At 71.9% G+C, this 54885-nt stretch carries 52 protein-coding genes, 3 pseudogenes and 1 riboswitch (2 of these 56 only partly in view); of the genes and pseudogenes, 36 read left to right on the top strand and 19 right to left on the bottom strand.

The genetic code is table 11. The annotated features are described in order from the left end of the window. Positions 1-642 carry the 3' portion of a succinate--CoA ligase subunit alpha gene (sucD, locus tag AC5WS8_RS16565; RefSeq protein WP_496104143.1) on the top strand. The gene continues 243 nt to the left of window position 1, outside the view, so the window shows 642 of its 885 coding nt (coding positions 244-885); its start codon lies off the left edge, out of view; the stop codon is at positions 640-642. Between the two features lie 88 nt (positions 643-730). On the opposite strand, the gene AC5WS8_RS16570 is transcribed toward sucD, so the two are convergent. Continuing rightward, entirely contained in the window at positions 731-1537 is an 807-nt protein-coding gene (locus tag AC5WS8_RS16570; protein WP_496104144.1) for a sigma factor-like helix-turn-helix DNA-binding protein, read from the bottom strand. Positions 1538-1641: 104 nt separating this feature from the next. On the opposite strand from AC5WS8_RS16570, the gene AC5WS8_RS16575 reads away from it, so the two are divergent. Next, positions 1642-3174 (top strand): cell division protein PerM, encoded by a 1533-nt coding sequence (locus AC5WS8_RS16575; RefSeq protein ID WP_496104145.1) that lies wholly within the window; start codon positions 1642-1644, stop codon positions 3172-3174. Between the two features lie 43 nt (positions 3175-3217). Here the strand turns inward: AC5WS8_RS16575 and AC5WS8_RS16580 are convergent, their stop codons facing one another. Continuing rightward, positions 3218-3997, bottom strand: coding sequence for a hypothetical protein (locus AC5WS8_RS16580; protein ID WP_496104146.1), 780 nt, complete (start codon positions 3995-3997; stop codon positions 3218-3220). Between the two features lie 364 nt (positions 3998-4361). On the opposite strand from AC5WS8_RS16580, the gene purN reads away from it, so the two are divergent. Together purN and purH are read left to right on the top strand one after the other, a co-directional pair. Further along, the gene (purN, locus tag AC5WS8_RS16585) at positions 4362-5012 is read left to right on the top strand and encodes a phosphoribosylglycinamide formyltransferase (protein WP_496104147.1); all 651 of its coding nucleotides are present in this window, start codon (positions 4362-4364) and stop codon (positions 5010-5012) included. Further along, on the top strand, positions 5009-6571 hold the full coding sequence (purH, locus tag AC5WS8_RS16590; RefSeq protein WP_496104148.1) for a bifunctional phosphoribosylaminoimidazolecarboxamide formyltransferase/IMP cyclohydrolase: 1563 nt from the start codon (positions 5009-5011) through the stop codon (positions 6569-6571). The genes purN and purH overlap by 4 nt, the downstream gene beginning before the upstream one ends. 360 nt (positions 6572-6931) lie before the next feature. On the opposite strand, the gene AC5WS8_RS16595 is transcribed toward purH, so the two are convergent. Continuing rightward, positions 6932-7618, bottom strand: a complete 687-nt coding sequence (locus AC5WS8_RS16595) for an RDD family protein (protein WP_496104149.1) — start codon at positions 7616-7618, stop codon at positions 6932-6934. Positions 7619-7889: 271 nt separating this feature from the next. Between AC5WS8_RS16595 and AC5WS8_RS16600 the strand changes: the two genes are divergently transcribed. The 5 genes from AC5WS8_RS16600 (at position 7890) to AC5WS8_RS16620 (ending at position 13241) form a co-directional block, all read left to right on the top strand. Continuing rightward, positions 7890-8744, top strand: a complete 855-nt coding sequence (locus AC5WS8_RS16600; protein ID WP_496104150.1) for a bifunctional methylenetetrahydrofolate dehydrogenase/methenyltetrahydrofolate cyclohydrolase — start codon at positions 7890-7892, stop codon at positions 8742-8744. Next, the gene (locus AC5WS8_RS16605) at positions 8734-9246 is read left to right on the top strand and encodes a DUF3017 domain-containing protein (protein ID WP_496104151.1); all 513 of its coding nucleotides are present in this window, start codon (positions 8734-8736) and stop codon (positions 9244-9246) included. Before AC5WS8_RS16600 ends, AC5WS8_RS16605 begins: the two co-directional genes overlap by 11 nt. 342 nt (positions 9247-9588) lie before the next feature. Continuing rightward, positions 9589-10194 carry a helix-turn-helix domain-containing protein gene (locus AC5WS8_RS16610; protein WP_496104152.1) on the top strand — a complete coding sequence of 202 codons (606 nt, stop codon included), beginning with the start codon at positions 9589-9591 and terminating at the stop codon, positions 10192-10194. A 404-nt stretch (positions 10195-10598) separates the two neighbouring features. Next, positions 10599-11822 (top strand): helix-turn-helix domain-containing protein, encoded by a 1224-nt coding sequence (locus AC5WS8_RS16615; RefSeq protein WP_496104153.1) that lies wholly within the window; start codon positions 10599-10601, stop codon positions 11820-11822. 429 nt (positions 11823-12251) lie between these two features. Continuing rightward, positions 12252-13241 carry a malate dehydrogenase gene (locus AC5WS8_RS16620; RefSeq protein ID WP_496104154.1) on the top strand — a complete coding sequence of 330 codons (990 nt, stop codon included), beginning with the start codon at positions 12252-12254 and terminating at the stop codon, positions 13239-13241. Between the two features lie 87 nt (positions 13242-13328). Here the strand turns inward: AC5WS8_RS16620 and AC5WS8_RS16625 are convergent, their stop codons facing one another. After that, positions 13329-14105, bottom strand: a complete 777-nt coding sequence (locus AC5WS8_RS16625; protein WP_496104155.1) for a hypothetical protein — start codon at positions 14103-14105, stop codon at positions 13329-13331. 182 nt (positions 14106-14287) lie between these two features. Between AC5WS8_RS16625 and AC5WS8_RS16630 the strand changes: the two genes are divergently transcribed. The 5 genes from AC5WS8_RS16630 to AC5WS8_RS16650 all read left to right on the top strand — a co-directional run bounded on the left by AC5WS8_RS16630 (position 14288) and on the right by AC5WS8_RS16650 (position 21613). Continuing rightward, positions 14288-15808 carry an aldehyde dehydrogenase family protein gene (locus tag AC5WS8_RS16630; protein ID WP_496104156.1) on the top strand — a complete coding sequence of 507 codons (1521 nt, stop codon included), beginning with the start codon at positions 14288-14290 and terminating at the stop codon, positions 15806-15808. Between the two features lie 91 nt (positions 15809-15899). After that, positions 15900-17429, top strand: a complete 1530-nt coding sequence (locus AC5WS8_RS16635) for a GMC family oxidoreductase (protein ID WP_496104157.1) — start codon at positions 15900-15902, stop codon at positions 17427-17429. Beyond that, positions 17429-18706 (top strand): quaternary amine ABC transporter ATP-binding protein, encoded by a 1278-nt coding sequence (locus AC5WS8_RS16640; RefSeq protein ID WP_496104158.1) that lies wholly within the window; start codon positions 17429-17431, stop codon positions 18704-18706. The genes AC5WS8_RS16635 and AC5WS8_RS16640 overlap by 1 nt, the downstream gene beginning before the upstream one ends. Next, positions 18706-20649 carry an ABC transporter permease gene (locus tag AC5WS8_RS16645; protein WP_496104159.1) on the top strand — a complete coding sequence of 648 codons (1944 nt, stop codon included), beginning with the start codon at positions 18706-18708 and terminating at the stop codon, positions 20647-20649. The genes AC5WS8_RS16640 and AC5WS8_RS16645 overlap by 1 nt, the downstream gene beginning before the upstream one ends. A gap of 1 nt (position 20650) precedes the next feature. Then, a complete protein-coding gene (locus tag AC5WS8_RS16650) occupies positions 20651-21613 on the top strand; it encodes an ABC transporter substrate-binding protein (RefSeq protein ID WP_496104160.1) in 963 nt (320 codons plus the stop codon). Positions 21614-21828: 215 nt separating this feature from the next. On the opposite strand, the pseudogene AC5WS8_RS16655 reads toward AC5WS8_RS16650, so the two are convergent. Next, a pseudogene (locus tag AC5WS8_RS16655) lies at positions 21829-22056 on the bottom strand (carboxymuconolactone decarboxylase family protein); the annotation flags it as partial. Then, positions 22053-22562 (bottom strand): carboxymuconolactone decarboxylase family protein, encoded by a 510-nt coding sequence (locus tag AC5WS8_RS16660; protein ID WP_496104161.1) that lies wholly within the window; start codon positions 22560-22562, stop codon positions 22053-22055. The pseudogene AC5WS8_RS16655 and the gene AC5WS8_RS16660, both read right to left, overlap by 4 nt. A 47-nt stretch (positions 22563-22609) precedes the next feature. Between AC5WS8_RS16660 and pdxR the strand changes: the two genes are divergently transcribed. Beyond that, positions 22610-24001 carry a MocR-like pyridoxine biosynthesis transcription factor PdxR gene (gene pdxR, locus AC5WS8_RS16665; RefSeq protein WP_496104162.1) on the top strand — a complete coding sequence of 464 codons (1392 nt, stop codon included), beginning with the start codon at positions 22610-22612 and terminating at the stop codon, positions 23999-24001. A gap of 29 nt (positions 24002-24030) precedes the next feature. On the opposite strand, the gene AC5WS8_RS16670 is transcribed toward pdxR, so the two are convergent. Beyond that, entirely contained in the window at positions 24031-24852 is an 822-nt protein-coding gene (locus AC5WS8_RS16670; RefSeq protein ID WP_496104233.1) for a DMT family protein, read from the bottom strand. A gap of 224 nt (positions 24853-25076) precedes the next feature. On the opposite strand from AC5WS8_RS16670, the pseudogene AC5WS8_RS16675 reads away from it, so the two are divergent. Together AC5WS8_RS16675 and AC5WS8_RS16680 are read left to right on the top strand one after the other, a co-directional pair. Further along, positions 25077-25379 (top strand): annotated as a pseudogene (locus AC5WS8_RS16675) (glutathionylspermidine synthase family protein); the annotation flags it as partial. Positions 25380-25447: 68 nt separating this feature from the next. Beyond that, a riboswitch (ZMP/ZTP riboswitch) is annotated at positions 25448-25537 on the top strand. 40 nt (positions 25538-25577) lie between these two features. Further along, a complete protein-coding gene (locus AC5WS8_RS16680; protein WP_496104163.1) occupies positions 25578-27029 on the top strand; it encodes a glycine hydroxymethyltransferase in 1452 nt (483 codons plus the stop codon). A 10-nt stretch (positions 27030-27039) separates the two neighbouring features. On the opposite strand, the gene AC5WS8_RS16685 is transcribed toward AC5WS8_RS16680, so the two are convergent. Beyond that, positions 27040-27735 (bottom strand): hypothetical protein, encoded by a 696-nt coding sequence (locus AC5WS8_RS16685; protein WP_496104164.1) that lies wholly within the window; start codon positions 27733-27735, stop codon positions 27040-27042. A 90-nt stretch (positions 27736-27825) separates the two neighbouring features. Here AC5WS8_RS16685 and trpS point away from each other — a divergent pair, with 90 nt between their 5' ends. Both trpS and AC5WS8_RS16695 read left to right on the top strand, forming a co-directional pair. Beyond that, a complete protein-coding gene (gene trpS, locus AC5WS8_RS16690) occupies positions 27826-28839 on the top strand; it encodes a tryptophan--tRNA ligase (protein ID WP_496104165.1) in 1014 nt (337 codons plus the stop codon). Positions 28840-29002: 163 nt separating this feature from the next. Then, positions 29003-29584 carry a 2'-5' RNA ligase family protein gene (locus AC5WS8_RS16695; RefSeq protein ID WP_496104166.1) on the top strand — a complete coding sequence of 194 codons (582 nt, stop codon included), beginning with the start codon at positions 29003-29005 and terminating at the stop codon, positions 29582-29584. Between the two features lie 52 nt (positions 29585-29636). On the opposite strand, the gene dprE2 is transcribed toward AC5WS8_RS16695, so the two are convergent. Next, positions 29637-30401, bottom strand: a complete 765-nt coding sequence (gene dprE2 / locus AC5WS8_RS16700; RefSeq protein WP_496104167.1) for a decaprenylphospho-beta-D-erythro-pentofuranosid-2-ulose 2-reductase — start codon at positions 30399-30401, stop codon at positions 29637-29639. Positions 30402-30583: 182 nt separating this feature from the next. On the opposite strand from dprE2, the gene AC5WS8_RS16705 reads away from it, so the two are divergent. After that, positions 30584-31588: a YihY/virulence factor BrkB family protein gene (locus AC5WS8_RS16705; RefSeq protein ID WP_496104168.1), complete on the top strand. Its 1005-nt coding sequence runs from the start codon at positions 30584-30586 to the stop codon at positions 31586-31588. On the opposite strand, the gene AC5WS8_RS16710 is transcribed toward AC5WS8_RS16705, so the two are convergent. Then, a complete protein-coding gene (locus AC5WS8_RS16710; protein ID WP_496104169.1) occupies positions 31491-32720 on the bottom strand; it encodes a D-alanyl-D-alanine carboxypeptidase family protein in 1230 nt (409 codons plus the stop codon). The two genes, AC5WS8_RS16705 and AC5WS8_RS16710, sit on opposite strands and share 98 nt — an antisense overlap. A 103-nt stretch (positions 32721-32823) precedes the next feature. Between AC5WS8_RS16710 and AC5WS8_RS16715 the strand changes: the two genes are divergently transcribed. The 6 genes and pseudogenes from AC5WS8_RS16715 to AC5WS8_RS16740 all read left to right on the top strand — a co-directional run bounded on the left by AC5WS8_RS16715 (position 32824) and on the right by AC5WS8_RS16740 (position 36738). Further along, positions 32824-33066, top strand: coding sequence for an SCO4848 family membrane protein (locus AC5WS8_RS16715; protein WP_388571337.1), 243 nt, complete (start codon positions 32824-32826; stop codon positions 33064-33066). A 279-nt stretch (positions 33067-33345) separates the two neighbouring features. Beyond that, positions 33346-33531 (top strand): annotated as a pseudogene (locus AC5WS8_RS16720) (metallophosphoesterase); the annotation flags it as partial. Positions 33532-33695: 164 nt separating this feature from the next. Continuing rightward, a complete protein-coding gene (locus AC5WS8_RS16725) occupies positions 33696-35252 on the top strand; it encodes an ABC transporter substrate-binding protein (protein WP_496104170.1) in 1557 nt (518 codons plus the stop codon). Positions 35253-35395: 143 nt separating this feature from the next. Continuing rightward, positions 35396-35791, top strand: a complete 396-nt coding sequence (locus AC5WS8_RS16730) for a TM2 domain-containing protein (protein ID WP_496104171.1) — start codon at positions 35396-35398, stop codon at positions 35789-35791. A 7-nt stretch (positions 35792-35798) separates the two neighbouring features. Continuing rightward, positions 35799-36194: a DUF2752 domain-containing protein gene (locus AC5WS8_RS16735; RefSeq protein WP_496104234.1), complete on the top strand. Its 396-nt coding sequence runs from the start codon at positions 35799-35801 to the stop codon at positions 36192-36194. 280 nt (positions 36195-36474) lie between these two features. Further along, entirely contained in the window at positions 36475-36738 is a 264-nt protein-coding gene (locus AC5WS8_RS16740; protein WP_496104172.1) for a TM2 domain-containing protein, read from the top strand. A gap of 298 nt (positions 36739-37036) precedes the next feature. Here AC5WS8_RS16740 and AC5WS8_RS16745 read toward each other — a convergent pair whose 3' ends face one another. The 5 genes from AC5WS8_RS16745 to AC5WS8_RS16765 all read right to left on the bottom strand — a co-directional run bounded on the left by AC5WS8_RS16745 (position 37037) and on the right by AC5WS8_RS16765 (position 41234). Beyond that, positions 37037-37807 (bottom strand): succinate dehydrogenase iron-sulfur subunit, encoded by a 771-nt coding sequence (locus tag AC5WS8_RS16745; RefSeq protein ID WP_496104173.1) that lies wholly within the window; start codon positions 37805-37807, stop codon positions 37037-37039. Then, positions 37807-39561, bottom strand: a complete 1755-nt coding sequence (gene sdhA / locus AC5WS8_RS16750; RefSeq protein WP_496104174.1) for a succinate dehydrogenase flavoprotein subunit — start codon at positions 39559-39561, stop codon at positions 37807-37809. The genes AC5WS8_RS16745 and sdhA overlap by 1 nt, the downstream gene beginning before the upstream one ends. 19 nt (positions 39562-39580) lie before the next feature. Then, positions 39581-40063 (bottom strand): succinate dehydrogenase hydrophobic membrane anchor subunit, encoded by a 483-nt coding sequence (locus AC5WS8_RS16755; protein ID WP_496104175.1) that lies wholly within the window; start codon positions 40061-40063, stop codon positions 39581-39583. A 5-nt stretch (positions 40064-40068) separates the two neighbouring features. After that, positions 40069-40449 (bottom strand): succinate dehydrogenase, cytochrome b556 subunit, encoded by a 381-nt coding sequence (gene sdhC, locus AC5WS8_RS16760; protein ID WP_388571324.1) that lies wholly within the window; start codon positions 40447-40449, stop codon positions 40069-40071. A gap of 203 nt (positions 40450-40652) precedes the next feature. Next, positions 40653-41234, bottom strand: a complete 582-nt coding sequence (locus AC5WS8_RS16765; RefSeq protein ID WP_496104176.1) for a 2-oxo-4-hydroxy-4-carboxy-5-ureidoimidazoline decarboxylase — start codon at positions 41232-41234, stop codon at positions 40653-40655. 358 nt (positions 41235-41592) lie between these two features. Between AC5WS8_RS16765 and AC5WS8_RS16770 the strand changes: the two genes are divergently transcribed. The 7 genes from AC5WS8_RS16770 (at position 41593) to AC5WS8_RS16800 (ending at position 48428) form a co-directional block, all read left to right on the top strand. After that, on the top strand, positions 41593-43134 hold the full coding sequence (locus AC5WS8_RS16770) for a beta-N-acetylhexosaminidase (protein WP_496104235.1): 1542 nt from the start codon (positions 41593-41595) through the stop codon (positions 43132-43134). A 156-nt stretch (positions 43135-43290) separates the two neighbouring features. Then, a complete protein-coding gene (locus AC5WS8_RS16775) occupies positions 43291-43860 on the top strand; it encodes a hypothetical protein (protein WP_496104177.1) in 570 nt (189 codons plus the stop codon). A 233-nt stretch (positions 43861-44093) separates the two neighbouring features. Then, positions 44094-44408, top strand: coding sequence for a hypothetical protein (locus AC5WS8_RS16780; RefSeq protein ID WP_496104236.1), 315 nt, complete (start codon positions 44094-44096; stop codon positions 44406-44408). A 292-nt stretch (positions 44409-44700) separates the two neighbouring features. Then, positions 44701-45333 (top strand): RNA polymerase sigma factor, encoded by a 633-nt coding sequence (locus AC5WS8_RS16785; protein ID WP_496104178.1) that lies wholly within the window; start codon positions 44701-44703, stop codon positions 45331-45333. 49 nt (positions 45334-45382) lie between these two features. Next, entirely contained in the window at positions 45383-46216 is an 834-nt protein-coding gene (locus AC5WS8_RS16790; RefSeq protein ID WP_496104179.1) for a hypothetical protein, read from the top strand. A 452-nt stretch (positions 46217-46668) separates the two neighbouring features. Continuing rightward, a complete protein-coding gene (locus AC5WS8_RS16795) occupies positions 46669-47343 on the top strand; it encodes an RNA polymerase sigma factor (RefSeq protein ID WP_496104180.1) in 675 nt (224 codons plus the stop codon). Then, positions 47343-48428, top strand: a complete 1086-nt coding sequence (locus AC5WS8_RS16800; RefSeq protein WP_496104181.1) for a hypothetical protein — start codon at positions 47343-47345, stop codon at positions 48426-48428. Before AC5WS8_RS16795 ends, AC5WS8_RS16800 begins: the two co-directional genes overlap by 1 nt. Positions 48429-48652: 224 nt before the next feature. Here AC5WS8_RS16800 and AC5WS8_RS16805 read toward each other — a convergent pair whose 3' ends face one another. Further along, the gene (locus tag AC5WS8_RS16805) at positions 48653-49501 is read right to left on the bottom strand and encodes a L,D-transpeptidase family protein (RefSeq protein ID WP_496104182.1); all 849 of its coding nucleotides are present in this window, start codon (positions 49499-49501) and stop codon (positions 48653-48655) included. 244 nt (positions 49502-49745) lie between these two features. On the opposite strand from AC5WS8_RS16805, the gene AC5WS8_RS16810 reads away from it, so the two are divergent. Continuing rightward, positions 49746-51326, top strand: coding sequence for an acyl-CoA mutase large subunit family protein (locus AC5WS8_RS16810; RefSeq protein WP_496104183.1), 1581 nt, complete (start codon positions 49746-49748; stop codon positions 51324-51326). 51 nt (positions 51327-51377) lie between these two features. Continuing rightward, positions 51378-52031, top strand: a complete 654-nt coding sequence (gene leuE / locus AC5WS8_RS16815) for a leucine efflux protein LeuE (RefSeq protein WP_496104184.1) — start codon at positions 51378-51380, stop codon at positions 52029-52031. Positions 52032-52411: 380 nt separating this feature from the next. Here leuE and AC5WS8_RS16820 read toward each other — a convergent pair whose 3' ends face one another. The 3 genes from AC5WS8_RS16820 to AC5WS8_RS16830 all read right to left on the bottom strand — a co-directional run bounded on the left by AC5WS8_RS16820 (position 52412) and on the right by AC5WS8_RS16830 (position 54045). Beyond that, complete coding sequence (locus tag AC5WS8_RS16820; RefSeq protein WP_496104185.1) at positions 52412-52783, bottom strand: hypothetical protein; 372 nt, start codon at positions 52781-52783, stop codon at positions 52412-52414. 208 nt (positions 52784-52991) lie between these two features. Beyond that, complete coding sequence (locus AC5WS8_RS16825) at positions 52992-53222, bottom strand: DUF397 domain-containing protein (protein WP_496104186.1); 231 nt, start codon at positions 53220-53222, stop codon at positions 52992-52994. A 364-nt stretch (positions 53223-53586) separates the two neighbouring features. Further along, positions 53587-54045: a hypothetical protein gene (locus AC5WS8_RS16830; protein ID WP_496104187.1), complete on the bottom strand. Its 459-nt coding sequence runs from the start codon at positions 54043-54045 to the stop codon at positions 53587-53589. Positions 54046-54124: 79 nt separating this feature from the next. Between AC5WS8_RS16830 and AC5WS8_RS16835 the strand changes: the two genes are divergently transcribed. After that, positions 54125-54885 carry the 5' portion of a helix-turn-helix transcriptional regulator gene (locus AC5WS8_RS16835; RefSeq protein ID WP_496104188.1) on the top strand. The gene runs 490 nt beyond the window's last position, so only the first 761 of its 1251 coding nucleotides appear in the window; the start codon lies at positions 54125-54127; its stop codon lies beyond the right edge, outside the window.

The raw sequence follows: 54885 nt of genomic DNA on the forward strand, positions 1-54885 counted from the left end.
ACCAAGGACGCGGTCGTCGAGGCCATCGACGCCGAGATCCCGCTCGCGGTCGTCATCACCGAGGGCGTCGCGGTGCACGACACGGCGTCCTTCTGGGCGTACGCCGGCAAGAAGGGCAACAAGACCCGCATCATCGGCCCCAACTGCCCCGGTCTGATCACCCCCGGTCAGTCGAACGCCGGCATCATCCCGGCCGACATCACCAAGCCGGGCCGCATCGGTCTGGTGTCGAAGTCGGGCACGCTGACGTACCAGATGATGTACGAGCTGCGCGACATCGGCTTCTCCACCTGTGTCGGCATCGGCGGTGACCCGATCATCGGCACCACCCACATCGACGCGCTGAAGGCGTTCCAGGACGACCCCGACACCGACCTGATCGTGATGATCGGTGAGATCGGCGGCGACGCCGAGGAGCGGGCCGCGGCCTTCATCAAGGAGAACGTCACCAAGCCGGTCGTCGGCTACGTGGCGGGCTTCACCGCGCCCGAGGGCAAGACCATGGGTCACGCGGGCGCCATCGTCTCCGGTTCGTCGGGCACCGCCCAGGCGAAGAAGGAGGCGCTGGAGGCCGCGGGCGTCAAGGTGGGCAAGACGCCGACGGAGACCGCGAAGCTCGCGCGGGAGATCCTGGCCGGCTGAACTCCGCCCGGCTGAACGCGCGGTGGGCCCGCACCCCTCGGGGTGCGGGCCCACCGGCCTTTCCGGAGCGGCGCCAGTGGGCGACCGGTCAGCGTGGTTGCGGCGTCAGCCGGCCCGGCCCCCGGTGCGGGGCCGACATCAGCCGGGCGCGCAGGGCCGTCTGCGGCCGGGACAGGGGGCCCTGCGCCGGGCGCGGGGGAATGTCCTGAACGGGGGCGCCCCGGCCCACCGGGGTTTCGTAGTGGTCGGCGGCTGTGTGCAGGGTCAGGGTCGTCGCGCCGATGACCGCCGTCGTCAGGGCGATCGCCGCGCGGGTGCAGTGGCGGGTGCGGCGTTCTCCGTCGGAGCGGACCGATGGGGCCCGGGGGGCCCGGATGGCCTCCGAGGAGGCGAGTTCGGCGAGCCGGCGGGGCAGGACGCCCGGTTCGGCCTGGTCCGGTACGAGTCTGGTGAGCGTGGCGTGGGCGCGCAGCAGACGGCCCGCGGTGGCCGGGGTGCTCGCCTCGCTCTCGGCCGCGATGTCCGGCAGGTCGAGGCCGAGGCCGTCGTAGAGCAGCAGGGCGCGTCGTTGGGTCGGCGGCAGGTTCAGGAGCGCGTGCAGCAGGGCGCGGTTCGCGGCCCCCGGGGGCGGCGGCTCGGGGCGTCGGTGGTGGAGGCGGAAGCGGTGCCAGGGGGAGAGCGCCCGGTCGTGCACCGCTGCCCGTACCCAGCTCATGGGATCCCGGTCCACGGCCACCTCGGGCCAGTGCTGCCACACCAGCTGGAAGGCGCGTTCGACTGCCGCACGGGCCAGGTCGCGCCGGCCCGTGAGCAGGTACGCCTGCCGTACGAGGGCGGGGGCGCAGTACTCGTACAGCGCGTCGAAGGCCTGCTGAGGCGTCAGGCTCGGCCTCACGAGGCGGCCCCTCGTGCCGAAAAGTACATAAACGTATTTTTAGCGACACATCGGCGCTTCACGGGTTACGCCGGGAAAGCGCGTGTCGTTGGGAGCATGGCGGCGTGACTTCATGGACCGACCGCCGCACCCCGCTGCCGTCCCTGCTCGCCCGGTCGCGCCACCGGTGGCCCGGGCTGGGTGTGAGCCTGCTCGGCGGGGCCGTTGCCGCCGCGCTGGGGCTCGGTGTGTTCGCCCTGATCGCGATCGTGCTGTGGATCGGTGCCCCGTATCCGGACGACGGACCCGACGGCGCTCTCAGGGTGGCGGCCGCGTTGTGGCTGCTGGCACACGGTGTGGTGCTCTTCCGCACCCAGACGCTGTCCGGGGTGCCCGCCCCCGTCGGCGTCACACCGCTGCTGGCCGCCGCGGTGCCGGTGTGGCTGCTGTACCGGGCGGCGCGGGACGTGACGGACGGCGCGGCCGTGGGCGGCATGGACGGCCCGGAGGGCGCGGAAGGACCGCAGGTCGCTGCTTCCGGGCCGGCCTGGTGCGGCGTGGCGGCGGGCTACCTCGGGGTGGGTCTGGCGGCGGCGCTGTACGCCTCGGCAGGGGAACTGCGGCCGTCGTGGGCGTGGACCCTGGTGTGCCTGCCGCTGGTGACCGTGGTGTCGGCGGGGGCGGGGGTGTGGACGACGTGTCGGCGGCCGCTCGGGTCGCTGCGCGTGCTCCGCCGTGCGGAACACGCGTTGCTCTCCAGCGCCGGACGGGCCGGTCTGGCCGGGGCTGCCGTACTGGTCGGCGGGGGCGGGCTGCTCGTGGGGCTGTCACTGGTGTGGCACGGGGAGGCGGTGCGGGCGTCGTTCCCCCAGATGGCGCAGGGGTGGGCAGGGCGCGGAGCGGTGCTGCTGCTGGCGGTCGCGCTGGTGCCGAACGCGGCGGTCTGGGCGGCGGCGTACGCGCTCGGGCCCGGCTTCCTGCTGGGCGTGGGGCATGGCATGGGGCCGTGGTCGCCGGCGACGGCACCGTCGCTGCTGCCGCCGCTTCCGCTGCTGGAGGCCGTACCCGGAGGCGGGGGCGGGCTGCTGGGCCGCTCGGTGGCGGTGGTGCCGGTCGCCGCGGGGGTGGTGGTGGGGTGCCTCGTGGCGCGTGGCGCTCGCGCCGAGCGGAAGCGGGAGCGAGGCGTGGCGTGGTCGCTCGGGCGGACGGTGACGGGTGTCGTGGGGGCGGCGCTGGTGTGCGGGGTGCTGCTCGTAGCGCTCGCGGAGGTGTCCGGCGGGCCGCTCGGGGTGGCGGCGTTGGCGCGGTTCGGGCCGGTGGGGTGGCAGGTGGGGGCTGCCGCCGCGGGGTGGGTCGCGGGGGTGGGGGTGCCGGTCGGAACGGTGGTGCGGTGGTGGTCTCGGCGGGGAGCGGAGCAGCGGCCGGGCGAGGCCCCGGGGCTGTTGGTCCGGCGGGCGGAGGAACAGCGCGTCGAGGTGCCCGTCGCCGCCCCGGTGACGCCCGTACCGGTACCGGCGGCGTCCGAACCGGTAGCGGCTCGGGCGGACGGGGCCTGGGAGGATCCGGACCTGCTCCCCTACGAGGTGCTGGCGGCCGAGGCGGATCCGTTCCTGCCGGACGACCCGGAGCCGGCACCCGCCCCGCCGGAGGAGGCGTGACCGCGGAGTCCGCACCGGACCCGGGCGCATGCGGCCGGGAGCGTCAGCCGTTCGTCCCCAGGACGCCCCGCAGGTCCTTCGGCAGAAGATCGTTGCAGGACTGCTTCGCCGCTGACGTCAAGGCGTCGTTGACGCACGTGTAGTAGTCCCGGTAGACCAGCTGCGCCGCGAACGTGGAGGCCACCAGCGTCAGTGCCAGACACGCCGTGACCAGGCCGCTGACCGCGGCCGTGGTCTGGGGGCGGGCCGCTGGCGCGGGAGTGTTCCGGTCCGGGGTGCGGGGCTTGGTACGCAGGGCGCTCACGCCCCAGTACAGCGACAGCGCGCCCAGCAGGAGCGCCACGTACGGCCAGCTGAACAGCGCGAAGAAGAACGCCCACATACCGCCCAGCAGCGCATACCGCGCACGGCGCTGGGCCGGGTCCGTGGGGTCCCAGCGCAGTCCCGCCCCCGGGCCGCCGGGACCCTCCGGGCCGCCCTGTCCGCCGGGACCGCTCGAGCTGCCCGGGCGCTCGCCGAAGCGGCCGCCCGTCGCAGGGCCCGGCTGCCGGTCGCTCCACTGGCCGCCCCAGGGCGCAGGGCCGCCCTCACCGGAGTCGTCCCGCCCCCCGCCGGGCCGGCGCGGCTGCCAGGGACGGTCCGGTACGCCCTCCGGCGGTGGCGCGAACGGATTGTCGTCCGCCGGTGCCTCCTTCGGCCTTCCGCCGTCCTCGACGGATCCATCGCCCCCGGACGGTGCCCCGTCGCTCTCCCGCGGCGGCACAGGCGAAGGATGCCGCTCGCGCAGCAGCAGCGGAGGGAGTCGGAGACTGCGGTCCGGCATCAGGTGTGCGTCTTCCCCTTGGTGGTACGGGCGGGCGGTTCGTCATCGGAGCTCGTCGCGCGGCGGGTGCGCCCCGGGCAGGCGGTGCCGTGGGCATCCCCCTCACCTGGTCAACGTCCCGCGCAGGTGCGGCGTTCCCCGCCTGGGACCGCTTCCCGGACCGCTTCTGCAGGTGGCTCCTCCCCAGACGCTACCGTCCGGCCACGCCCCCGTCGCCCGGGGGTCTCCTGGTGTGCCGGTATCGTTGCTGACGGTCGGCCGCTTCGTAGACTTCCCCGTATTCGGGGTCGCGAAGCATTCGTACGACCGTACAAACGCTCTCCCGAGCGACCACACGCACACTTCCCCGAGAAAGGGCCCCGCCGTGCCCGAGTCCGCGGCCGAGACCGTCAGCGAGTCGGCGGCCAAGCGCCTGGTCGTCCTGGTCTCCGGTTCCGGCACCAACCTGCAGGCACTTCTCGACGCCATCGCCGAGGCCGGCCCCGCCGCCTACGGGGCCGAGGTCGTGGCCGTCGGCGCCGACCGCACCGGCATCGAGGGCCTGGCCCGCGCCGAGCGCGCCGGGCTGCCCACCTTCGTCTGCCGGGTCAAGGACTACGAGAGCCGGGACGCGTGGGACGCCGCCCTCACCGAGGCCGTCGCGTCCCACGAACCCGACCTCGTCGTCTCGGCCGGGTTCATGAAGATCGTGGGCAAGGAGTTCCTCGCCCGGTTCGGCGGGCGGTTCATCAACACCCACCCCGCTCTCCTGCCCAGTTTTCCCGGGGCCCACGGGGTGCGCGACGCGCTCGCGTACGGCGCCAAGGTCACCGGTTGCACCGTCCACTTCGTCGACGACGGCGTCGACACCGGGCCGATCATCGCGCAGGGCGTGGTGGAGGTCCGGGACGAGGACGACGAGAGCGCTCTGCACGAGCGCATCAAGGAAGTCGAGCGAAGACTGCTCGTCGAGGTCGTCGGGCGGATCGCCCGCAAAGGCCATCGCATCGAGGGACGAAAGGTAGTTATCCAGTGACCGCCGAGAGCACCCAGCGGCCCGTCCGGCGCGCGCTCGTCAGCGTCTACGACAAGACCGGGCTCGAAGAGCTCGCCCGCGGGCTGCACGAAGCCGGCGTCGAGCTCGTCTCCACCGGCTCCACCGCGGCGAGGATCTCCGCGGCCGGTGTGCCCGTCACCAAGGTCGAGGAGCTGACCGGCTTCCCCGAGTGCCTGGACGGCCGGGTCAAGACCCTGCACCCCAAGGTCCACGCGGGCATCCTCGCCGACCTGCGCCTCGAGACCCACCGGCGGCAGCTCGCCGAGCTGGGCGTCGAGCCGTTCGACCTCGTCGTCGTCAACCTCTACCCGTTCCGCGAGACCGTCGCGTCCGGGGCCTCCCCCGACGAGTGCGTCGAGCAGATCGACATCGGCGGCCCCTCGATGGTCCGCGCCGCGGCCAAGAACCACCCGTCCGTCGCGGTCGTCACCAGCCCGGAGCGCTACGGCGACGTCCTCGCCGCGGTCCGCGACGGCGGCTTCGACCTCACCGCCCGCAAGCGGCTCGCCGCCGAGGCCTTCCAGCACACCGCCGCGTACGACGTCGCCGTGGCGTCCTGGTTCGCCTCCTCGTACGCGCCCGCCGACGACTCGGTCTTCCCCGACTTCGCCGGCGCGACCTACGAACGCCGCACCACCCTGCGCTACGGCGAGAACCCGCACCAGCCCGCCGCCCTCTACACCGACGGCACCGGTGGCCTGGCCGAGGCCGAGCAGCTGCACGGCAAGGAGATGTCGTACAACAACTACACGGACACGGACGCCGCGCGCCGTGCCGCGTACGACCACGACGAGCCGTGCGTCGCCGTCATCAAGCACGCCAACCCCTGCGGCATCGCGATCGGCGCGGACGTCGCCGAGGCCCACCGCAAGGCGCACGCCTGCGACCCGGTCTCCGCGTACGGCGGTGTCATCGCCGTCAACCGGCCGGTGAGCCGGGAGATGGCCGAGCAGGTCGCGGACATCTTCACCGAGGTCGTCGTCGCGCCGGACTACGAGGAGGGCGCGCTCGAGGCGCTCGCCAAGAAGAAGAACATCCGCGTGCTGAAGGCCCCGAACGCCCCGGAGAACCCCGCCGAGATCAAGCAGATCGACGGCGGTGCGCTGCTCCAGGTCACCGACCGCCTCCAGGCCGACGGCGACGACCCGGCGAACTGGACCCTGGCGGCGGGTGAGGCGCTGAGCCCGGAGGAGCTGAAGGAGCTGGCCTTCGCCTGGAAGGCCTGCCGTGCCGTGAAGTCCAACGCGATCCTGCTCGCCAAGGACGGCGCCTCGGTCGGCGTGGGCATGGGTCAGGTCAACCGGGTGGACTCCTGCAGGCTCGCGGTCGAGCGGGCGGGCGAGGAGCGGGCGCGCGGCTCGTACGCCGCCTCGGACGCCTTCTTCCCGTTCCCCGACGGCCCGGAGATCCTGATCGCCGCGGGCGTCAAGGCGATCGTGCAGCCCGGCGGTTCGATCCGCGACGAGCTGGTCGTGGAGGCCGCGCAGAAGGCGGGCGTGACGATGTACTTCACGGGCACGCGCCACTTCTTCCACTGAGCCGCGGTGAGTTGTGGTGATGCCGGGGCCCGTCGGTCGACGACCGACGGGCCCCGGCATCACCCATGTTCCGCTGGGAGTTCGCACCACACGGTCTTGCCGCCTCCGGCCGCCTGCTCCGTACTCCAGCGCCCCGCGACCGCATGGCTGGAAGGGACGCGAGACCAGTACCTGCCCGGCTTGCCGGGCCCCGACGAGGCTGACGCCGGTCTTCTGCTCGCCCGGGTCGATGCCGGTGGGCTGGGTGATGGCCATGACCTGGCGTCTTTCCCCGGCGAGCTGCGGCGGAAGGCCCGACATGCCAGGGCCCGTGCCTCACCCGCCCGGGGTGGGACACGGCCCTCGGTGGGGTGCGTGTGGTCAGTTCTGGATGACCATCGTGCCCGCGGCCTTGTCGTGCCAGCCCTGCTGGCGGCCGGACTTGTCCCAGAACGGGGACAGGTAGACCAGGAGCTGGCCTATACCGCAGGCGATGGAGCCGACCATCGGGATGATCCAGCGGATGAACGACTTGCCCAGGCCCGGCTTCCCGCCCGTCTCGGCGTTCACCACGTGCAGGCCGACGGCCATCTTGCCGAGGGTGCGTCCCACCAGGCCGACCATCAGCCACTCGTAGAGCAGTCCGATGACCGCGAGCATCACGATCACGGCGCCGAACTTGGCCACGATGTCCGAGCTCGCGTTGTTGATGCAGGTGCTGTAGTCGGCGGCGTTCGGGTCGCAGTTCTTGGCCGCGCCGACGGCACCGGCGGCACCCGCGACGGCGAGGATCATGTAGATGACGCCGAAGACGACGCCGTCGATGAGACGGGCGCCGAGCCGGCGGCCCATCGACGCGACCCGGGGCGCGGGGGCGCCGCCCTCCGGGTAGCCCTGCTGCTCCGGGTAGCCGTAGCCGCCCTGCGGCGGCACGCCCGGTGTCTGCGGGTAGCCGTAGCCGGGCTGCTGGCCCTGCTGGGGGTACTGCTGGCCCTGCTGGGGGTAGCCGTACCCCTGCTGGGGGTTCTGCGGCTGTCCGTAGGGGTTGTTGGGCGAGCCGAAACTCATGGCCGGTTTCCTCCGTTGACGCAAGGCGGGGACGGTGCGGATTGCGCGGAGGAACGTCACGAACCGAGCGGTTTGCCCCCCGAACACGAACCGCAGAACTGCGCAGCTCATCGTTCTAGGAGTGGCGATATTTTGTCCAGTCGCCGGAAACATGTGTTGTGCAGTCGCAATGTGCGCGATCACCCCGGTCCGGGCGCGCCCGCCGACGACCGGCCGAACCGGTTCCCACCCGGATTGGAACCGGGGCCGGGTCATCCGCGAGGATGGGACCATGACCGCCCAGATTCTCGATGGCAAGGCCACCGCAGCCGCGATCAAGTCCGATCTGACCGCCCGCGTGGCGGCGCTGAAGGAGAAGGGCGTCACGCCCGGCCTCGGCACGATCCTGGTCGGGGACGACCCCGGCAGCCGCAAGTACGTCGCGGGCAAGCACCGCGACTGCGCCGAGGTCGGCATCGCGTCGATCCAGCGCGAGCTGCCCGCCACGGCCACCCAGGAGGAGATCGAGGCGGCCGTCCGCGAGCTGAACGAGGACCCGGCCTGCACCGGTTACATCGTGCAGCTGCCGCTGCCCAAGGGCATCGACGAGAACCGGATCCTGGAGCTGATGGACCCGGCCAAGGACGCCGACGGCCTGCACCCGATGAACCTCGGCCGTCTCGTCCTGAACGAGCCGGCCCCGCTGCCCTGCACCCCCAACGGCATCCTCACCCTGCTGCGCCGCCACGGCGTCGAGATCAAGGGCGCGGAGGTCGTGGTCGTCGGCCGGGGCGTGACCATCGGCCGCCCGATGCCGCTGCTGCTGACCCGGCGCAGCGAGAACGCCACCGTCACCCAGTGCCACACCGGCACCCGTGACCTGTCCGCCCACCTGAAGCGCGCCGACATCGTCATCGCCGCGGCCGGCTCGGCGCACCTGGTCCGCGCCGAGGACGTGAAGCCGGGCGCCGCCGTCCTGGACGTCGGTGTCTCGCGCAATGCCGAGGGGAAGATCGTCGGTGACGTCCACCCGGACGTGGCCGAGGTGGCCGGCTGGATCTCCCCGAACCCGGGCGGTGTCGGCCCCATGACCCGTGCCCAGCTGCTCGTCAACGTGGTCGAGGCGGCGGAGCGCAGTGTCGGCTGAGGCCAGGCCCGCGGGCGATCCCGAGAAGGGGGCCGCGGGGGAGCGGGAAGCGGACGCCGAGCCGGTGGTGACGGACTCGGTCAGCGCCCGCGACGCGGACGGTGTGCCGCGGCGCGCGACCCGGCGGTTTCCGCGGGTCACGCGCGACACGGCGCGGCCCGAGGGCGGTGGCAGGGCCGCGCCCCGCGACGCTCCCGCGCCCGCCCGGCAGTGGCCGATCCTCGTCGTGCTGGCCACCGTCGGCCTCGGACTGCTGCTGACCGCGCTGGACGCGTTCCGCTTCGGCACGGTCCTGATCGGCGCCGCGCTGCTGGGCGGTGCCGTGATGCGCTGGGCGCTGCCCGACGTGGGCATGCTGGCGGTGCGGTCCCGCTTCACGGACATGATCACGTACGGCGTCCTGGGCGCGGCCATCGTGCTGCTCGCGCTGATGGCGCAGCCCCACCCCTGGCTGGAGATACCGTTCCTGGACGACACGCTGCACTTCACGGTCCGTGCCTGAGTGGTCGGAACGTCAGCGATCGGTAGTCGGTGACCGGTGCCTGAACGGTCCGTGCCTGGGCCGTCCGTGTCCGAACGGTCCGTACGCGGACGGTCCGTCGTCCGGCCTCGAGCGGCCCGAGTGGCCCCGAGCGGCGCCCGGTTCCCACCCCCGTCCGGAACCGGGCGCCGGAAACACCCTCATGTACATGCGGAAGCTGTTCAACGCCTGGGAGTTCGCTGTGGCACGGAAGTGACTATTCCGCTGCGGTGTCCGCGCTCCGCAACGGAACCGGTCCCGCCCCCGACATCGTCAATCGAACGGAAACACGCTTTTCGACCGGGTGACGCGGAGGGGTGAGTGATGGGCGCCTGGCAGCCGCTGCCGGCCGATCTGCCGCCGGAGGTACGGCACTTCGTGGAGCAACTGCGGCTCCTGAAGGACCGCACCGGGCTGAGCCTCGTCGCCCTGGGCGCCCGCACCGCGTACAGCAAGTCCTCCTGGCACCGCTACCTCAGCGCCACCCAGCCGCCGCCCCGCCAGGCGGTCACGGCGCTGTGCCGGGTCGCGGGGCTCGAGGCGGGGGAGACCGAACGCTTCGGTGTGCGCTGGGAGCTGGCGGTGCGCGTCTGGCCCCGGCAGCCCGCCACCGCTCCCGCGTCGGCGGGCGGCGCCGCACCTGTGCCCGCCCCGGCGGGGGGCGCGCCGCCTGCGTCCCCTTCGGCCGGTGGCCCGGCCGCTGCTCCCGTCCCCGCGGGGGGTCCGATCTGCGCTCCCGTCCCCGCCGGAGGTCCGGCGCCCGCTCCCGCCCCGGGGCAGTACGAAGAGGAGCCGACGATTCCGTGGTGGGAGCGGCTCGAGGAGGACCCCGAGCCCCGGCCCGCCGGCCGACGGCTCCTTCTCGCCGCGTCCGTCGGCCTCCTGGTGCTGCTCGTCGTGGCCGTCGTCGGCGCCGTGACCCTCGGGTGAAGGGAGTCCACCGAGGCATCTGGGCCTGTCGTTCCAGTCCTTCTCCGATGTGTCCGCCGAGGTCTCCGCTGTGTCCCCGTTGTGTCGATCTGTGGACAAGTTCGCGCACGGACCGCGAACCGTCGCCACATGGCGGCTAACGTGTCCAATCGGGACGGTCCGGGGCGTCCCGCGCGGCGAACCGCGCGCTGTGTTCGGCCGTACGAACAGGGGGTGGGCGCTGGTCCGGAGACCTGCGGGGCGTGCGACGGCGCTCGCTCCCGTCCGACTGCCTCCGTACGCCCCCCACTTCGTGAGGGGAGGCCCGACCACGCGCGTCGGGTCCGGGTAGCCACAACGGGGACCGGCGGCGGGCCCGCACGCGGGGGAACAACAGGATGTACCGGGGCAAAGAGGGGGAAGCAATGCCTCGTTGGAAGGCCTTGCCCGAGGAACTCGATCCACAGGTCAAGGAGTTCGCGTCACAGCTGCGGCGGCTGGTGGACCGCACCGGTCTCAGCGTCTCCGCCGTGGCCGACCGCACCGGCTACAGCAGGACGTCCTGGGAGCGGTATCTGAACGGCCGGCTGCTCGCACCGAAGGGCGCGATCGTCGCACTGGCCGAGGTGACCGGCACGCCTCCCGTCCATCTGACCACCATGTGGGAGCTGGCCGAACGGGCCTGGAGCCGGGCGGAGATGCGCCACGACAGAACCATGGAGGCCATCCGTATCTCCCAGGCGCGCGCCGCGCTCGGCGAGTTCGGGGCGGCCACCGAGAACCAGAGCCGTAACGGCAGAGCGGCCCGCGGCGCCACGGTGACGCCGGGTGTCGCGGGCCCTGCCGGGGTCTCCCCGGCGGTGCCGCCACAGCCGACTCCCGAGCAGACCGCGGACGCGGCGCGCGACTCCGGTGCGGCGCGCGGCGGTTCGGTGGGCCCCGGTTCGCCGGGCGCCCGCCCGGCGGGCGGCAACTCCTGGGGACTCGCCGGGTTCAAGGGACCGCCGGGAGCCGACGGGCGCCCGGCGACGGCGCCCGCCGCCCACTCGCCGGCTCCCACAGCGCCCCCCGCGCAAGGCCCCGCACCGAACGCGTCCGGATCGCACGGCCCGGCCCTCTCCGGCACCCGCCCGGACGGCGGCGGTACCGGCAAGACGCACCGCAAGCGGCAGTGGACCATGTTCGTGGTGGGCCTCCTCGGGACGCTCCTGCTGATCGCGGCCGCCTTCCACCTCACCGGCGGCAACGACAAGAGGGCCGCCGCTCCCACGCCGTCCGCGGCCACGCCGAGCCCGGACGCCGACCTGCCGCCCGGCGTCAGGTGCGCCGGCGCCGGCTGTACCGGCAAGGACCCGGAGAGCATGGGCTGCGGCGGCACGCGGGCCGCCACCAGCACCGGCGTCACCGTCGGCACCACCCTCGTCGAGGTCCGCTACAGCAGGACCTGCGGCGCCGCCTGGGCCCGGATCACCCGGGCGGCACAGGGCGACGCGGTCGAGGTGTCCGCGGCCGGGGCGAAGAAGCAGACCGGCTCGGTCACCACCGCCGGCGACACCGACGCGTACACGCCGATGGTGGCCGTGACGGGCGGGGCCGCGGCGAAGGCGTGTGTGACGCTGGCGTCGGGGCAGCAGGGGTGCACGAAGTAGCGCGGCCGCGACTGCGGGGGGCGCGCACAGGAGTGCCGTGCGTCCCTCGCCGAAAGGAATCACGCCAGGAGGCGCATGAGCCTGCCGTCGCGGGGCAAGCGGACCGTACACCCCCACGGGAGTCCGGCAGCGCCGGAAGGCCGACACCCCTTCCGGCCGGACGTTCCCCCCACGGCGGCCGCTGCTCAGCCCCCTCATCGAGCAGGCGGCCGCCGCCTCATGAGGGTTGTGGGCCGGGCCACACGGACCCGGCCGTCCGGGATCCCGGATGCGCGATAGCCTGACGGCTGGATCTCTCTTGACGCCAAGAGATCGATCATTCGTACCCGTGATCGATCATCGCGGCGGGCGCCGGCCCCGCGCCGGTGACGGGGATCCCCCACCCCGGGGCGACGACGCCCCACCGCCAGCTGTCATACGGAGAACGCCATGACCCGCACTCCCGTGAACGTCACCGTCACCGGCGCGGCCGGCCAGATCGGCTACGCACTGCTCTTCCGCATCGCCTCCGGCCAGCTGCTCGGCGCGGACGTGCCGGTCAAGCTGCGCCTCCTGGAGATCACCCCGGCCCTGAAGGCCGCCGAGGGCACGGCCATGGAGCTGGACGACTGCGCGTTCCCGCTCCTGCAGGGCATCGACATCACGGACGACCCGAACGTGGCCTTCGACGGCACCAACGTGGCCCTCCTCGTCGGCGCCCGCCCCCGCACGAAGGGCATGGAGCGCGGTGACCTCCTCGAGGCCAACGGCGGGATCTTCAAGCCGCAGGGCAAGGCCATCAACGACCACGCCGCGGACGACGTCAAGATCCTGGTCGTCGGCAACCCGGCCAACACCAACGCGCTGATCGCCCAGGCCGCCGCGCCGGACGTACCGGCGGAGCGCTTCACCGCGATGACCCGTCTGGACCACAACCGCGCGCTGACCCAGCTCGCGAAGAAGACCGGTTCCACGGTCGCCGACATCAAGCGCCTGACCATCTGGGGCAACCACTCCGCCACCCAGTACCCGGACATCTTCCACGCCACCGTCGCCGGCAAGAACGCCGCCGAGGTCGTCAACGACGAGAAGTGGCTCGCCGAGGACTTCATCCCGACCGTAGCCAAGCGTGGCGCCGCGATCATCGAGGCCCGTGGCGCCTCGTCGGCCGCCTCCGCCGCCAACGCCGCCATCGACCACGTCCACTCCTGGGTCAACGGCACCGCCGAGGGCGACTGGGTCTCCATGGGCATCCCGTCGGACGGCTCCTACGGCGTCCCGGAGGGCCTGATCTCCTCCTTCCCGGTCACCTGCAAGGACGGCAAGTACGAGATCGTCCAGGGCCTGGAGATCAACGAGTTCTCCCGCGCCCGCATCGACGCCTCCGTCAAGGAGCTGGAGGAGGAGCGCGAGGCGGTCCGCGGCCTCGGCCTCATCTGAGACGTCGGCGCCCTGCGCCACGGGCCCCGTTCCGGTTCCCTCCGGAGCGGGGCCCGTTCTTCGTGCCCGGGCGCCCCGTCCGCACCGTCAGCTCTGCGACGGCTGCGGCACCCGTGCGATGTCCACCGTCCGGTCGGCGGGCGGGATCGTCTTCGGCACCGGCACGTTGTAGCCCGTGAAGGTCAGGCTCAGATCCGTGCCGGGTCCCTTCTGGGCCGCCCGGTAGAGGCGGTGCGCCTGGCCCGTGGTGACGTACAGCGTCGAGGTGAAGCCGTTCACCCGGAAGGACAGGGGCACCACCCGGGTGCCGTTCAGGCTCGTCGCCAGCCCCTCCTTCAGGGACGAGGGTACGGAGACCTTCGCGACCTGCTGGAGCTCACGCAGGTCACAGCTGCTCGTGAGGCCCGCCAGCAGGTTGCTGGACGTCGAGCCGTGGATGTACCGGTCGCTGAACGTCGAGGCCAGGCCGACGCCCCGCCGTCCGGGGTACTCCGCCTTCCAGAACGCCGCGTCCGGCTTCAGCCACACGTCGATGCCCCGTTTGACGACCTGCACGGTGCCGCCGTGTCCGCCCAGCGTCATCGTGCCGGCGCAGTTGCCGGCCCGGTCCAGGGCGAGGTCCATCGACGTCGGCAGACGGTTGCTCGACGTCGCCGTCGCGCTGCGGTCCTCGTAGAGGAGCCGGACGGACGCGGCGTTCCGCAGGCTCCGCTCCGCCTGCGCGGCCAGCTGCTGCGGGCTCTGGTTGCCTCCGGTCCGGGCGGGGGCGGCGGCGCTCGCCGGAGGAGAGAACAACATCGGGGGCAACAGCAGCGCCATCGACACGGCGCTCGTAGCGATCGCGAAGCCAGGGGTTCGGGACATTACGTCACCTCCAGTGGCTCAGCGTACTTTTCACCCTTTTCAGCCGCATTTTTAGTGACGCTCCGCACTTTCCGGCGTGGCGCCCGCATGCATCGACGAGCGGGGGGCAGGTGCGCATCCGGCCCCGAGTGACACCGGTGTGTCACGGGGGTACCGCACAGGAACGGAAGGCAGTACCGATCATGGCCGGACAGCAGGCACGGCAGGCAGAGCAGACGATCCACGTGGCAGGGGAGTGGCGCACGGCCCTCTCCGGCGCCGTGCGCGAGGTCCTCGATCCGGCGGATGCCACGCCGTTCGCCCTGGTGGCGGAGGGTGACGAACGGGACGCCGACGCGGCGGTGGAGGCCGCGCGCCGCGCCTTCGACGAGGGGCCGTGGCCGCACACGCCCGTCGCGGAGCGCGCCGCACTGCTGCACCGCGTCGCCGATCTTCTCGTACGCGATCGTGAAGAGCTGGGCCTGCTGGAGAGCAGGGACGCCGGCAAGACCGTCGAGGAGGGCCGCGTCGACATCGACTGCGTCGCGGACGCCTTCCGCCACTTCGCGAACATGGTCGCCGCCGAGGGGGCCGGTCGGGTGGTCGACGCCGGATCACCCGACATCCACAGCGTGGTCGTACACGAACCCGTCGGCGTCTGCACGTTGATCACGCCCTGGAACTACCCGCTCCTCCAGGCCAGCTGGAAGATCGCCCCGGCTCTCGCGGCCGGCAACACCTTCGTGGTCAAGCCGAGCGAGATCACCCCGATGACGACGATCGCGCTGATCGAGCTGCTGGCCGAGGCCGGCCTCCCCGACGGGGTCGCGAACATCGTGACCGGGCCCGGGCACTCCGTCGGCGCCCGGCTCGCCGAGCACCCCGGAGTCGACCTCGTCTCCTTCACCGGCGGCCTGGTCAGCGGCACGAAGGTCGCCCAGGCCGCCGCCGCGGGCGTCAAGAAGATCGCCCTGGAACTCGGCGGCAAGAACCCCAACGTGGTCTTCGCCGACGCCTGCGCCACCGAGGAGGGCTTCGACACCGCCGTCGACCAGGCTCTCAACGCCGCCTTCATCCACAGCGGCCAGGTCTGCTCGGCGGGCGCCCGCCTCATCGTCGAGGAATCGGTCCGCGACCGCTTCGTCGCGGAACTCGCCCGCCGCGCCGAGCGGATCAGGCTCGGCCGCGGCACCGAGAAGGGCGTCGAGTGCGGCCCCCTCGTCTCCGAGCAGCAGCGCGCGAAGACCGAGGCGTACGTCGCCTCCGCGCTCGCCGAGGGCGCGGTGCTGCGCTGCGGCGGCAGGCGGCCCGAGCCCGGCGAGATCCGGCCCGCCACCGGCTACTTCTACGAGCCGACCGTCCTCGACCGCTGCCACCGGGAGATGAAGGTCGTCCGCGAGGAGGTCTTCGGGCCCGTCCTGACCGTCGAGACCTTCCGCACCGAGGACGAGGCGGTCGCCCTCGCCAACGACACCGAGTACGGCCTCGCCGGCGCCGTGTGGACCGCCGACGCCGGCCGGGCCCGCCGCGTCGCCGGCCGGCTGCGCCACGGCACCGTCTGGATCAACGACTTCCACCCCTACCTCCCGCAGGCGGAGTGGGGCGGCTTCGGCAAGAGCGGCATCGGGCGCGAACTCGGCCCCGCCGGGCTCGCCGAGTACCGCGAGACCAAGCACGTGTACCAGAACCTCGCCCCCAGGCCGGTGCGGTGGTTCACGGGCTGAGCCCCGCCCGTCCAGCCCGGCGGCCGGTCCCGCCCCACCCGCTCCCCACTCCCACTCCCCCCGCCTTCCGTATCCCTGGAGCACGACGCCCATGCCCGAGACCACCCACGAGTACGACTACGTCGTCATCGGCGGCGGAACCGCAGGTTCCGTCATCGCCTCCCGCCTCACCGAGAACCCGGACGTCACCGTCGCCGTCATCGAGGGCGGCCCGAGCGACGTCGGCCGCGACGACGTCCTCACCCTGCGCCGCTGGATGGGCCTGCTCGGCGGCGAACTCGACTACGACTACCCGACCACCGAACAGCCGCGCGGCAACTCCCACATCCGGCACAGCCGCGCCCGTGTCCTCGGCGGCTGCTCCTCGCACAACACCCTCATCGCCTTCAAGCCGCTGCCGTCCGACTGGGACGAGTGGGAGGCGGCCGGCGCCGAGGGCTGGGGCGCCGTCCCGATGGAGGCGTACTACGCCCGCCTGAAGAACAACATCGTCCCGGTCGACGAGAAGGACCGGAACGCCGTCGCCCGTGACTTCGTGGCGGCGGCGCGGGAGGCGCTCGGTGTGCCGCGCGTCGAGGGCTTCAACAAGAAGCCGTTCACCGAGGGCGTCGGCTTCTTCGACCTCGCCTATCACCCGGAGGACAACAAGCGCTCCAGCGCGTCGGTGGCGTACCTGCACCCGGTGATGGACGAGCGCCAGAACCTCACGATCCTTCTCGAGACCTGGGCGTACCGGCTGGACATGGACGGCACCCGCGCCCGGGGCGTGCACGTGCGCACCGAGCAGGGCGAGGAGATCCTCGTACGGGCCCGGCGCGAGGTCGTGCTGTGCGCCGGTGCCGTCGACTCCCCGCGGCTGCTGCTGCACTCCGGGATAGGCCCGAAGGCGGACCTGGAGCAGCTCGGCATCCCGGTGGTGCACGACCTGCCGGGTGTCGGCGGGAACCTGCTCGACCACCCCGAGTCGGTCATCGTGTGGGAGACGCACGGCCCGATCCCGGACAACTCCGCGATGGACTCCGACGCGGGCCTGTTCGTGCGCCGCGACCCCGGACACGCGGGCCCCGACCTGATGTTCCACTTCTACCAGATCCCCTTCACCGACAACCCGGAGCGGCTCGGCTACGAGCGGCCGGAGTTCGGCGTGTCGATGACCCCGAACATCCCCAAGCCGAAGAGCCGCGGCCGGCTGTACCTCACCAGCCCGGACCCGTCCGTCAAGCCGGCGCTGGACTTCCGCTACTTCACCGACGAGGACGACTACGACGGCCGCACCCTCGTCGACGGCATCCGCATCGCCCGGGAGATCGCGAAGACCGAGCCGCTGGCGGGCTGGCTGAAGCGGGAGGTGTGCCCCGGCCCGGACGTCACCGGTGACGAGGAGCTGAGCGAGTACGCCCGCAAGGTCGCCCACACCGTGTACCACCCGGCAGGTACCTGCCGCATGGGCGCCGAGACCGACGACCTCGCCGTGGTCGACCCCGAGCTGCGCATCCGCGGCCTGGACGGCATCCGTATAGCCGACGCGTCCGTCTTCCCGACCATGACCGCCGTCAACCCGATGATCGGGGTGCTGATGGTCGGGGAGAAGGCCGCCGACCTGATCGGGGGCGGTGCGTGATGAGCACTCCGGTTTCGAGCACACCGGTCTTCTCCGTGGACGGCCTGTGGAAGGTCTTCGGACCCAAGGCGGACCGCGTCCCCACCGACCCGGAGCTCGGCGCGCTGAGCCCCGCCGAGCTGCGCGAACGCACCGGCTGCACGGCCGCCGTGCGCGATGTGAGCTTCGACGTCCGCAAGGGCGAGGTCTTCGTCGTGATGGGCCTGTCCGGCTCCGGCAAGTCGACGCTGGTGCGCTGCCTGACCCGTCTCATCGAACCGACCGCGGGGACGATCGTCATCGACGGCGAGGACGTCCGCGCCATGGACAGGTCCCGGCTGCGTGAACTGCGCCGCCACCGGGCGGCGATGGTGTTCCAGCACTTCGGCCTGCTGCCGCACCGCACGGTCCTCGACAACGTGGCCTACGGCCTGGAAATCCAGGGCATGAGCAGGTCCGCACGCCGTGAGAAGGCCGCCGAGGTCGTCGCGAAGGTCGGCCTGGAGGGCATGGAGCACCGCCGCCCCGGCCAGCTCTCGGGCGGCCAGCGGCAGCGCGTCGGGCTCGCCCGGGCGCTCGCCGTCGACCCCGAGGTGCTCCTGTTCGACGAGCCGTTCAGCGCGCTCGACCCGCTGATCCGGCGCGACATGCAGGAGGAGGTGGTCCGGCTGCACCGCGAGGAGGGCCGCACGATGGTCTTCATCACGCACGACCTCAACGAGGCCCTCAAGCTGGGCGACCGCATCGCCCTGATGCGCGACGGCCGCGTGGTGCAGCTGGGTACGCCCGAGGAGATCGTGGGTTCCCCGGCCGACGACTACGTCCGCGAGTTCGTCCGCGACGTCCCCCGCGAACAGGTCATGACCGTTCGCAGCGCGATGCGCGACGCCTCCCTGGAGGAGGCGGGCAGCGGCCCGGCCGTGTCGCCGGACGCCACGGTGTCCGAGGCGATCGAGGCCGTGGCCCGGGCGGGCGCCCCGGCCCGGGTGGTCGAACACGGCCGCTGCGTGGGCCTGGTGGACTCCGACGCGCTGCTCGGCGTGGTCGCCGGGGTCGAGGCGGGTCAGGAGACGCCGGCCGGGAGCGCGACGAGCGGGGAGACGTCGGCCGTGACGGCTCGGGCCAGGAAGTCCGCGGCCGGGATGGCCGCCGTGACCGCGGGCAAGCGTGCCGCCCTGGCGGCGCAGGAGGGCGAGGCGGGTACCTCCGCGCGCACCAAGTCGGATGTGACGGAGGCCCCGGGCAAGCAGGAACCGGCGCACCGTCCCCCGCTCGGCACCGGCAAGGGGGACGCCTGATGGCCACGATCACCGTCGGCGCCCCTCGCGCGCTGCTGCCCGGCTTCCTCAAGACCCGTGCCGCCCGCAAACTCCTGGTGCTCGCGGTCGTCGCCGCGGTCCTCGCGCCGTTGGCGTACTCCCGCTGGCCCGAGGCCAGTTGGCCGAGTGCCCTCACCGTCGACCTCTCCAAGCCCCTCACCGCGGCCAGCGACTGGATCATCGACAACCGGGACAGCCACCCGCTGTTCCTCTACTTCTTCGGCTACATCAGCAACGCCGTCGTGATCTCCGTGCGCGCCGTCTACCTCGTCCTCCTCGCCGCGGGCTGGCCGGGCGTGACGGTCGCGGCGGCCCTGGTCGCCTGGCGTGCGGCGGGCGTGCGCCTCGCCCTCGGCGCAGCCGCGGCGTTCCTCGCCTGCGGTGTGCTCGGCATGTGGGTGGCGACCATGCAGACCCTCGCCCTCATGGTGGTCGCGGTCCTCGCCTCGGTCGTCGTCGGCGCGCTGCTCGGCCTGGGCGCCGGTCTGTCCGACCGCGTGGACCGCGCACTGCGCCCGGTCCTGGACACCATGCAGGTGCTGCCGGCGTTCGCGTACCTCCTCCCCGTCGTCCTGGTCTTCGGCATCGGTGTCCCCGCCGCCGTCCTCGCCACGGTCGTCTACGCCGCCCCGCCGATGGCCCGTCTGACCGCCCTCGGCCTGCGCGGTGCCGACAAGGAGGTGCTGGAAGCGGTCGACTCCCTCGGCGCCACCGCACCACAGCGCCTGCTGACCGCCCGGATCCCACTCGCCCGCAAGGAGCTTCTGCTCGGCCTCAACCAGACGATCATGATGGCGCTGTCCATGGCGGTCATCGCCTCCGTGATCGGCGCCGGCGGCCTCGGCGACCGCGTCTACCAGGCGCTGGCGTCGGTCGACGTGGGCGCCGCGCTGGCGGCGGGCATCCCGATCGTGCTGCTGGCCGTCGTCCTGGACCGCGTGACCTCGGCTGCGGGCAACCGGATCGGACAGGAGCAGCGCAGCGCCCGTCCCTGGGCCTACGCGGCCCTGGCGACCGCCGCCGTGGCCCTGGCCGCGCACCTGACGAGCCGCCTCGACTGGCCCACGGGCTGGACGGCGAACATCGCCGAGCCCGTCAACCGCGCCGTCGACTGGATGACCGCACACCTGTACTCCGGGGTCCCGGTCGTCGGCGGCACCGCCGAGTGGGCGGGCCGCTTCACCACCTGGGTCCTGGACCCGGTCCGCTCCGGTCTGCAGTGGCTGCCCTGGTGGTCGGTGCTGCTGATCGTCGCGGCCCTGGCCTGGCTGATCGGCACCTGGCGCACGGCGCTGACCGCCGTCCTCGCGATGGCCGCGATCGGCGTGCTCGGCGTGTGGAAGCCGTCCCTGAACACGCTGTCCCAGGTGCTGGCAGCCGTCGCCGTCACTCTCGTCGTGGGCTTCGCCACCGGCATCGCGGCGGCCCGCAGCGACCGCTTCGAGAAGCTGCTGCGCCCGGTCCTGGACGTCTTCCAGACGATGCCGCAGTTCGTGTACCTGATCCCGGTCGTCGCGCTGTTCGGCGTCGGGCGGGCCCCCGCCGTCGCCGCAGCCATCGTCTACGCCCTTCCGGCGGTCGTCCGGATCACCGCGCAGGGCCTGCGCCAGGTGGACCCGGCGGCGCTGGAGTCGGCCCGCTCGCTCGGCGCGACCAGTGGGCAGCAGTTGCGCCAGGTGCAGCTTCCGCTCGCCCGCCCGGCCCTGCTGCTCGCCGTCAACCAGGGCGTCGTCCTGGTCCTCGCCGTCGTCATCATCGGCGGCCTGGTCGGCGGCGGCGCGCTCGGTTACAACGTCGTCTTCGGCCTCGCCCAGGGCGACCTGGCGACCGGTCTGGTGGCCGGGATCGCGATCGTCTGCCTCGGACTGATGCTCGACCGGGTGACCCAGCCGACCGAGCGACGCGCGACGAAGGGAGCGTGAGATGACACCGACCCGCAGGACGGCGCTGATCGCCGCCGGAGCGGCCGTGTGCTCGCTGGCCACCGGCTGCGGCGCCGCCGACATGACCAAGCAGGCCTCCCCCTTCGCGCACGCGGGGGGCTCGAGGTCCGTGACCTTGTCCGTGCAGTCCTGGGTGGGCGCCCAGGCCAACGTGGCCGTGGCGCAGTACATCCTGGAGCACAAGCTCGGCTACCACGTCGACACCGTCCAGGTCGACGAGGTGCCCGCCTGGGACGCGCTCAGCCAGGGCCGGGTCGACGCCATCCTGGAGGACTGGGGCCACCCGGACCAGGAGAAGCGGTACGTCGAGGAGAAGAAGACGATCACGCGGGCCGGCGGTCTCGGGGTGACCGGCCACATCGGCTGGTTCGTGCCGACGTACCTGGCCAAGCAGCACCCGGACATCACCGACTGGAGGAACCTCAACAAGTACGCCTCCCTGTTCCGCACGCCGGAGAGCGGCGGCAAGGGCCAGCTGATGGACGGCTCGCCCTCGTACGTCACCAACGACAAGGCGCTGGTGAAGAACCTGAAGCTGAACTACCAGGTGGTCTTCGCCGGTTCCGAGGCGGCGCAGATCACGCAGATGAGGCAGTTCGCGAAGGAGAAGAAGCCCTTCCTGACGTACTGGTACACCCCGCAGTGGATCTTCAACAAGGTCCCCATGACGGAGGTGAGGCTGCCGCCGTACAAGGAGGGCTGCGACGCGGACCTGGCGAAGGTGGCCTGCGCGTACCCGCACACGCCGCTGCAGAAGTACCTCAACGCGGACTTCGCGCGGAAGGGCGGCGCGGCGGCGCGCTTCCTGAAGAAGTTCAGGTGGACGACGCAGGACCAGAACGAGGTCGCGCTGATGATCGCCGACCAGAAGCTGACCCCGGACGAGGCGGCGAAGAAGTGGGTGGACGGCCACGCGGCCACGTGGAAGGCGTGGCTGTCCTGATCCCGCCGACCCCGCCTTGAGAGCTCCGAACGACATGGGCGCCCGGCTCGCGACGCCTGGCACGCACCCCCAAGCCTTCGGGCAGGGGGACACCCGCCGCGTTGCCGGAAGGCCCTGCCGGCTCCGCTACGAGGACCTTCCGCCGCCTTGCGGTCGCATGCTCCCCCACGCTCTCGGCGTCGCCCGGGCAGGGGGACCCCCGTGACGCGGGTCCCGGCCTCCTGCCAGGCGTCGAGCAGGTCCACCTGCGCCTCGCTGACGCCGCTCTTGCGGGCGATCGCCAGGTGCATGTCCAGGCAGAACGCGCAGTGGTTGAGCTGCGAGGCGCGGATCTGGACCAGCTCGGCGAGGGCGGGGTCGCCGAACCCCTTCTTCGCGGCGGCGCCCAGGGCCTGCATCGAGGTCCGGACCGCGGGGTCCAGGCGGGTCGTCCGGGCCGTCACTTGTACTGACCCGGCTGGTAGTGCCCCGGCGCCGCCCGCGTCGCCACGCCGAACCGGTTCCACGCGTTGATCACCGTGATGGCGGCGATCAGCTGCGCCAGCTCGGCCTCCTCGAAGTGCTCGGCGGCCTTCTCGTACACCTCGTCCGGGACGAAGCCGTCCGTCAGCACGGTCACCGCGTCGGTCAGCTCCAGTGCCGCCAGTTCCTTCCCGGTGTAGAAGTGCCGCGACTCCTCCCACGCGCTGAGCTGGACGATCCGCTCCACGCTCTCGCCCGCGGCGAGCGCGTCCTTGGTGTGCATGTCGAGGCAGAACGCGCAGTGGTTGAGCTGCGAGGCGCGGATCTTCACCAGTTCGCGGAGCTTGGCGTCCAGCCCCTGCCCGGCCGCCCCGTCGAGCCGGACCATCGTTCTGAAGACCTCGGGGGCGTGTTTGGCCCAGTCCATGCGGGGGGTGTGCTCGGGGGCGTACCGGGCCGTCGTCGTGGTGTTCTCGTTCGTCGTCATGTCTTCGAGCCTAGGAGCGAGGCGGACCAGGAGTATGGTCCATTTCCATGGTGAAATCGTGGGCCACTCTGGGCGTCGACCTGCACCTGGAACCGGCCGGATCGGGCCTGCGCCGGGGCCTGACCGACGCCCTGCGTGACGCCGTCCGCTCCGGCCGCCTGGCGCCCGGCACCCGGCTGCCGTCCTCCCGCTCGCTCGCCGCCGACCTGGGCATCGCCCGCAACACGGTCGCCGACGCCTACGCCGACCTGGTCGCCGAGGGCTGGCTCACCGCACGTCAGGGCTCGGGCACCCGGGTGGCGGAACGAGCGGTGGCCGGGCCGCCCGAACGGCCCGCCCCGCACCCGCCGGAGCACGGCCGCCTCCCCTACGACCTGACGCCGGGCACCCCGGACCTGGCCTCGTTCCCGCGCACCGCTTGGCTCAGGGCCGCCCGCCGCGCCCTCGCCGCCGCCCCGAACGACGCCCTCGGCTACGGCGACCCCCGCGGCCGGGTGGAACTGCGCACCGCGCTCGCCGGTTATCTCTCCCGGGTCCGGGGCGTGCGGGCCGACCCTGAGCGGATCGTCGTCTGCTCCGGCTTCGCACAGGGCCTGAAGCTCCTCGGCGAGGTGCTGCGGGACCGGGGGGCGGGCTCGGTGGCCGTGGAGTCCTACGGCCTGTTCGTGCACTGGAACATCCTTCGGCGGGCCGGGCTGCGCACGGTACCGCTGCCGTTCGACCGCCTCGGCACGCGGACGGAGGACCTGACCGGCGTACCGGCGGTGCTGCTGAACCCCGCGCACCAGTTCCCGCTGGGCGGCGCCCTGCGCCCGCAGCGCCGGGCCGCCGTGGTCGACTGGGCCCGCCGCACCGGCGGTCTGGTCCTGGAGGACGACTACGACGGCGAGTTCCGCTACGACCGCCAGGCCGTGGGCGCGCTGCAGGACCTCGCCCCGGACCACGTGGTGTACCTGGGCACCGCCAGCAAGTCCCTCGCCCCCGGGCTGCGCCTGGGCTGGATGGTGCTGCCCGCGTCCCTGCTCCCGGAGGTGCTGGCCGCCCAGCGGACGGGCGGCTGGGCCACCGGCGTCCTGGAGCAGCTGACCCTCGCGGAGTTCCTCACCTCGGGCGCCTACGACCGCCACGTCCGCGCCGCCCGCCTGCGCTACCGCCGCCGCCGCGACGCCCTGGTCGCCGCCCTCGCCTCCCGCGCCCCGGAGGTACACGTCCGGGGCATCGCGGCCGGCCTGCACGCGGTGCTGCAACTGCCACCGGGCACCGAGGCATCGGTGGTGAGGGCGGCCACCTGGCAGGGCCTGTCGGTGCAGGGGCTGTCGGCCTACCGCCACCCGGCCGCCACCGCCCAGCCCCTGGACGCCCTGGTCGTGGGCTACGGAACACCGCCGGACCATGCGTGGTCGGGCGCGCTGGAGGCGCTGTGCCGGGCCTTGCCGTAGCGGCCTCCCCGCCCACACGGCCTCCCCGCCTACACGGCCTCCGTCGGCGCCTCCCCGAACCGTGCCAGCGCCAGCGCCCCCGCCACCGCCACCGCGAACCCCAGGACCGCCAGCCAGCTCAGCCCCTCCCGGGTACGGTCCCCCAGCCACACCACGCCCACCGCCGCCGGGCCCACCGTCTCGCCGACGACCATGCCCGCCGTCGCCACCGTCACCGAGCCCCGCTCCAGCGCCGTCGTCAGCAGCAGGAACGCCGCCCCGCCGCCCACCAGCAGCGCATACGTCGCCGGATTCGAGAGCAGTCCCCACGGCGAGAGCGAGTCGATCAGCCGCACGGCCACCTCGACCACCCCGAACCCGAACCCGGCGCCCAGCCCCAGCACCAGCGAACGCCCCCGTCCCGGCAGCCGCCCTCCGGCCAGCCCCAGCAGCAGCACCGCCACCGCCGCCCCCAGCATCGCGTACCGCAGCGTCGCGGACCCGCCCCGGTCGCCCTCCGCCCCGGACGCCAGCCCGAGCATGGCGAGCCCCGCGCACACCACCGCCACCGCGGCCCACTCGCTGCCGGTCAGCCGCACCCGCAGCAGCCGCGCCGCGAACACCGCCGTCACCGCCAGGCTCGACGCGAGCGCCGCGCCCACCGCGTAGATCGGGATCGACCGCAGCGCCGCGATCTGGAACAGGAATCCGAGCCCGTCCAGCGCCAGCCCCGCCAGATACCGCCACTGCCGCACCGCCCGCAGCAGCAGCGCCCCGTCCCCGCCCTGCCCCGTGCCGGCCGCTCGGGCCGCGACCGCCTGCAGCACCGTCGCCGTACCGAAGCAGACCGCCGCGCCGAGCGCGCACACCATTCCCAAGAGCACGTAGCGACTGTAGGCGACGCCCGAAGGGCAGGGGCAGGCGTGACCGCGGCACCGGCGCTCTCCAGGCTGACCGACGCACAGTCTCACCGACAGCTCAACGTATTCTCACTCGACGGGGATCAACCACCATGGCGGACACACGCCGGCGACTGCCCTCGGGCACCGTCGTCCTCGGCGGCATGGGACTCCTTGCAGCCGCACTCACCGCCTGCCTCCCGGCGCACCTGGACGGCCCCCGCGAGCCGGCCCGCACCACGGGCCACGTCGCCAAGCCGCTCCTCGGCCGCGAGGGCGAGGGAGTCACGGTCCACGCACCCGGTGCCGCGCCGGCCGTGCGCGAGGAGCCCTGCTGCTACCGGGAGCTGGCGCCCCTGCGGTCCTTCGACGGCAACCACGTCGTGCTCGGCGCCTGGGTCGTCCAGGACGAGCCGGCGGGCCTCGGCATCCGCGAGTCGTCGGGCCTGGTCACGGACGAGTACGCGCGCTTCCTGCCGCACCTGCTCCTCCAGTGCTGAGACGGCCTGCCGCCGTCGCTCGCATGATGGACGTGGGAACGGACCGCGCCGCGACGCCGGTAGGCTGATCGACGGGCCGTGACTGGCGCGCTGGGATGGGACCGACCATCGGGGAGCGGCCCGGATGCGAGCGAGTGCCGTGCGCCTGGGCCAACCGTGAACCGTGAACGCTTCAAGCCACGCCGCCCGGAGGCCGACATGACAGAGCAGCAGCCCCTCTCCACCGAGTCCACCGCCTTCCGCGCCGCCCTGGACGTGATCCGCGCGGTCGAGCCCCGGGTCGCCGACGCGATCGGCCAGGAGGTCGCCGACCAGCGCGAGATGCTCAAGCTGATCGCCTCCGAGAACTACGCCTCTCCGGCCACGCTGCTGGCGATGGGCAACTGGTTCAGCGACAAGTACGCCGAGGGCACCGTCGGCCGCCGCTTCTACGCCGGCTGCCGCAACGTGGACACCGTCGAGTCGCTGGCCGCCGAGCACGCGCGCGAGCTGTTCGGCGCCCGACACGCCTACGTCCAGCCGCACTCCGGCATCGACGCCAACCTCGTCGCCTTCTGGGCCGTCCTCGCCGACCGCGTGGAGGCGCCCTTCCTGGAGAAGACCGGCGTCCGCCAGATCAACGACCTCTCCGAGGCCGACTGGGCCGAACTGCGCCAGGCCTTCGGCAACCAGCGCATGCTCGGCATGTCCCTGGACGCCGGCGGCCACCTCACCCACGGCTTCCGCCCGAACATCTCCGGCAAGATGTTCGACCAGCGCTCCTACGGCACCGACCCGGCCACGGGCCTGATCGACTACGACGCCCTGCGCGTCCAGGCCCGCGAGTTCAAGCCGCTGATCATCGTCGCCGGCTACTCCGCCTACCCGCGCCTGGTCAACTTCCGGATCATGCGGGAGATCGCCGACGAGGTCGGCGCCACGCTCATGGTCGACATGGCGCACTTCGCGGGCCTGGTCGCGGGCAAGGTCCTCACCGGCGACTTCGACCCGGTCCCGCACGCCCAGATCGTGACCACCACCACCCACAAGTCGCTGCGCGGCCCGCGCGGCGGCATGGTCCTGTGCGACGACTCCCTCAGGGACCAGGTCGACCGCGGCTGCCCGATGGTCCTCGGCGGCCCGCTCCCGCACGTGATGGCCGCGAAGGCGGTGGCACTCGCCGAGGCCCGGCAGCCCGCCTTCCAGGACTACGCCCGGCGGATCGTGGACAACTCCCGGGCGCTGGCCGAGGGACTGATGCGCCGCGGCGCCACGCTGGTGACCGGCGGCACCGACAACCACCTGAACCTGATCGACGTGGCCACCTCCTACGGCCTCACCGGCCGCCAGGCCGAGGCAGCCCTGCTGGAGTCCGGCATCGTCACCAACCGCAACGCCATCCCGGCCGACCCGAACGGCGCCTGGTACACCTCCGGCATCCGCATCGGCACCCCCGCGCTCACCACCCGCGGCCTGGGCACCGCGGAGATGGACGAGGTGGCGGGCCTGATCGACCGGGTCCTCACCACCACACAGCCCGGAACCACGAAGTCCGGCGCCCCCTCCAAGGCGGCCCACGTCCTGGACGAGAAGGTCGCCCAGGAGATCGCCCAGCGGGCGACGGACCTGGTGGCGGGCTTCCCGCTGTACCCGGAGATCGACCTGGGCTGACCGCTGCCGGTCATCGGAGCTCTCCGAGATCGATGAGTTCCTGCCGCGGCGGCTCGGCCACCTGTCGAGCCGCCGTGTGCCGCCGGACGGCCAGCGTGCCACCGGCCCCCAGCGCCAGCCCCGCCCCGAGCCCCACGGCCGCCCAGCGCAGGTCGTCCGGAAGGCCCCCTCCGGGCGCGGCGGGCGTGGCCCCGAAGAGCCCGTCCCTCGCCAGCCGCTCGAAGACGTCCTTCGGCACCCGTCGCCACCGGATGTCGTCGTCGGTCACGTCCGGTGCCGGGTCCGACCGCACCCAGGCCGCCCCGTCCTCGGCCAGGAACACCTGGTCCTGCCGCTCGATGGCCACATCGCCTCCGGGTGCGCGCCGTGTGTAGGGCCAGCCGCCGATGCCGGTCAGCGCCCAGACCACCGTGGCCCGCGCCCGCGGGTACCGCCCCTGCTGCCACGCCTTGGGCACCCGCTCGGTCCGCGTCTCCGTGGGCGTCAGCAACTGCCACAGCAGCGCGAACCGTCGGTCGCCCGACCGTAACGTCGTCGTACGGGCCGAATCGCCCGCCACGACCAGCGCCAGATCGGGTATGTCCCGGCTCACGGCCCGGGCCGGCGCGGCCGCCGCGCCCAGCCCCACCACCGTGGCCACCACCGTTGTCACCAGCGCCGCCACCGGTCCGCCGAGTCCGCGCACGCGAGCCCCCAGAATTGTCATGTCCTTTGTTACAGCGTCGCAGAAGGATCCGGTCGCACCCGTATCCGGTCGGTTCCAGTCCGGCCCCCCGGACCTGAGAGAATGGTGGACATGGCCTCTGACAGTCCTCGCGTGCTCTCCGGTATCCAGCCCACCGCGGGCTCGTTCCACCTCGGCAACTACCTGGGCGCCGTCCGCCAGTGGGTGGCCCTGCAGGAGACCCACGACGCGTTCTACATGGTCGTCGACCTGCACGCGATCACGGTCCCCCAGGACCCGAAGGACCTGCGCGCCAACACCCGCCTGGCCGCCGCCCAGCTGCTCGCTGCCGGGCTCGACCCGGAGCGGTGCACGCTGTTCGTCCAGAGCCACGTCCCCGAGCACGCCCAGCTCGCCTGGATCATGAACTGCCTCACCGGCTTCGGCGAGGCGAGCCGCATGACCCAGTTCAAGGACAAGTCCGCCAAGCAGGGCGCCGACCGCGCGAGCGTCGGCCTGTTCACGTACCCGATCCTCCAGGTCGCCGACATCCTGCTCTACCAGGCGAACGAGGTCCCGGTCGGTGAGGACCAGCGCCAGCACGTCGAGCTGACCCGCGATCTGGCCACGCGCTTCAACGGCCGCTTCGGCGAGACCTTCACGATCCCGCGGCCGTACATCCTGAAGGAGACGGCGAAGATCTACGACCTGCAGGATCCGTCCATCAAGATGAGCAAGTCGGCGTCCACGCCGAAGGGCCTGATCAACCTGCTGGACGAGCCGAAGGCCACCGCGAAGAAGGTCAAGAGCGCGGTCACGGACACCGACACCGTGATCCGCTACGACGTGGAGCAGAAGCCGGGCGTCAGCAACCTGCTGACCATCTACTCGACCCTCACCGGGGCCTCGATCACGGACCTCGAGCAGCAGTACGAGGGCAAGGGCTACGGCGCGCTCAAGACGGACCTCGCCGAGGTCATGGTGGAGTTCGTGACGCCGTTCCGGGAGCGCACCCAGCAGTACCTGGACGACCCCGAGTCCCTCGACTCGATCCTGGCAAAGGGCGCCGAGAAGGCCCGTGCCGTCGCCGCGGAGACCCTGGCGCAGGCCTACGACAAGGTGGGCTTCCTGCCCGCCAAGCACTGACGGCCGGCACGGGCCCGCACCGGCGCACGGGGCGCCGCGGTCAAGAGCGCTGTACATCACTGCGGTTGCGCCTGCCCCCGGGGCGGTCGTGGCCGTACAGTCGATAGCCGGACGGCTGTGCACGAATCCGACACGACGACCGACTCGACGACAGGGAGACGACGTGGGGACCGTAACGATCGGTGTGTCGATCGCGGTCCCGGAGCCTCACGGCAGCGAGCTCCAGGAGCTGCGCGCGGGCTTCGGCGACGCCGCGGCGCGTTGCATTCCCACGCACGTCACTCTGCTGCCGCCGACGGAGGTGGACTCCGTCGAGGTGCCCGAGATCGAGGCGCACCTCGTCGCCGTCGCGGCGGCCGGGCGCCCCTTCCCGATGCGGCTGGCCGGCACGGGCACGTTCCGTCCGCTGTCGCCCGTGGTGTACGTGAAGGTCGCCGAGGGCGCCGAGGAGTGCGCCTGGCTGCAGCGGCAGGTCCGGGACCCCTCCGGGCCGGTGGCGCGCGAACTGATGTTCCCGTACCACCCGCATGTCACGGTGGCGCACGGCATCGACGAGCCGGCGATGGACCGGGCCTACGAGGAACTGGCGGACTACGGGGCCGAGTGGCCCTGCACCGGCTTCGCGCTGTACGAGCAGGGCCCGGACGGCGTCTGGCGCAAGCTGCGGGAGTTCCCCTTCGGCAGCGCGGTCGTACCGCCGCAGGCAGCCGCCCCGGCCGAGAACGCCACCCTGCCGACCCTCTGAACACCCCCTGCCGACCCCCTCGGGGATGCCCGCCCTGGAGCCGGGCGGGATCCTAGAGGGGCAGTCGCCGGAACAGCGGTCGCGGAAGGTGCCGCAGGACGGCCATGACCAGGCGCAGGACGCCGGGGACCCACACCACCTCCGACCGTCTGCGCAGCCCCAGCTCGATCGCCGTGGCGACCTCCTCCGGCGTGGTGGCGAGCCGCTCCGGCTCCCGGGCCGCACCGGCGCGCGTGCGGACGTGCCCGGGGCGGACGACCATGACGTGCGCGCCCGTGCCGTACAGGGCGTCGCCCAGGCCCTGCGCGAACACGTCGAGCCCCGCCTTGCTGGAGCCGTACAGGAAGTCCCGGCGGCGGGCGCGTTCCCCGGCGGCCGACGACAGCACCACCAGCGAGCCGTGCCCCTGCGCCTGGAGCGCCCGCGCGCACACCAGCCCCGCCGTGACCGCGCCGGTGTAGTTGATCCGGGCGAGGCGCGCCGCTGCCGCCGGGTCGTCCTCGTCGGTCGCCTGGTCGCCGAGCACGCCGAACGCGAGCAGCACCAGGTCGATCCCTCCCTCCGCGAACACCTTGCCGAGCGCCGTCTCGTGCGCCTCCGGGTCCAGGGCGTCGAAGGCGACGGTACGGGTGTCGGCGCCGAGGCCCCGCAGGTGCTCGGCGGCGGCCTCCAGGGCGGGGGAGGGGCGCCCCGCCAGCCATACGGCACGGGTGCGACGGGCGACCAGGCGGCGGGCGGTGGCGAGGGCGATCTCCGACGTGCCGCCCAGGATCAGCAGGGACTGGGGCAGGCGGTGGGCGTCCTTCGCGGCAGACATGCCCGTGACCGTATCGTGATGAAACGGGCATAACCTCTCAATGTCTCTCCACCTGTGCGGCTCCTCACTGAAATGGGCGATGCGGGGAAGCCGGATACGGACCGGAGCACCGGGAGGCATCGGAGCGCCGGAGTGCGGGAGTACCTGGGTACGGACCGGGTTCACGAGGGGCGGGCGGGATCATGGACTGGCTGAAGAGGCTCCCCGGCATCGGACCGCTGGTCACACGCCTCATGGCCACGCACGCCTGGCGCTCGTACGAGCGCCTGGACCGCGTGAAGTGGACCCGGCTCGCCGCCGCGATGACGTTCGTCAGCTTCGTGGCGCTCTTCCCGCTGCTCACCGTCGCCGCCGCGATCGGCGCCGCCACGCTCAGCCAGGCCCAGCAGAACACGCTGCAGAAGAAGGTCGCCGAGCAGTTCCCGGGCATCTCCGGCCAGCTCGACATCCACGGCCTGGTGCAGAACGCCGGTACCGTCGGCGTGATCGCCGGGGCCGTGCTGCTGTTCACCGGCATCGGCTGGGTGGGCCAGATGCGGGACTGCCTGCGCGCGGTGTGGGAGCTGCCGGACGACACCGCGAACCCCGTGGTGCGCACCCTCAAGGACGGCCTGGTGCTGGTCGGCCTCGGGGGCGCGGTCGTCGTCACCCTCGCCACGTCGACCGTCGCCACCGCCCTGGTCGACTGGATGGCCGGCGAACTCGGCCTCGACCGGAACGGCTGGGGCAGTGTCCTGCTGCGGATCGCCGCGTTCGCCGTCTCCGTCCTCGCCGACTTCCTGGTCCTGCTCTACGTCCTCACCCTGCTGCCCGGGGTGGAGCCGGGGCGGCGCCGGCTGCTCGTCGCCGTCCTGATCGGCGCGGTCGGCTTCGAACTGCTCAAGCTGCTGCTCAGCGGCTACATCCAGGGCGTCGCCGGGAAGAACATGTACGGCGCCTTCGGGGTGCCGGTCGCGCTGCTGCTGTGGATCAACTTCACCTCCAAGCTCGTGCTGTTCTGCGCCGCCTGGACGGCGACGCGGAGCAAGGAGGCGGAAGCGGCGGCGGAAGCGGCGGCGGAAGAGGAAGCGGACGAGGAAGCGGACGAGGTCAGGGACGCGTCCGGGGACGTACCAGGTCGGGCAGCGGCCAGCGGCGGTTCACCAGGAACGCCCCCGCGCCCAGCAGCACCAGAAGGCCGGCCGTGAGGGCGAGCGCCACGCCGACCCCGCTGGAGCCGCCCTGCCGCACCGAGGCGGCCACCGGCTTGCCGGACCGTTCGGCGGCCGCGGGTGACGGCGTCGCGCCGGCCCCGGCGCCCACCGCCGCGTTCTTCGGCGCCACCAGCTCACCCACCGGCGTCACCTTGCCGGCCGCGGTGAAGCCCCAGTCGAGCAGCCGGGCGGCCTCCTTGTAGACCTCGTTGTGCTCGTGCTTCTCCGGGTGCATGACCGTGACCAGCAGCACCCTGCCGTTCCGCTCCGCGACCCCGGTGAAGGTCGCGCCCGCGTTGGTGGTGTTGCCGTTCTTCACGCCGGCGATGCCCCGGTACGGGGTCACGTCGTAGTCGCCGGCCAGCAGCCGGTTGGTGTTCTGGATCGTGGCCCCGCCGGGAAGCGTGGCCCGCACCGTCGAGCAGTAGTCGCGGAAGTCCTTCTTCTGCAGACCGGAGCGGGCGATCAGGGTGAGGTCGTACGCGGACGAGACCTGCCCCTGGGCGTCGTAGCCGTCGGGGCTGACGACGTGCGTGTCGAGGGCCTGGAGCTCCTCGGCGTGCGCCTGCATGTCCCTGACGGTCTGCGGGACGCCGCCGTTCATGGCGGCGAGCGCGTGGACGGCGTCGTTTCCGGACCGCAGGAAGACCCCGAGCCACAGATCATGGACCGTGTACGTCGATCCGACCTTCACGGGGACGGTGCTCGACCCGGTGCCCATGCCGGCCAGATCGGAGGGGAGCACCCTGTGTGTCTCGCTCGCCGGGAACTTCGGCAGCACGGTGTCCGCGAACAGCATCTTCAGGGTGCTCGCCGGAGGCAGCCGCCAGTGCGCGTTGTGGGCGGCGAGAACGTCACCGGACTCGGCGTCGGCGACGATCCAGGACCGCGCGGTGACGTCCTTCGGCAGCACCGGCGCACCGCTGCCGAGGTTCGCCTGGCTGCCGGGCCTGCCGAGCCGTTCGCCGCCGACGGTCGACATCACGGCCGGAGGGGTGGCCGAGGGCGACGCCGCCGGGGTCCTCGGGGCCGCGAACGCGGTCGCGGGCGCGGCGAGCGAGAGGGACAGCGCGACGGCGGAGGCGACCGGCAGGCGGCGCCCGGCGATCTTCTTGGAGGTGGACACGACCGCGAAGGTACCGGCCGTGGACCGGGAAGTCCCGCCGGGTACCGGCCGTTGCCGCGCACCCCCGGGCGAGCCGCCGCCCGTGACCCGCGATACTGGCCGTATGAAGCTCAGCCGCCCCATCTCCTGGTTCCTGCTCGCCTTCGGGGTGTGGAGCTGGGTCATCTGGATCACTTTCGTCAAGAACCTCTGGAAGGACGGCAGCGGACTCGCGTTCGACGACGCGGGGAATCCGACGGCGTACTTCTGGGTGCATCTGACGCTCGCCGTCGTCTCCTTTGTCCTTGGGACTGCCATCGGCGTCATTGGGTTGCGCGGACTGCGCGCGCTGCGGCGAACGTCATAGCGGCGGACGGGGAAACACGGCGGCCGTCGTCTTCGCGCCGGTCGCCCTCGTCGCCCTCGTCGTCCTGGCCGCGCTCGTCGCCCTGCACTGGTACGCGTGGCGCCGGCCGGTGCGTGACACGACCCGGGGGGCCGGGCCTCGCCCGGCGCACCGGCACGGCGGTGCCAGGGGGAGTTGGTGCGGCCGCTGGTGCGGCGTCTGGTGGAGCGCGGAGCGCGGGCGGAGGAGACGGCCCCCGTACCCGTACCGGACCGCACGACGCGGTCAGGCACCACGTGGACCTCCGGCCACACCCATGGCGGCCGGCTCCGGCCGGGCACCTTCGTCGCAGCCGCCGCCGACCCCACGGTCGCCGGACTGGACCGCTACGGCGACACCCAGCTGTACGTGTCCCGGGGTGCGGGAGCCTGGGGCCCGCCGACGCGGGTGGGCGCCCCGTCGGACATCATGGTCATCGAACCGGCCCTCCCGCCAGGCCTGAAGAGCCGGCTGAAATCTGATGGAAACAACCCCCTGGGTAAGTTCTCTCTCATCTCCCCAAACCACTCTTCCCCGCAGGCGAAACGCTGTGGTTAGGTGATCCTCGCCACAGGGGAGTGGTATGCGCTGAGGGCCTGGGAGGGGCGCCGATGCGATCGGTTCGCATGCGGATTCTCGCGGTTGTGCTGGTACTGGCGGGCGTGGGAGTGGGCGGGTGGCAGATGCTGCCGGCCAAGGAGAACACCAACAGGACCATCACGGTCGGGACGACGGACGCCGTCACGTCGCTCGATCCGGCGGGTGCCTATGACGCCGGATCCTGGGCCTTGTTCAGCAGTGTTTTCCAGTCACTGCTGACCTTCGAGCCCAACGGCGTCCAACCGGTGCCGGACGCCGCCCGGAGCTGCGACTTCGTGGGGAGCGACCTGAAGACGTACCGCTGTACGCTGCGCGACGACGTGACGTTCCCCAGCGGGCGCGCCATGACCGCCGAAGACGTCAAGTACTCCTTCGACCGGGTCAAGCGCATCAACTCCGACGTCGGCCCGGCGACCCTGCTCGACACCCTCGGCTCGGTCGACGCCAACGGGCTGACCGTCACCTTCCATCTGTCGACGCCCGATGCGACCTTCCCGTTCAAGGTGGCCACCGGCGCGGGTTCCATCGTCGACCGCACCGAGTACCCGCGGGACAAGCTGCGTTCCGACGACGGCGTCGACGGGACCGGGCCCTACACCCTGACGTCGTACGCGAAGGGCAAGAAGGCCGTCCTCGTCCCGAACAAGCACTACAGGGGCGACGTCAAGGCCACGGGCCGGCCCATCGAGCTGCGGTACTACGCCGACCCCGGCGCGCTGGAGGGGGCGTGGAAGGCCAGGGACGTCGACGTGGCCACCCGTCAGCTGCCGCCCTCCGTGCTCGCCGCCCTCTCACCGAGCGACCCCGCCCAGCGCGTCAGCGAGGCCGACGGCGCGGAGATCCGCAACCTCGTCCTCAACACCTCCGCGGGCTCGCCCCTGCACGACCGCCGTGTCCGCCAGGCCATCGCCGCGGTCGTCGACCGCGAGGAACTGGTCGACAAGGTGTACGAGGGAACGACGGACCCGCTGTACTCGCTGATCCCGGCGGGCATCACCGGGCACACCACCTCGTTCTTCGACGACTACCCCAAGCCCGACGCCAGGAAGGCCCGCGCCCTGCTCGCCGCCGCCGGCGTGCGCGCGCCCGTCCACTTCACCTACGGCTATGCGCAGGGCCGGGGCGCCGCCGCCGAGGAGGCCGCCGACCTCAAGCGGCAACTGGAGGCGACCGGGCTGTTCCAGGTCGACGTCAAGGGCTACGAGTGGACCGACTTCCAGAAGCGGTACGCGAGCGGCAAGCTCGACGCGTACGCCATCGGCTGGGTCGCCGACTTCCCGGACCCGGACACCTTCACGGCCCCGCTCGTCGGCACCGGCAACAGCATGAAGAACGGCTACAGCGACAAGCGGGTCGACGGTCTGATCCTGGACAGCCAGCGCTACTCCGACCGCAGCCGGACCGCCGACGACTTCCAGCGCATCCAGCAGATCGTGGCGCAGGACGTGCCGCTGATCCCGCTGTGGCAGCGCAAGGAATACGTGGTCAGCAGCGCGGACGTCGGCGGCGGCCAGTATCTGTCGGACGGCACGGGCGTCTTCCGCCTCTGGCGGCTGAGCTGGATCTGAGGGGCCGTCAGGAACATGATGGGTGAGGCGCCCCCGGCTGATGCGCTCGGAGGCGCCTCGGGCATGATGACCGGGCTCATTTTCATCATGTCGTATCTTCGTGGGGTTCCGTGGATTCCCCGAACCGGTCCCAGGAGCAGTCCTTGAGCCAGCAGCCGCAGCAGCCCGGTCCGTACGGCTACGGATACCCGAACCAGCCCCCGGGCCCGCCGTCCGGATACCCGCAGTACGGGTATCCGCAGTACGGCTACGCGCCTGGCGCCGTGCCGCCCGGGATGTACACCGGCGACCCCAACGCCCCGTACGGCTACGACCCCTACGGCCGCCCGTACTCGGAGAAGTCGAAGATCGTGGCCGGTGTGCTGCAGTTCGTCCTCGGCACCTTCGGCGTGGGGCGCTTCTACACCGGCCATGTCGGGCTCGGCCTGGCCCAGTTGTTCACCTGCGGCGGCCTGGGGATCTGGGCGCTGATCGACGGCATCATCCTGCTGACGGGCGGCAACCAGACCGACTCCCAGGGCCGTGTCCTGCGTGGCTGAGGCACGGATGTCCCCGCTCTCCGTACTGCGCCACCCCGCGGCGGCGCCCTTGGCGGTGCTCGCCGCCGGGGCGGCCGGGGCCGGCTATCTGTACGTCACCGATCCGCACGAGCCCGGGCACATCCTGCCCCAGTGCCCGTTCCGGCTCCTCACGGGTCTGCTCTGCCCCGCCTGCGGCGGCACCCGTATGGTCTACGACCTGATGCACGGTCACGTCACCGAGGCATGGCTGGACAACAGGGCACTGCTGCTCGCCTCGCCGTACGCGCTGGCGTTGCTGGGCCGCTGGACGGTCGAGGGGCTGCGCGGCCGTCGCTGGCAACCGCGGCTGAGCACACGAGGGCAGGTGCTGGTGCTGGGGCTGGCGGTGGCGTGGACGGTGCTCCGGAACCTCTTTCAGTAGCCGTGAGCAGGCGGGGAGTTGAGTGACTGTGGCCTGATCCGGCTGCCGGCTGTCCGGATTTGATCACGGAACAGGAACGATTGATCACACCCTCTCCCGTCCTTGCGCTCTCTTTACCTAGGCTCCCCATTCGCAGGGGGGACGACGACAGAAGATCTCCGACCGGGTCCCGGTATCGGATCTCTCATCCATCTTCGTGGCGGGATTCCTCCTGGCCTCATTTCGGAGTCCACCATTCCGGTTCTCCGTGATCCGCTACGGCACTTCCAGGAGCACTTCCATGACCGTCCCCACCCCCGAGGCCCCCTACGGTGTCGACCCGCTGGGCCGCCCGTACTCCGACAAGTCCAAGATCGTCGCGGGTATCCTGCAGATCTTCCTGGGCGGCCTCGGCATCGGCCGCTTCTACGTCGGCTCCGTCGGCGTGGGCATCGCCCAGCTCTTCACCTGCGGCGGCCTCGGCATCTGGTCGCTGATCGACGGCATCCTGTTCCTGACGAGCAACGACCGCACGGACAAGCAGGGGCGGGTGCTGCGGGGCTGAGTGGCGGGGCCCCACCGGCGCTTCTGCCGGCGGCCGGCCACCGGTGGCCCGGATGGCGCTCCATGATCTCGTCGGCGATGGCCGCGAGGCCGACCGGCTCTTCGTGGCCGAAGGGCTGCTCGACGGATGCTGCGGACCTCAGGTGCCTCCCGCGGGCCGGCGTCGAGAGCATCACCGCAGGCCGGGCGACGCCCGTGCGTCCTTGCGAGCCGTATTCACCCCATGGTGCGGCATATGCCCGAGGGCCCCGTATCCAGCGGAAACGGGGCCCTCGGTGACGTACGGCGAAGGACGGACGTCAGAGGCGGCGGGTGATCAGTGCCCGCTTCACCTCCTGGATGGCCTTCGTGACCTCGATGCCGCGCGGGCACGCGTCCGTGCAGTTGAACGTCGTACGGCAGCGCCACACGCCGTCCTTGTCGTTGAGGATCTCCAGCCGCTGCTCGCCGGCCTCGTCACGCGAGTCGAAGATGAAGCGGTGCGCGTTGACGATGGCCGCCGGGCCGAAGTACTGGCCGTCGTTCCAGAACACCGGGCAGGAGGACGTGCAGGCCGCGCACAGGATGCACTTCGTCGTGTCGTCGAAGCGCGCCCGGTCCTCGGCCGACTGCAGACGCTCGCGCGTCGGCTCGTTCGTCTCCTTGGTGATCAGGAACGGCATCACGTCCCGGTACGCCTGGAAGAACGGCTCCATGTCCACGACCAGGTCCTTCAGGACCGTCAGGCCCTTTATGGGCTCGATCGTGATCGGCTTCCCGGGGTTGATGTCCTTGATCAGCGTCTTGCACGCCAGGCGGTTCTTGCCGTTGATCCGCATGGCGTCCGAGCCGCAGATGCCGTGTGCGCAGGAACGGCGGAAGGTCAGCGACCCGTCCAGGTCCCACTTGATCTTGTGCAGACCGTCGAGGACGCGTTCCTTGGGGTCGATCTCCAGATGGAAGTCCTGCCACGTCGCTTCGGAGGAGACCTCCGGGTTGTAGCGGCGGACGCGGAAGGTGACCGTGATGTACGGGGACGCCGCCGAGCCCGAAGCGCTCGCCTCGGCCTTGTCCAGAACAGGGGTAGCCATCAGTACTTACGCTCCATCGGCTGGTAGCGGGTCTGGACGACCGGCTTGTAGTCGAGACGGATGGACTCGGTGCCGTCGTCGCCCACCTCGCGGTACGCCATGGTGTGGCGCATGAAGTTGACGTCGTCGCGGTTCGGGTAGTCCTCGCGGTAGTGACCGCCGCGGGACTCCTTGCGGGCCAGCGCGGAGACCGCCATGACCTCGGCCAGGTCGAGCAGGTTGCCCAGCTCGATCGCCTCCAGCAGGTCCGTGTTGAACCGCTTGCCCTTGTCCTGGATCGCCACGTTCTTGTAGCGCTCCCTCAGCTCGGCGATCTTCTCCACCGCCGTCTTGATCGTCTGCTCCGTGCGGAACACCATGACGTTCGCGTCCATGGTCTCCTGCAGCTCTCGGCGCAGGTCGGCCACGCGCTCGTTGCCCGTGGAGTCACGCAGCCGCTCGATCTGGGCGACGACGAACGCCTCCGGGTTCTCGGGCAGCTCCACGAAGTCCGCCGTCCGGGAGTACTCGGCGGCGGCGATGCCCGCGCGGCGGCCGAACACGTTGATGTCCAGCAGCGAGTTCGTACCGAGGCGGTTGGCGCCGTGCACCGACACACAGGCGACCTCGCCGGCCGCGTACAGGCCCGGGATGACCGTGGTGTTGTCCGCGAGGACCTCGCCCTGGACGTTCGTCGGGATGCCGCCCATCGCGTAGTGCGCGGTCGGCTGGATCGGGATCGGGTCCGTGTACGGCTCGATGCCGAGGTACGTACGCGCGAACTCGGTGATGTCGGGCAGCTTGGCGTCGAGCTGCTCCCGCGGCAGGTGGGTGAGGTCCAGGAAGACGTGGTCGCCCTCGGGACCGCAGCCGCGGCCCTCGCGGATCTCCGTGTAGATCGAGCGGGAGACGACGTCACGGGAGGCGAGGTCCTTCATGACCGGCGCGTACTTCTCCATGAAGCGCTCGCCGTCCTTGTTGCGGAGGATGCCGCCCTCACCGCGCGCACCCTCGGTCAGGAGGATGCCCATGCGCCAGATGCCGGTCGGGTGGAACTGGAAGAACTCCATGTCCTCCAGCGGGATGCCGCGCCGGTACACCGCCGCCTGGCCGTCACCGGTCAGCGTGTGCGCGTTCGACGTCACCTTGAAGAACTTGCCGCAGCCGCCGGAGGCGTAGATCACGGCCTTGGCCTGGAAGATGTGGATCTCGCCGGTCGCCAGCTCGTACGCCACCACGCCGGCCGAGCGCTTGACGCCGTCGACCTCGGTGATCAGCTGGTCCAGGACGTAGAACTCGTTGAAGAAATCCACGCCCTCCTTCACGCAGTTCTGGTACAGCGTCTGGAGGATCATGTGGCCGGTGCGGTCGGCCGCGTAGCAGGAGCGGCGGACCGGGGCCTCGCCGTGGTTGCGGGAGTGACCGCCGAAGCGGCGCTGGTCGATGGTGCCGTTCGGGGTGCGGTTGAACGGCAGGCCCATCTTCTCCAGGTCGAGGACGGAGTCGATGGCCTCCTTCGCCAGGATCTCGGCGGCGTCCTGGTCGACCAGGTAGTCACCGCCCTTGACCGTGTCGAAGGTGTGCCACTCCCAGTTGTCCTCCTCCACGTTCGCCAGCGCGGCGGCCATGCCGCCCTGCGCGGCGCCCGTGTGGGAGCGGGTGGGGTAGAGCTTGGTCAGCACGGCCGTGCGGCTGCGCTTCGTCGACTCGATCGCGGCGCGCATGCCCGCGCCACCGGCGCCGACGATGACGGTGTCGTACTTGTGGATCTTCATGATTCTCGCAGCCCCGTGCCTAGCGGATGTTCGGGTCGAAGGTGAAGATCACCAGCGTGCCCAGCAGGATGGTCCACACCGTGGCGGTGTACAGCAGGGCCTTCAGCCACATGCGGGAGGCCGGCCGCTCGGCGTAGTCGTTGATGACCGTGCGCAGGCCGTTGGCGCCGTGCAGCATCGCGAGCCACAGCATCAGCAGGTCCCAGACCTGCCACCAGGGCGACGCCCAGCGGCCCGCCACGAAGGCGAAACCGATCTTGGAGACACCGCCGTCCAGGACGAGCTGGATGAGCAGGTGGCCGATGACCAGGACGACCAGGACGATGCCGGACAGGCGCATGAACAGCCAGCCGTACATCTCGAAGTTGCCGCGGGTCGACCTCGGGGTCTTCTTCGTCCGCTTGCGGGGCGGCTCGATGACCGGCGCCGGGTTGTCGACGTCGTACAGCGGGGCACCCTCGACGGGGCCGATGCCGGAAGTGGTGGTTTCAGTGGTGGACATGCGCGTCAGCTCCCGAAGAGTTCACGAGCGGCGTGGCCGAGGACGGGGTAGATCGCCCCGAGCATCAGCACGACCCAGACTCCGACGACGGTCCAGAGCATCTGCTTCTGGTAGCGCGGGCCCTTCGACCAGAAGTCGACCGCGATGACGCGGAGGCCGTTGAGCGCGTGGAAGAGGATGGCGGCGACGAGGCCGTACTCCAGGCACGCGACGATCGGCGTCTTGTACGTGGCCACGACCTTGTCGTAGGCCTCGGGGGAGACACGGACGAGTGCGGTGTCCAGCACGTGAACGAACAGGAAGAAGAAGATGAGGACGCCGGTGACTCGGTGAGCCACCCAGGACCACATTCCTTCCCGTCCGCGGTACAGCGTTCCAGCCGGCACGGAAGAACCCTCCGGGAGCGGGGACTAGGGCCGCGCCGGCTTTGGTGTCGGTCGGGCCCGGCCGGGTACGGTCCACCGGCCCCCAGCATCGTAGCGACGGTTGCCTGCGGCGCTTACGGGGGGCCTGCCGGTGTGATCAATCCGGCACTCAAATGAGCACGGGCGGCTCATCGAAACCGCACGATGTCACCGCCCCGCACCCCTTAGAGGGGCGCGAAGTCCCGCACCAGGCGTGCCAGCCTCCCCTTCGCCAGGCGGCGCAGTTCCTCTGCCGTGACCAGGCGCTCCTCCTCCGGATCGTTGGCCAATCGTGACCGGATGCCTGCCAGGAGCTGGTCGAGCAGCTCCTCGGGAGTCGCGCCGTCCAGGCAGATGACGAAGACATGACCGAATTTGGCCTCGTATGCCGCGTGCGCCGCGCTCAGGGCGGTGTGGGCGGCGGAGTACGCGCCGTCGGGAAGCGGGGCCAGGGATTCCCCGGCCAGGGCCTCGGCGAGGTCCCCGGGAGTGAGGTCGTACGTCGCCTCGTCGGCCGCGGCGAGCAGGGAACCCAGGTCCGGGTAGGGGCGGTGCTCGGCGACCCGGTGGGCCCAGCGCAGGCTGCGGCAGCAGGTGAGCAGGGCGCGCCGGACGTCGTCGGCGGGTGCGCGGTTGAACCGCTCCAGGCCCGTGGCGGCCTCGGTGCGGTGTTGCGCCGGGAGGGCGGTGTGGCCGGGGAGGTGAGGGAGACGGTGCGCTGGCAGCGTGGGTCCTCGGCGGCTGGCGTGACGGCTTGTGCGCCTCACGTGCGGGTCGGCAGGGGATCGTGTGAGAAATGCGCCGCCACGTTATCGACGGCGGCCGGGTCGGCGTCCAGTCGCTGCCCTGATTTCACCCGGATGGGAGAGTTTCGAGGCCTTTCGTGGACACGTCGGTCGGAGGGAGGTCTTAGCTTCGGAAAGGAACGGTAAGGGGGCAGCGTGTGGAGGTGAGTCTCGTGCGGTCGAAGGTCGGGCGAATATCGATACGCAGGTGCTTGCAGAGGGGCGCGGTGCGGCCGGGCCCCGGTGGCGCGACGGATGTGGCCCGGTGACCGGCCACAGGCGGGTCCCCGAGGGGAAGACGCACAGCCGGCGCTCCGGGTTGCTGCTGGCGAGTGCCGGGATGGTGGTGGCGGGTGGTGTGGCCGCGGCCGTGACGCTGTGGCCCACCGGTGGCGGCGCGCCGAACGGGGCCGGGGCCCCCGTGGGCACGCCGGCGGCGCCCACCGACCCCGCCCCCTCCCGCTCCTCCCTGTCGCGGCCGCCCCGTACCATCCCCGCCGTCAGCCGGTTCACCGCCGCGCGGGGCCCGGGCTGGCGGCCGGCGTCCGGCCACCGGGTGGTCGTCGACAACCCTCAGCTCGCCGACGAGGGCCGGCTGCTCGCCGGGGAGCTGGGGATGGCGTACGGCGGTCGGACCGGCGCCCGGACCGGTGACGTGGAGCTGGGGCTGGCCGGCAGCGGCAATCAGGAGTCGTACACCCTGACCGTCGCCCACGGGAAGGTGAAGATCACCGGGCCCGGCGAGGCGGGCGTCTTCTACGGCACGCGCACCCTCAAGCAGGAAGTGCACGGCGGCGGCACCGCGCCGGAGGGCGTCGTGAACGACGCGCCCGCCAAGCCGCGGCGCGGGTTCATGCTCGACATCGCCCGCAAGTACTACACGGCCGGCTGGATCGAGGACCGCATACGCGAGCTGGGCGACCTGAAGTACAACGAACTGGGGCTGCACTTCTCCGACGACCAGGGCTTCCGCATCGAGTCCTCCTCGCACCCGGAGATCGTCTCCAAGCAGCACCTCAGCAAGGCCGAGGTGAAGAAGATCGTCGCTCTCGCGGCGAGCCGGCACATCACCGTGGTGCCGGAGATCGACTCCCCGGGCCACCTGGGTGCCGTGATCGCCGCCCACCCCGACATCCAGCTGCGCAACGCCTCCGGGGTCGCCACGCGCGGCGCTGTCGACATCTCCAAGCCCGCGGCGGCGAAGATCGTCGACGATCTGCTGGACGAGTTCTCGGGTGTGTTCCCCGGGCCCTACTGGCACCTCGGCGGCGACGAGTACCTGGCGCTGATGGCGCGCAACCCGGCCGCGTCCTATCCGCAGCTGGCCGCCGCCGCGCGGGCCCGGTTCGGTCCGAAGGCGGGCGTCGCCGACCTCGCGACCGGCTGGCTGAACGACCGCGCGAAGGTGATGCGCGGGCACGGCAGGACCCTGCGCGCCTGGAACGACGGCTTCTACCGGGCGAGCTCCGTGCAGCCGGCTGGGGACCTCCAGGCCGCGTACTGGACCGGCAAGGAGCTGGGTGCCCGGCCGCCGACCGACTACCTGCGCGCGGGGCGCAAGGTGATCAACTACAACGACGAGTACCTCTACTACGTGCTCGGCCAGCCGCAGACCTTCGTCTACCCCACCGGTCGGCGGATCTACGAGCAGTGGACCCCGCGCGTGCTGCGGGGCACCACGGCGGTGCCCGCGCGGTACGACGGGCAGATCCTCGGCGGCGTCTTCGCCGTCTGGGGCGATCGTCCGACCGCCCAGACACAGGACCAGGTGGCGGCCGGGATCCGGATGCCGCTGCGGGCGACGGCGCAGAAGCTGTGGGACGCGCGCACCCCGTCGCTGCCCTGGACGCAGTTCGAGGCGCTGGCGGGCCGGCTCGGCTGACACGCCCCGGGCCAGGTGGCTGAAAACGCTCTCCTCGAACGCCTTGGACTCTCTCCGTAGTGCGGCTGTGACACTCCCGGTCTGTCGCACGCAGTAAGGGGAGATGCGGGCTCCGTACAGATGAGGCGCCCCGACGAGGCGTTTCGAGGAGGCTTGATGAGCCTGGTGGACCTGATCGCACGGGCCGACGAGCGGGCACTCGCGGCGAGCGGACTGGCTTGTTTGGATCGGTGTGTCCCGCTCCTCGGAGGCGACGACGAGGTCCTGCGGCCACTGTGGTCGAGCCTCGTCGAAGGGCGCGACTGGGAGCAGCGGCTCGCCAAGGCCCGCACCGAACTGGCGCCCGAACAGACCTCCGAGCCGGACGCCGGGTGCGCCTCGGAGGCCGAGGCGGCACGGCTCGCCCGCCGCATGCTCGAGGCGGTACCGGCCGAGCCGTCTCCCGACGCCCTGCGCCGGTGGGCCGACGCCTGCTCGGTGGCCGCGCTGCAGATCCACCGGCTGCTGGAGCCCGCCGACGACGACGCCCCGGTCGCGGACCGCCGCGAGGGCCGTACGGACGGCATGCCGCCGCTCGTCGCCGCCGAACTTCGGCGCCAGGTCGCCGTGCTGGAGCTGGTCACGGGCCACGGCGTGAGCGGACTGCGCCGGGCCCTGGACCTGTCGACCGAGGGGCGCCGGGTGCTGCGGGCCGTGGTGTCCCGGCGGGCACGGGGCCGTTCGTAGCCGCCCGGGACCCGCTCGCGGGGGCGCTCTCGCGCAAACCCCTTCCGGTGCAAGGATCCTGTGACCGTCCTGTGGTGTGGTGGGGCGGTCCTGCGCCGGTGTCGGGGACCCTCTCCGGACGGCGTGACGCGACGGCGGCGGAGCGCGCTCTTCCGGGTGTGAACGCAACTGAGGTGACCAGGCCCCACGCCGCCGCCAAGCCCGTTCGCTGGGCCGCCGATGCCGTCGCGACCATGCGCGAGGGCGCCCGGCTGCGGCTCGACTACTCGGCGCAGAGCCTGTGGCGGGTGGACCGGACGATCGAGGAGATAAGCCATCAGGGGGCGCCGTTCGCCGCCGTGGAGGCCCTGCTGCGCCAGTTCGGGGCCTACGCGGGCGAGGTGGTGATCCGGCTGACCGGCGGCGAGTGGTGGACGTCGGGGGGCGACCACTGGGTGCGCACACCCGACGGACGCCTGTGGGACCCCATCGACGAGGCCCGCCGTTGCTACCACGGGGACGGCTCGCTGCGACTGCTGTGCCGGGACGCGGCGAGCGGGGCGGCGTGACGTCCGGTCACGGGACCGGAGCGAGAGCCGACCGCGCCGACCGTGACTCCCCGGGAGCCGGAGGGCTCCCGGGGCTGCGCCGAGCGGCATGTACGCGCGGGAGGACGCGGTCGGCTCGCGGCTGCCCACGTCACGCGTGTCAACGTCCGCGAGCGGCTGCGCCGGACCGCTGCCCGAGGCGTCGCCGACTGCCGCATCTGATGGGCTGTGACACTTCTGCGACACCTGACGCTGTGGATCGTGGGGTGTTGCAACGAACCCGCCGCGAACTCGGTATGGGGCGAGGACAGTATTGGGTCAGGGAGGGCAGCCGCGTCGCGTACAGGCGAACGACGCGGAACTGGGCGCGGCGGTCGCGCGGGCCCAGCAGGGGGAGGAAGCAGCCTTCGCGGTCGCGTACCGGATCGTGCAGCCGGGCCTGCTCGGCTATCTGCGCGGCATCGTCGGCGACGAGGCCGAGGACGTGGCGTCGGACGCCTGGCTGGAGATCGCCCGGGACCTCGGGCGGTTCAAGGGGGACGGCGCCGGTTTCCGCGGCTGGACGGCGACCATCGCCCGGCACCGGGCGCTCGACCATCTGCGCCGCCAGCGGGTACGGCCCCGGTCGGCGGAGCTCGAACAGGACGTACTGGAACTGCCCAGCCCGCACAGCACCCATGACCAGGCTCTGGAGTCCCTCTCGACCGAGCGGGCGCTGGCCCTGGTCCGCGAACTCCCGCGGGACCAGGCCGAGGCCGTGCTGCTGCGCGTCGTCGTCGGGCTGGACGCCTCCACCGCTGCCCGCGTCCTCGGCAAGCGACCCGGCGCGGTGCGCACCGCCGCGCACCGGGGCCTGAAATGGCTCGCCCGCCGACTGGGCCTCGACGGCGCGGCGGACGAAGGTGTGACGGATGAGACCTCCCGGACGCTGGGGGAGTCGAAGTGAACGACGGCGGCGCAACGGCCGGGCAGACCTAGCAGGAACGGAAGCGGACATGGGTGAACAGCTGGACGGCGGCGGACTATCCGGCCGTCGGCGTGTGCACCCCGGTGGAGCCGTGGCCGGTCCCTGGGGCATCGGTGACGGCTCCGCGCTGGAGTCGGCACTGGCCGCGGCCATACGCGTGGCCGACATCGACCCCGTGGCCGAGCAGCGGGCCGTGGCCGCGTTCCGGGCCGCCCGTGACGCGGGCACGCACACGGCGCGCACCCGGCGCCGGGACGACTGGCGGGTCGAAGAGAGGCGGCGCACCGGGCGCCCGCTGCGGGCGACGCTCGCCGTGGCGTTCGCGAGCCTGACCCTGGGTGGTGTCGCGGTCGCGGCGATCGGTTCCGCGGGCTCGTCGGCGGACGGCACCGGGGACGGCCGGGGCGCTGCCCACCCGTCGGCGGATGCCCCCGGCCGGGCGGGCGATGTTCCCTCCGCGGCGGCCTCCACCGGCCCGGGGCGGCCGGACCACCCGGCCGCCGCCCAGGACACCGAGGCCCACTGCCGCGACTACGAGCAGGTCAAGAGCCGCGGCAGGGCGCTGGACGCCACTGCCTGGCAGCGGCTGGTCGCGGCCGCGGGCGGAGAACGGAAGGTCGACGCGTACTGCTCCCGGCAACTGGCGAGGGCGACGGCGCAGAGCACACCGGGCAACGACGGCACGCCGGGAGCCGCCGGCGGGAACGCCGGCAGGGGCTCCGGAAACGCAGGCAACAGCCAAAACGGCGACAACGCCCACAAGTCCACTCATTCCGGGGCCGGTACGGGTGACGGCACGGGCGGTGCGTCCGGCGACGGGCAGGGAAGCGGCGGCCACAGGCCGGGCGGAAAGAGCAAGTAACGAAGAGACACGCGACGGGGTCCGAGCGCGGGCGGCATCCCCGCCGATCCCGTCTCCGGGAGAACCGGTCATCCCGGTGAGGCGCCGTCACCGATGCCGTGGGTGTGCCGCGAAGCAACGGCCGGGGCCGCCACCCCCCACAGGAGAGGCCCCGGCCGTCGCGCGGTACGGGCCGCGCGGCGGCCCGTCACTCTCTACAGCGCCGTGGATGCGTTTTCTGTCACACCTCACCGCGTCACGGCTTGGTTGCAGGTCGTACGGGCGTGGACGCGGAGCGGTTTCACGCCGTAACGTGCCTTTCGCGCCGACCACGACGATCAGCAATATCGGGTGATGCAAACCGCCGCAGACCACGAGTGGCCTGAAGACCACAGGCAACGACGAGGAACACGACAGCGAGAACGCGGCCGCGTGCGGCGGGGCCGGGTCAGGCGCACAGAGGGGCAGTTCGGGTGCTGGGGGACGACGCGGAGCTGACGGCCGCGGTGCTTGCGGCACAGGACGGAGACGAGAACGCTTTCCGGACCGTGTACCGCGCGGTGCACCCGCGGCTGCTCGGATACGTGCGGACGCTGGTCGGAGACCCGGACGCGGAGGACGTCACCTCGGAGGCGTGGCTGCAGATCGCCCGTGACCTGGGCCGGTTCAGCGGGGACGCCGACCGGTTCCGCGGCTGGGCGGCCCGAATCGCCCGCAACCGCGCCCTGGACCACATACGGATGCGCGGCCGCCGCCCGGCGATCGGCGGCGACGAGACGGAACTGACCGGGAAGCCCGCCGAGTCGGACACCGCCGGTGAGGCCATGGAGGCCCTGGCCACCGACCGCACGCTCTCCCTCATCGCCCAGCTTCCGCAGGACCAGGCGGAGGCGGTGGTGCTGCGGGTGGTCGTGGGTCTCGACGCCAAGACCGCCGCCGAGACCCTCGGCAAGCGCCCCGGAGCCGTCCGTACGGCGGCGCACCGCGGCCTGAAGCGGCTCGCGGAGCTGCTCGACGTGCGCCCGGAGGCGGATCCGGAATCGGCTGGCGCGCTCGGCGCCATGCCTCCCCAGCGAGCTGCGCACAGACGTGCGGTGTCGTCCGCCGTTGTGACGCATGCGCGTTCGCGGACGCAGAAGGACATGTGATGGCCGACGAGCAGGACAGGTGGCTGGACAGGGACGCGGCGGAGCGTCTGCTGCGTGGAGAGCCCCCCGCCGCCGTCGACGCCGCCGCGCGTGCCCGCGCCGAACGGCTCGCCGAAGCCCTTTCCGCTCTCGCCGCCACACCCTCTGCGACCAGCGAGGAACTCCCGGGCGAGGAGGCTGCGGTGGCCGCGTTCCGGGCCGCCGGCATGGCCCGGGACGACAACGAAGCGGCGCTCCGCCCGCCGTTCGCGGCCCGGTCCGCCGACGCCGGTCTGGTTCGTCTCGGCCGTCCCGCAGCGGGCGGCCGGCGTGCCCGCCGGTGGCGCACGGTGCGCCTCGGGCTGGCCGCCACGGTGGCCGCCGGCATGATCGGCGGAGTCGCGGTGGCGGCCGGAACCGGAGTGCTGCCGACACCGTTCCGCGATGAGCCGGCCCCCGCCGCGTCCGTGTCTCCGGTGCTGACGTCCCCTCAGCCGTCGGTCACCGAGACGCCCGGCACGGCAGGAACCGGAAGCCTCTCCTCCCCGCGGCCGGGTGTCACGTCCGGCGCGCCCGGGCAGGGAGGCGCGCACGACGAGGCAGGCGAGGGCTCCACCGGGACCGACCGGCCCGGCGACACCGGGGACCGGACCGCGGGCCGGACCAACGACCGGTGGACCGAGATGCGCTCGTCCTGCCGTGACATGGCCCGAGGCAAGGCCCTCGGCACCGAGCGGCTGCGCGTCCTGACGGACGCGGCGGGCGGCGGCGGCCGGGTGAAGGCGTACTGCAAGGGCGTTCTGGGCGGCGGCGACGAGGGTTCCGGCCGGCACGGCGGGGGCCGTGGCGGGAACGGCAACGGCAACGGCGGGAACGGCAACGGCGGGAACGGCGCCGGCGGGAATGGCAACGGCGGGAACGGCAACGGCGGCGGGAACGGCAACGGCGGTGGCGGTGGCGGCGAGGGAGGCGGTGACGGTGAGGGCCACATAGCGCCGGTCCTCACTCCGCCGCCCGCCCCCCGCGGCCTGGTCCGGTCGGTGCCGACGCGCACGGGTTTCCCGAGCCCGACGTACAGCGCGCTGGGCTCCGCCGAGAACTACTGAGCCGTCGACGGCCCCGCTGACCTGCGGTTCCGCTGCGCCGGAAAAATTCTTCGCCGGAGGTGTGACACTTTCGGTGGCCGGGGCGCAGTAGTGAGTGAGCCGACTGGTCATCGGCCGTCGCATGGAGCCGGGGTTCCCCCCGTACCCACGGCTCGTGCATCGGCGCGGGCGGGACACGTTCCCCCGGTCCCGCCCGCGCCCCACATCTGTCCGGGCCCGGTCGTCTACCAGTGGACGACGACCTCGTCCCCGACGCGCACCTGCGCGAACAGCGCCGCGATCGCCGTCTCGTCCCGGACGTTCACACATCCGTGGGAGCCCCCGGCGTAGCCGCGCGCCGCGAAGTCGTACGAGTAGTGCACCGCCTGACCGCCGCTGAAGAACATCGCGTACGGCATCGGCGAGTGATAGAGCGTGGACACGTGGTCGCGTGACTTCCAGTAGACGTGGAACACACCCTCGCGAGTGGGGGTGGACTCCGTGCCGAACCGCACGGCCATCGTGGACAGCGTCCGTCCGTCCACCATCCAGCGCAGTGTCCGGCTCGTCTTGCTGATGCACAGCACCCGGCCCGTCCTACAGCGCGGGTCCGGTGCCGCCGCCGACTGCCCGCCCATCAGGTACAGCTCCCAGGTGCCGGGCTCATGCGTCATGGCCAGCAAGCGCTGCCAGGTGGCCGAATCCACCTCACCCGTCCGGGGCAGCCCGCGCTTGCCCTGGAAGCCCCTGACGGCGTTCTCGGTCAGGTCGTCGTACGTCCCCGTCGGACCGTCGAACAGCCAGTCGACCTGGCGCAGCCGGGCCTGCAGCTCCCGCACCCCGCGGCCCGAGTCGCCGCGCCGCCACAGGGCGGCGGGGGAGGCCTTCGGGACGGGCGCGGAGGCGCCCGGCGCGCCGTCCCCGGAGCCGGTGTGCCCGGTGCCGGACGGGGTGCGCGGGACCTCGACGTGCACCGGTGAGCGGTTCCCGCCGTCCCCGCCGCCCGCGTCCCCCGGCTGCGCCGTGCAGCCGGCGGCCGCCAGGAGCACGGCGGCCCCGGCGACGAGCGACTTCCCCATGCCCCTGGTACGCATACCCGCCCCCGCCCCCGCCGTCGCACCGGACACCTCTGTCCGATCGCATCTCCTCGGATGTTCCCCGCGCGTGACCGCGGACGAACCACGGGGCATGGTTGTGAGCAAGGTCCCAGCGTGCGGCATTCCACCGCGCGCACGGCCGCCGCTACAGTCCGTCGCGAGGGACGTCTGTACTGGCGAGTAACGAAGCCAGGCCATCAAGCCGAGTACGAAGCAACGAAGCAACGCGGAGGCACACACCATGGCGCGCGAGTCGGAGTCCGGACTGCCCATCGAGCCGGTGTACGGGCCGGGTGCCCGCGAGGGCTGGGATCCGGTCGAGAAGCTGGGCGAGCCGGGGGCGTACCCCTTCACGCGCGGCGTGTACCCGACGATGTACACCGGCCGTCCGTGGACGATGCGCCAGTACGCCGGCTTCGGCACGGCGACGGAGTCGAACGCCCGGTACAAGCAGCTGATCGCCAACGGCACGATGGGCCTGTCGGTCGCCTTCGACCTGCCCACCCAGATGGGCCACGACTCCGACGCCCCGATCGCCCACGGCGAGGTCGGCAAGGTGGGTGTGGCGATCGACTCGGTCGACGACATGCGGGTGCTGTTCGGCGGGATCCCGCTGGACAAGGTGTCCACGTCGATGACGATCAACGCCCCGGCCGCTCTCCTCCTGCTCCTGTACCAACTGGTGGCGGAGGAGCAGGGTGTGCCGGCCGGCCGGCTGACCGGCACGATCCAGAACGACGTCCTGAAGGAGTACATCGCGCGCGGGACGTACATCTTCCCGCCCAAGCCGTCCCTGCGGCTGATCGCGGACATCTTCAAGTACTGCAAGGCCGAGATCCCGAAGTGGAACACGATCTCGATCTCCGGCTACCACATGGCGGAGGCGGGCGCGTCCCCCGCGCAGGAGATCGCGTTCACCCTCGCGGACGGCATCGAGTACGTGCGCACGGCGGTCGCGGCGGGGATGGACGTGGACGACTTCGCGCCGCGCCTGTCGTTCTTCTTCGTGGCCCGGACGACGATCCTGGAGGAGGTCGCCAAGTTCCGCGCGGCCCGCCGGATCTGGGCGCGCGTGATGAAGGAGGAGTTCGGGGCGAAGAACCCCAAGTCGATGATGCTGCGCTTCCACACCCAGACGGCCGGGGTGCAGCTGACGGCGCAGCAGCCCGAGGTGAACCTGGTGCGGGTGGCGGTGCAGGGCCTGGCGGCGGTGCTGGGCGGCACCCAGTCGCTGCACACCAACTCCTTCGACGAGGCGATCGCGCTGCCGACCGACAAGAGTGCGCGCCTGGCGCTGCGCACCCAGCAGGTGCTGGCCTACGAGACGGACGTGACGGCCACGGTCGACCCCTTCGCGGGCTCCTACGTCATCGAGACGATGACGGACGAGGTGGAGGCGGCGGCGCTGGAGCTGATGCAGAAGGTGGAGGACCTCGGCGGCGCCGTCTCCGCGATCGAGCGCGGCTTCCAGAAGAACGAGATCGAGCGCAATGCCTACCGCATCGCCCAGGAGACCGACTCCGGCGAGCGGGTCGTGGTCGGTGTCAACCGCTTCCAGCTCGACGAGGAGGAGCCGTACGAGCCGCTGCGCGTCGACCCCGCGATCGAGGCCCAGCAGGCCGAGCGCCTGGCCAGGCTGCGCGCGGAACGCGACCAGCCGGCGGTCGACGCGGCCCTGAAGGAGTTGAAGAAGGCGGCGGAGGGCACGGACAACGTCCTCTACCCGATGAAGGAGGCGCTGAAGGCCCGCGCGACGGTCGGCGAGGTGTGCAACGCGCTGCGCGAGGTGTGGGGGACCTACGTGCCGTCGGACGTCTTCTGATCTTCGTACCGGCGGGGTGGAGTGTCGTACCCCCGTGCCACACTCCTTGACATGTTCGGCGTCATCGATCTCCCCACGTACCTGGCGGGACTCGTCCTCATCGTCCTGCTCCCCGGCCCCAACTCCCTGTACGTGCTGTCCGTCGCCGCCCGGCGCGGAGTGCGGGCCGGGTACACGGCCGCGGCGGGCGTGTGGTGCGGGGACACCGTGCTGATGACGCTGTCGGCCGCCGGGGTGGCCTCGCTGCTCCAGGCGAACGCCCTGCTGTTCGGCATCGTGAAGTACGCCGGCGCCGGGTATCTCAGCTGGCTGGCGGTGGGAATGCTGCGGGCCGCCGTGGGGATGTGGCGCACGCGGCGGGAGAGGGCCGTCGAGGATGCCGCGGTCGCCGCCCCGGCCGCGCCCGCCGAGGAGCGGCCCTACCGCCGTGCCCTCGTCGTCAGCCTGTTCAACCCGAAGGCGATCCTGTTCTTCGTCGCCTTCTTCGTACAGTTCGTGTCAGAATCCAACCCGGTCGTGGGCTTCGTGACTCTGGGCGTACTCGCCCAGTTTGCAAGCGTGTTGTACCTGTCCGCGCTCATCTTCGGCGGGTCTCGTCTGGCTGCTGCGTTCCGTCGTCGGAGGAGGCTCAGCGCAGGGGCTACCTCGGCCGCCGGACTACTCTTCCTCGGCTTCGCCGTCAAGCTGTCTCTGGCAAGCGTGTAGGGGGCTGGCATGTCTCACCTTGACGATGCTGCGGCCGTGTTCGCCCGCATGAGCCCCCAGGAGCAGCAGCGGGCGCTAGAGCCCTGGGCTTGCCTGAGAGGCTCCGGAAGGAGCCCCAGGAGCCTGCCGTCACCCCGTTCGCGACTCTGGGCAGTAGGCCGAGTAGGCGGAAGCGGCAGCCGATCACCGTGACGGTGCTCAGAGGGTGATACCGGCCCGCTTGGCCAACTTGGTCAGCCGCTCGTTACTTCGCTTGTGCTTGGACACGAGTGCTCGGGTCAGTTCCACGCTCGTCGGGTGGACCGCTGCCATCTCGGGAACGACTCCCGCCCCCACCCGCGCAAGGTGGGGGCTTTCGTCATGCGCGGGGCCGTCCTACGTTACGAGAGCGGGCACGTGAGGTCGGGGTGGTGACGGTTCGGGCAGCACACCAGGTTGAGCGAGACGATATTGCCCGGCCGGTTGTAGTACACCCAGCTCACGTCCACGCCGACCGGCAGGACATCCAGCACGTATTCGCGTCTCGTGTGCAGGCTCGCGTACGCCTGACGCCCGTCCTCGCGCTGCATCGGAGGGTTGTCAAGAAAGTGCTTGACCATCCAGTCGAGAGCCGCTGTGGCGTCCGTCCAGGTGCGCTCATGGGCCGCCTGGTTCCGCTTCATCAGCCAGTGCCCGGACATCATGGGCGGCAGGTTCGAGGTCGGGAACTCGGCCATCACTTCGCGGTACCGCTGAAGGATGCGGATGGCCACCTTGTCCTCGTCCGAGGAGGGAGGAGCAGGGGGGGGCAGGATGCGGAGGCCGCCGGTCGCCTTCCAGGTGGTAGCTGTCGGGCGATCCGATCCACGGGCCGTAGCCGTGGAAGTGTCCTGTCCGGCTCATGCGCGCCTTCCAAGAGGGGAGGGCGGGCCGCCCTGATGCGCGTAGGACGACCCGCCGGGGATGAGAGGTGTAGCAGGGTCAGGCGGTGAGGCCGCGGTTCTTCACCCAGCCGAGGGCGAAGTCGTCGAGCTCGGCTGGGGTGAACCGCAGCTCCTTGCCGGCGCCCTCGGGCTTGGAGTCGCGGACAACGTACGAGTCGGTGGTGCCGGGGATCGCGGCGAAGTCGACGCAGCCCTCGGTGCAGGGGCCTCCGCAGAAGTTCGTCGTCTCGACGCCGTCCGCCGGCAGGGTGTAGAGGTTGCCGTCCATCGGGTAGTCCTTCCTGGTGCAACGTTGCGGAGATGCGGTCTCCGCGCCGTAGTGCACTTGCCGACCCACCCCGGCCCGGCCTTCCTGTTCCTGGCCGGGGTGGGCGCTTGGCTCCGCCCCCGAGGGGCGTTGGCCGTGGGGGAACGACCGGGGAGTCACCTCGGGGACGGATGTTCAGGTGGTCAGTTGCCAGTAGGCCGCCATGATCAACGCGGACGCCGCGATCATGAGCCCTTGGAGAAGCCATTGGCGCCAGCCGAGCGGACGTTTGTGCTTCCCTCTGGACCGGCGAGGATTCCGACCGCGAGAGCGGCCATGAGTCCGAGAAGGGCAATCACGTAAATCACCTGCTGTGCCTTGGGGCTCATGCTGCACCCGTCCCGCTCCTCTGGGTGTAGATCCACAGGAGTCGGCGCGTCAGGTCGGCGACCTGGCGCATGAAGAAGTAGGCCGTGAAGGTGGGGGCCTCCGCGCTGGGGCGGTTCTTCAGGTCGAGCAGCGAATACGCCTTGCGGAATTGCTGCATGACCAGCTCGTCGTCTGCGCCCAGTTCCTCACCGAGAAGCAATTGCAGGTGCCCGATCAAGGCCGGTGTCTTGGCGTCGATGTCGGTGCGGGTCGAGGTGCCGAGCCTCGCCGAGAGGGCGGCGTCGGCGCTGTCCCGGATCAGCTCGACGTCGATCGGTACGCCGTCCTCGGTCGACGCTGTCACTTCGAATCTGCTCGTCTCGGTCTTCACGGCGTGTCCCTCGCTGACTGACGGCGGTTTCACCGGAGGGAGACCAGCGTTCCGCGCGAAAGGCGTGCGGACCACGGCGTTCATGGGCCTGTGTTGGGACATCTCTGGGACATGGGACAGGCGGCATGGTTGGGCACGGCAAGATCCCGGGAAGGGGGCCTGCATGAGCATCGCCGACAGGCGTAGGGCTCGGGGCCTCACCCAAGAAGGGTTTGCCTTCGCGGTAGGCGTCGACCGGCGCACAGTAGGCCGATGGGAGACGGGCAAATCCAAGCCCCAGCCTCCTCAGCGGCCCAAGGTCGCCGAGGTGTTACAGATGGACCTTGACGAACTCGATGTGTTGCTTACTTCAGCCGAGGTACAGCCGAAGCCCGTACGGTCAGCGTCGAGCGCCCACCACAGCCCAGGGGACCCAGACGAGATGATCCGACGCGAGTTTCTGCGCCTCATGGCGGTGTCCGGTGCGGTCGCTGCCATACCTGCGGGCGAGGCGGAGGCCCTGGAGGACAGCGGCGACGACTTCGGGCGCATGAACGGCCATCTGTGGCAGGTCCACCAACTCGCCCGCGCCAAACACTCGGTGTACCCGGTAGTGCAGTCTCAGCTCACTGCCTTGAACGATGCGCTGCGCGATGGGCGGGCCCAGACAGGGACGCTTTGCTTCGCGGCGGGCGACCTGTTCCAGCTGGCGGGCGAGCTGGCCTTCGACGCCAACCGGTACCACGATGCCGCCGCCTCGTACTCGCTTGCGGCCAGCGCGAGCAAGGAGGCTGGCGCCTACGACCTTTGGGCGTGCGCCCTCGTCCGGAGCGCCTACGTGGACCTCTCCGAGTGCCGTTACAAGCGTGCCGCGGACACACTTGGGGCCGCGCGCCGTGTCGCCCTGCGGGGAGACAGCAGCCTTGCGACCAAGCACTGGGCCGC

The organism is Streptomyces sp. PTL18, assembly GCF_059510295.1.

Excerpts from the sequence above, each read along its gene's own strand:
- AC5WS8_RS16640 (WP_496104158.1), top strand. The coding sequence starts at position 17,429 with ATGAGCACTCCGGTTTCGAGCACACCGGTCTTCTCCGTGGACGGCCTG.
- AC5WS8_RS16630 (WP_496104156.1), top strand. The coding sequence starts at position 14,288 with ATGGCCGGACAGCAGGCACGGCAGGCAGAGCAGACGATCCACGTGGCA.
- AC5WS8_RS16600 (WP_496104150.1), top strand. The coding sequence starts at position 7,890 with ATGACCGCCCAGATTCTCGATGGCAAGGCCACCGCAGCCGCGATCAAG.
- AC5WS8_RS16685 (WP_496104164.1), bottom strand. The coding sequence starts at position 27,735 with ATGACAATTCTGGGGGCTCGCGTGCGCGGACTCGGCGGACCGGTGGCG.
- AC5WS8_RS16635 (WP_496104157.1), top strand. The coding sequence starts at position 15,900 with ATGCCCGAGACCACCCACGAGTACGACTACGTCGTCATCGGCGGCGGA.
- leuE (WP_496104184.1), top strand. The coding sequence starts at position 51,378 with ATGTTCGGCGTCATCGATCTCCCCACGTACCTGGCGGGACTCGTCCTC.
- dprE2 (WP_496104167.1), bottom strand. The coding sequence starts at position 30,401 with ATGTCTGCCGCGAAGGACGCCCACCGCCTGCCCCAGTCCCTGCTGATC.
- AC5WS8_RS16755 (WP_496104175.1), bottom strand. The coding sequence starts at position 40,063 with ATGTCCACCACTGAAACCACCACTTCCGGCATCGGCCCCGTCGAGGGT.
- AC5WS8_RS16650 (WP_496104160.1), top strand. The coding sequence starts at position 20,651 with ATGACACCGACCCGCAGGACGGCGCTGATCGCCGCCGGAGCGGCCGTG.
- AC5WS8_RS16625 (WP_496104155.1), bottom strand. The coding sequence starts at position 14,105 with ATGTCCCGAACCCCTGGCTTCGCGATCGCTACGAGCGCCGTGTCGATG.
- trpS (WP_496104165.1), top strand. The coding sequence starts at position 27,826 with ATGGCCTCTGACAGTCCTCGCGTGCTCTCCGGTATCCAGCCCACCGCG.
- AC5WS8_RS16745 (WP_496104173.1), bottom strand. The coding sequence starts at position 37,807 with ATGGCTACCCCTGTTCTGGACAAGGCCGAGGCGAGCGCTTCGGGCTCG.
- AC5WS8_RS16775 (WP_496104177.1), top strand. The coding sequence starts at position 43,291 with ATGAGCCTGGTGGACCTGATCGCACGGGCCGACGAGCGGGCACTCGCG.
- AC5WS8_RS16660 (WP_496104161.1), bottom strand. The coding sequence starts at position 22,562 with ATGACGACGAACGAGAACACCACGACGACGGCCCGGTACGCCCCCGAG.
- AC5WS8_RS16610 (WP_496104152.1), top strand. The coding sequence starts at position 9,589 with ATGGGCGCCTGGCAGCCGCTGCCGGCCGATCTGCCGCCGGAGGTACGG.
- AC5WS8_RS16805 (WP_496104182.1), bottom strand. The coding sequence starts at position 49,501 with ATGCGTACCAGGGGCATGGGGAAGTCGCTCGTCGCCGGGGCCGCCGTG.
- AC5WS8_RS16595 (WP_496104149.1), bottom strand. The coding sequence starts at position 7,618 with ATGAGTTTCGGCTCGCCCAACAACCCCTACGGACAGCCGCAGAACCCC.
- AC5WS8_RS16645 (WP_496104159.1), top strand. The coding sequence starts at position 18,706 with ATGGCCACGATCACCGTCGGCGCCCCTCGCGCGCTGCTGCCCGGCTTC.
- AC5WS8_RS16800 (WP_496104181.1), top strand. The coding sequence starts at position 47,343 with ATGGCCGACGAGCAGGACAGGTGGCTGGACAGGGACGCGGCGGAGCGT.
- sdhA (WP_496104174.1), bottom strand. The coding sequence starts at position 39,561 with ATGAAGATCCACAAGTACGACACCGTCATCGTCGGCGCCGGTGGCGCG.
- AC5WS8_RS16830 (WP_496104187.1), bottom strand. The coding sequence starts at position 54,045 with ATGAACGCCGTGGTCCGCACGCCTTTCGCGCGGAACGCTGGTCTCCCT.
- AC5WS8_RS16670 (WP_496104233.1), bottom strand. The coding sequence starts at position 24,852 with ATGGTGTGCGCGCTCGGCGCGGCGGTCTGCTTCGGTACGGCGACGGTG.
- AC5WS8_RS16620 (WP_496104154.1), top strand. The coding sequence starts at position 12,252 with ATGACCCGCACTCCCGTGAACGTCACCGTCACCGGCGCGGCCGGCCAG.
- pdxR (WP_496104162.1), top strand. The coding sequence starts at position 22,610 with ATGGTGAAATCGTGGGCCACTCTGGGCGTCGACCTGCACCTGGAACCG.
- AC5WS8_RS16790 (WP_496104179.1), top strand. The coding sequence starts at position 45,383 with ATGGGTGAACAGCTGGACGGCGGCGGACTATCCGGCCGTCGGCGTGTG.
- AC5WS8_RS16705 (WP_496104168.1), top strand. The coding sequence starts at position 30,584 with ATGGACTGGCTGAAGAGGCTCCCCGGCATCGGACCGCTGGTCACACGC.
- AC5WS8_RS16770 (WP_496104235.1), top strand. The coding sequence starts at position 41,593 with ATGGTGGTGGCGGGTGGTGTGGCCGCGGCCGTGACGCTGTGGCCCACC.
- AC5WS8_RS16740 (WP_496104172.1), top strand. The coding sequence starts at position 36,475 with ATGACCGTCCCCACCCCCGAGGCCCCCTACGGTGTCGACCCGCTGGGC.
- AC5WS8_RS16780 (WP_496104236.1), top strand. The coding sequence starts at position 44,094 with ATGCGCGAGGGCGCCCGGCTGCGGCTCGACTACTCGGCGCAGAGCCTG.
- AC5WS8_RS16825 (WP_496104186.1), bottom strand. The coding sequence starts at position 53,222 with ATGGACGGCAACCTCTACACCCTGCCGGCGGACGGCGTCGAGACGACG.
- AC5WS8_RS16680 (WP_496104163.1), top strand. The coding sequence starts at position 25,578 with ATGACAGAGCAGCAGCCCCTCTCCACCGAGTCCACCGCCTTCCGCGCC.
- AC5WS8_RS16615 (WP_496104153.1), top strand. The coding sequence starts at position 10,599 with ATGCCTCGTTGGAAGGCCTTGCCCGAGGAACTCGATCCACAGGTCAAG.
- AC5WS8_RS16715 (WP_388571337.1), top strand. The coding sequence starts at position 32,824 with ATGAAGCTCAGCCGCCCCATCTCCTGGTTCCTGCTCGCCTTCGGGGTG.
- AC5WS8_RS16735 (WP_496104234.1), top strand. The coding sequence starts at position 35,799 with ATGTCCCCGCTCTCCGTACTGCGCCACCCCGCGGCGGCGCCCTTGGCG.
- AC5WS8_RS16580 (WP_496104146.1), bottom strand. The coding sequence starts at position 3,997 with ATGCCGGACCGCAGTCTCCGACTCCCTCCGCTGCTGCTGCGCGAGCGG.
- AC5WS8_RS16725 (WP_496104170.1), top strand. The coding sequence starts at position 33,696 with ATGCGATCGGTTCGCATGCGGATTCTCGCGGTTGTGCTGGTACTGGCG.
- AC5WS8_RS16810 (WP_496104183.1), top strand. The coding sequence starts at position 49,746 with ATGGCGCGCGAGTCGGAGTCCGGACTGCCCATCGAGCCGGTGTACGGG.